This is a genomic window from Nostoc sp. MS1, assembly GCF_019976755.1.
In the GTDB taxonomy this organism is placed as follows: domain Bacteria; phylum Cyanobacteriota; class Cyanobacteriia; order Cyanobacteriales; family Nostocaceae; genus Trichormus.
Genome location: NZ_AP023441.1, coordinates 3,645,320 through 3,702,990 on the forward strand (window position 1 = coordinate 3,645,320; position 57,671 = coordinate 3,702,990).

Annotated in this window: 51 protein-coding genes and 1 other RNA gene (2 of these 52 running past the window's edge); 30 read left to right on the top strand and 22 right to left on the bottom strand. The window is 40.1% G+C overall.

The window, feature by feature from the left end:
- On the top strand, positions 1–202 hold the 3' end of the coding sequence (glgB, locus tag NSMS1_RS15755) for a 1,4-alpha-glucan branching enzyme (RefSeq protein ID WP_224085482.1). 2,093 nt of this gene lie to the left of the window's left edge; only the last 202 of its 2,295 coding nucleotides appear in the window; its start codon lies beyond the left edge, outside the window; its stop codon occupies positions 200–202.
- A 186-nt stretch (positions 203–388) separates the two neighbouring features.
- On the opposite strand, the gene NSMS1_RS15760 is transcribed toward glgB, so the two are convergent.
- Complete coding sequence (locus NSMS1_RS15760; RefSeq protein ID WP_224085484.1) at positions 389–1,270, bottom strand: alpha/beta fold hydrolase; 882 nt, start codon at positions 1,268–1,270, stop codon at positions 389–391.
- 114 nt (positions 1,271–1,384) lie between these two features.
- Positions 1,385–1,882: a HugZ family protein gene (locus NSMS1_RS15765; RefSeq protein ID WP_224085485.1), complete on the bottom strand. Its 498-nt coding sequence runs from the start codon at positions 1,880–1,882 to the stop codon at positions 1,385–1,387.
- A 184-nt stretch (positions 1,883–2,066) separates the two neighbouring features.
- On the opposite strand from NSMS1_RS15765, the gene NSMS1_RS15770 reads away from it, so the two are divergent.
- The 5 genes from NSMS1_RS15770 to NSMS1_RS15790 all read left to right on the top strand — a co-directional run bounded on the left by NSMS1_RS15770 (position 2,067) and on the right by NSMS1_RS15790 (position 7,426).
- Entirely contained in the window at positions 2,067–3,548 is a 1,482-nt protein-coding gene (locus tag NSMS1_RS15770) for a CIA30 family protein (RefSeq protein WP_224085487.1), read from the top strand.
- 72 nt (positions 3,549–3,620) lie between these two features.
- Entirely contained in the window at positions 3,621–3,959 is a 339-nt protein-coding gene (locus NSMS1_RS15775; protein WP_224085489.1) for a hypothetical protein, read from the top strand.
- Between the two features lie 474 nt (positions 3,960–4,433).
- Positions 4,434–5,147 carry a heme oxygenase (biliverdin-producing) gene (locus NSMS1_RS15780; RefSeq protein ID WP_224085490.1) on the top strand — a complete coding sequence of 238 codons (714 nt, stop codon included), beginning with the start codon at positions 4,434–4,436 and terminating at the stop codon, positions 5,145–5,147.
- Between the two features lie 371 nt (positions 5,148–5,518).
- The gene (hemN, locus tag NSMS1_RS15785) at positions 5,519–6,901 is read left to right on the top strand and encodes an oxygen-independent coproporphyrinogen III oxidase (RefSeq protein WP_224085491.1); all 1,383 of its coding nucleotides are present in this window, start codon (positions 5,519–5,521) and stop codon (positions 6,899–6,901) included.
- Positions 6,902–7,201: 300 nt separating this feature from the next.
- On the top strand, positions 7,202–7,426 hold the full coding sequence (locus NSMS1_RS15790; protein ID WP_224085492.1) for a hypothetical protein: 225 nt from the start codon (positions 7,202–7,204) through the stop codon (positions 7,424–7,426).
- Positions 7,427–7,602: 176 nt separating this feature from the next.
- On the opposite strand, the gene metK is transcribed toward NSMS1_RS15790, so the two are convergent.
- Positions 7,603–8,865, bottom strand: a complete 1,263-nt coding sequence (metK, locus tag NSMS1_RS15795) for a methionine adenosyltransferase (RefSeq protein ID WP_224085493.1) — start codon at positions 8,863–8,865, stop codon at positions 7,603–7,605.
- A 262-nt stretch (positions 8,866–9,127) separates the two neighbouring features.
- Positions 9,128–10,132, bottom strand: coding sequence for a phosphoribulokinase (locus NSMS1_RS15800; protein ID WP_067764226.1), 1,005 nt, complete (start codon positions 10,130–10,132; stop codon positions 9,128–9,130).
- A gap of 1,015 nt (positions 10,133–11,147) precedes the next feature.
- Between NSMS1_RS15800 and petH the strand changes: the two genes are divergently transcribed.
- Positions 11,148–12,431 carry a ferredoxin--NADP reductase gene (gene petH, locus NSMS1_RS15805; RefSeq protein ID WP_224085494.1) on the top strand — a complete coding sequence of 428 codons (1,284 nt, stop codon included), beginning with the start codon at positions 11,148–11,150 and terminating at the stop codon, positions 12,429–12,431.
- 185 nt (positions 12,432–12,616) lie between these two features.
- On the top strand, positions 12,617–13,906 hold the full coding sequence (locus tag NSMS1_RS15810; RefSeq protein ID WP_224085495.1) for a homoserine dehydrogenase: 1,290 nt from the start codon (positions 12,617–12,619) through the stop codon (positions 13,904–13,906).
- Between the two features lie 32 nt (positions 13,907–13,938).
- Here NSMS1_RS15810 and NSMS1_RS15815 read toward each other — a convergent pair whose 3' ends face one another.
- Complete coding sequence (locus NSMS1_RS15815; protein ID WP_224085496.1) at positions 13,939–14,088, bottom strand: hypothetical protein; 150 nt, start codon at positions 14,086–14,088, stop codon at positions 13,939–13,941.
- A gap of 333 nt (positions 14,089–14,421) precedes the next feature.
- Positions 14,422–14,859, bottom strand: a complete 438-nt coding sequence (locus NSMS1_RS15820) for a CAAD domain-containing protein (RefSeq protein ID WP_224095244.1) — start codon at positions 14,857–14,859, stop codon at positions 14,422–14,424.
- Positions 14,860–15,560: 701 nt separating this feature from the next.
- Between NSMS1_RS15820 and NSMS1_RS15825 the strand changes: the two genes are divergently transcribed.
- The 3 genes from NSMS1_RS15825 (at position 15,561) to NSMS1_RS15835 (ending at position 18,436) form a co-directional block, all read left to right on the top strand.
- The gene (locus tag NSMS1_RS15825) at positions 15,561–16,100 is read left to right on the top strand and encodes a DUF3172 domain-containing protein (protein ID WP_224085498.1); all 540 of its coding nucleotides are present in this window, start codon (positions 15,561–15,563) and stop codon (positions 16,098–16,100) included.
- Positions 16,101–16,406: 306 nt separating this feature from the next.
- Positions 16,407–17,621, top strand: coding sequence for a hypothetical protein (locus NSMS1_RS15830; protein WP_224085499.1), 1,215 nt, complete (start codon positions 16,407–16,409; stop codon positions 17,619–17,621).
- A 128-nt stretch (positions 17,622–17,749) separates the two neighbouring features.
- Positions 17,750–18,436, top strand: coding sequence for a M15 family metallopeptidase (locus NSMS1_RS15835; protein ID WP_224095245.1), 687 nt, complete (start codon positions 17,750–17,752; stop codon positions 18,434–18,436).
- A gap of 105 nt (positions 18,437–18,541) precedes the next feature.
- Here NSMS1_RS15835 and NSMS1_RS15840 read toward each other — a convergent pair whose 3' ends face one another.
- The 3 genes from NSMS1_RS15840 to NSMS1_RS15850 form a co-directional block, all read right to left on the bottom strand.
- Positions 18,542–18,955, bottom strand: a complete 414-nt coding sequence (locus NSMS1_RS15840) for a TspO/MBR family protein (RefSeq protein WP_224085502.1) — start codon at positions 18,953–18,955, stop codon at positions 18,542–18,544.
- 139 nt (positions 18,956–19,094) lie between these two features.
- Positions 19,095–19,568: a TspO/MBR family protein gene (locus NSMS1_RS15845; protein ID WP_224085503.1), complete on the bottom strand. Its 474-nt coding sequence runs from the start codon at positions 19,566–19,568 to the stop codon at positions 19,095–19,097.
- Positions 19,569–19,825: 257 nt separating this feature from the next.
- Positions 19,826–21,454, bottom strand: a complete 1,629-nt coding sequence (locus tag NSMS1_RS15850; RefSeq protein WP_224085505.1) for a RecQ family ATP-dependent DNA helicase — start codon at positions 21,452–21,454, stop codon at positions 19,826–19,828.
- 130 nt (positions 21,455–21,584) lie between these two features.
- On the opposite strand from NSMS1_RS15850, the gene NSMS1_RS15855 reads away from it, so the two are divergent.
- A complete protein-coding gene (locus NSMS1_RS15855) occupies positions 21,585–22,175 on the top strand; it encodes a DUF3611 family protein (RefSeq protein ID WP_224085507.1) in 591 nt (196 codons plus the stop codon).
- A 203-nt stretch (positions 22,176–22,378) separates the two neighbouring features.
- On the opposite strand, the gene NSMS1_RS15860 is transcribed toward NSMS1_RS15855, so the two are convergent.
- The 5 genes from NSMS1_RS15860 to glyS all read right to left on the bottom strand — a co-directional run bounded on the left by NSMS1_RS15860 (position 22,379) and on the right by glyS (position 27,311).
- On the bottom strand, positions 22,379–22,597 hold the full coding sequence (locus NSMS1_RS15860; RefSeq protein WP_224085509.1) for a hypothetical protein: 219 nt from the start codon (positions 22,595–22,597) through the stop codon (positions 22,379–22,381).
- 69 nt (positions 22,598–22,666) lie between these two features.
- Positions 22,667–24,034, bottom strand: coding sequence for a UDP-N-acetylmuramoyl-L-alanine--D-glutamate ligase (gene murD / locus NSMS1_RS15865; protein ID WP_224085511.1), 1,368 nt, complete (start codon positions 24,032–24,034; stop codon positions 22,667–22,669).
- A gap of 167 nt (positions 24,035–24,201) precedes the next feature.
- Complete coding sequence (locus NSMS1_RS15870; RefSeq protein ID WP_224085513.1) at positions 24,202–24,645, bottom strand: type II toxin-antitoxin system VapC family toxin; 444 nt, start codon at positions 24,643–24,645, stop codon at positions 24,202–24,204.
- On the bottom strand, positions 24,646–24,951 hold the full coding sequence (locus NSMS1_RS15875) for a hypothetical protein (protein ID WP_224085514.1): 306 nt from the start codon (positions 24,949–24,951) through the stop codon (positions 24,646–24,648). It lies immediately after the preceding gene.
- 173 nt (positions 24,952–25,124) lie between these two features.
- Positions 25,125–27,311: a glycine--tRNA ligase subunit beta gene (gene glyS, locus NSMS1_RS15880; RefSeq protein WP_224085515.1), complete on the bottom strand. Its 2,187-nt coding sequence runs from the start codon at positions 27,309–27,311 to the stop codon at positions 25,125–25,127.
- A gap of 174 nt (positions 27,312–27,485) precedes the next feature.
- Here glyS and NSMS1_RS15885 point away from each other — a divergent pair, with 174 nt between their 5' ends.
- The 5 genes from NSMS1_RS15885 to rnc all read left to right on the top strand — a co-directional run bounded on the left by NSMS1_RS15885 (position 27,486) and on the right by rnc (position 32,002).
- The gene (locus tag NSMS1_RS15885; protein ID WP_224085516.1) at positions 27,486–28,676 is read left to right on the top strand and encodes a transposase; all 1,191 of its coding nucleotides are present in this window, start codon (positions 27,486–27,488) and stop codon (positions 28,674–28,676) included.
- 108 nt (positions 28,677–28,784) lie between these two features.
- Positions 28,785–29,930 (top strand): magnesium/cobalt transporter CorA, encoded by a 1,146-nt coding sequence (gene corA / locus NSMS1_RS15890; protein WP_224085517.1) that lies wholly within the window; start codon positions 28,785–28,787, stop codon positions 29,928–29,930.
- A gap of 61 nt (positions 29,931–29,991) precedes the next feature.
- Entirely contained in the window at positions 29,992–30,690 is a 699-nt protein-coding gene (locus NSMS1_RS15895) for a hypothetical protein (protein WP_224085518.1), read from the top strand.
- Between the two features lie 47 nt (positions 30,691–30,737).
- Positions 30,738–31,169: RNase P RNA component class A (rnpB, locus tag NSMS1_RS15900), an RNA gene on the top strand.
- 107 nt (positions 31,170–31,276) lie between these two features.
- Positions 31,277–32,002: a ribonuclease III gene (gene rnc / locus NSMS1_RS15905; RefSeq protein ID WP_224085519.1), complete on the top strand. Its 726-nt coding sequence runs from the start codon at positions 31,277–31,279 to the stop codon at positions 32,000–32,002.
- A gap of 240 nt (positions 32,003–32,242) precedes the next feature.
- On the opposite strand, the gene NSMS1_RS15910 is transcribed toward rnc, so the two are convergent.
- Complete coding sequence (locus NSMS1_RS15910; RefSeq protein ID WP_224085439.1) at positions 32,243–33,745, bottom strand: IS5 family transposase; 1,503 nt, start codon at positions 33,743–33,745, stop codon at positions 32,243–32,245.
- A 383-nt stretch (positions 33,746–34,128) separates the two neighbouring features.
- Between NSMS1_RS15910 and NSMS1_RS15915 the strand changes: the two genes are divergently transcribed.
- The 10 genes from NSMS1_RS15915 (at position 34,129) to NSMS1_RS15960 (ending at position 48,523) form a co-directional block, all read left to right on the top strand.
- On the top strand, positions 34,129–35,379 hold the full coding sequence (locus NSMS1_RS15915; RefSeq protein ID WP_224085520.1) for a glycosyltransferase: 1,251 nt from the start codon (positions 34,129–34,131) through the stop codon (positions 35,377–35,379).
- 68 nt (positions 35,380–35,447) lie between these two features.
- Complete coding sequence (locus NSMS1_RS15920; RefSeq protein ID WP_411908631.1) at positions 35,448–37,118, top strand: phospholipid carrier-dependent glycosyltransferase; 1,671 nt, start codon at positions 35,448–35,450, stop codon at positions 37,116–37,118.
- Between the two features lie 562 nt (positions 37,119–37,680).
- A complete protein-coding gene (gene pabB / locus NSMS1_RS15925) occupies positions 37,681–39,840 on the top strand; it encodes an aminodeoxychorismate synthase component I (RefSeq protein ID WP_224085521.1) in 2,160 nt (719 codons plus the stop codon).
- Positions 39,841–39,860: 20 nt separating this feature from the next.
- Complete coding sequence (gene holA, locus NSMS1_RS15930; protein ID WP_224085523.1) at positions 39,861–40,850, top strand: DNA polymerase III subunit delta; 990 nt, start codon at positions 39,861–39,863, stop codon at positions 40,848–40,850.
- A 136-nt stretch (positions 40,851–40,986) separates the two neighbouring features.
- A complete protein-coding gene (locus tag NSMS1_RS15935) occupies positions 40,987–41,421 on the top strand; it encodes a DUF4168 domain-containing protein (protein WP_317986517.1) in 435 nt (144 codons plus the stop codon).
- Between the two features lie 710 nt (positions 41,422–42,131).
- Positions 42,132–42,407, top strand: coding sequence for a TM2 domain-containing protein (locus NSMS1_RS15940; protein WP_224085528.1), 276 nt, complete (start codon positions 42,132–42,134; stop codon positions 42,405–42,407).
- A 47-nt stretch (positions 42,408–42,454) separates the two neighbouring features.
- Positions 42,455–42,628, top strand: coding sequence for a hypothetical protein (locus tag NSMS1_RS15945; protein WP_224085529.1), 174 nt, complete (start codon positions 42,455–42,457; stop codon positions 42,626–42,628).
- 143 nt (positions 42,629–42,771) lie between these two features.
- Positions 42,772–45,210 (top strand): heavy metal translocating P-type ATPase, encoded by a 2,439-nt coding sequence (locus tag NSMS1_RS15950; protein ID WP_224085531.1) that lies wholly within the window; start codon positions 42,772–42,774, stop codon positions 45,208–45,210.
- A 196-nt stretch (positions 45,211–45,406) separates the two neighbouring features.
- On the top strand, positions 45,407–45,865 hold the full coding sequence (locus NSMS1_RS15955) for a hypothetical protein (protein WP_224085532.1): 459 nt from the start codon (positions 45,407–45,409) through the stop codon (positions 45,863–45,865).
- 72 nt (positions 45,866–45,937) lie between these two features.
- Positions 45,938–48,523 (top strand): tetratricopeptide repeat protein, encoded by a 2,586-nt coding sequence (locus NSMS1_RS15960; RefSeq protein WP_224085533.1) that lies wholly within the window; start codon positions 45,938–45,940, stop codon positions 48,521–48,523.
- A 149-nt stretch (positions 48,524–48,672) separates the two neighbouring features.
- Here the strand turns inward: NSMS1_RS15960 and NSMS1_RS35115 are convergent, their stop codons facing one another.
- Both NSMS1_RS35115 and NSMS1_RS15965 read right to left on the bottom strand, forming a co-directional pair.
- Positions 48,673–48,807, bottom strand: coding sequence for a hypothetical protein (locus NSMS1_RS35115; protein WP_263432513.1), 135 nt, complete (start codon positions 48,805–48,807; stop codon positions 48,673–48,675).
- Between the two features lie 12 nt (positions 48,808–48,819).
- Positions 48,820–48,963, bottom strand: a complete 144-nt coding sequence (locus NSMS1_RS15965) for a hypothetical protein (RefSeq protein WP_224085534.1) — start codon at positions 48,961–48,963, stop codon at positions 48,820–48,822.
- 104 nt (positions 48,964–49,067) lie between these two features.
- Between NSMS1_RS15965 and NSMS1_RS15970 the strand changes: the two genes are divergently transcribed.
- Positions 49,068–49,535: an FHA domain-containing protein gene (locus NSMS1_RS15970; protein ID WP_224085535.1), complete on the top strand. Its 468-nt coding sequence runs from the start codon at positions 49,068–49,070 to the stop codon at positions 49,533–49,535.
- Between the two features lie 198 nt (positions 49,536–49,733).
- Here NSMS1_RS15970 and NSMS1_RS15975 read toward each other — a convergent pair whose 3' ends face one another.
- From NSMS1_RS15975 to NSMS1_RS15985, 3 genes are all read right to left on the bottom strand, one after another.
- On the bottom strand, positions 49,734–50,051 hold the full coding sequence (locus tag NSMS1_RS15975) for a hypothetical protein (protein WP_224085536.1): 318 nt from the start codon (positions 50,049–50,051) through the stop codon (positions 49,734–49,736).
- A gap of 110 nt (positions 50,052–50,161) precedes the next feature.
- Entirely contained in the window at positions 50,162–51,244 is a 1,083-nt protein-coding gene (locus tag NSMS1_RS15980; RefSeq protein WP_224085537.1) for a class I fructose-bisphosphate aldolase, read from the bottom strand.
- A gap of 47 nt (positions 51,245–51,291) precedes the next feature.
- Positions 51,292–52,614, bottom strand: coding sequence for a hypothetical protein (locus NSMS1_RS15985; RefSeq protein ID WP_224085538.1), 1,323 nt, complete (start codon positions 52,612–52,614; stop codon positions 51,292–51,294).
- A 406-nt stretch (positions 52,615–53,020) separates the two neighbouring features.
- Between NSMS1_RS15985 and NSMS1_RS15990 the strand changes: the two genes are divergently transcribed.
- Together NSMS1_RS15990 and NSMS1_RS15995 are read left to right on the top strand one after the other, a co-directional pair.
- Positions 53,021–53,581, top strand: coding sequence for a LemA family protein (locus NSMS1_RS15990; protein ID WP_224085539.1), 561 nt, complete (start codon positions 53,021–53,023; stop codon positions 53,579–53,581).
- Positions 53,582–53,583: 2 nt separating this feature from the next.
- On the top strand, positions 53,584–55,590 hold the full coding sequence (locus NSMS1_RS15995) for a DUF3137 domain-containing protein (RefSeq protein WP_224085541.1): 2,007 nt from the start codon (positions 53,584–53,586) through the stop codon (positions 55,588–55,590).
- Positions 55,591–55,594: 4 nt separating this feature from the next.
- Here NSMS1_RS15995 and NSMS1_RS16000 read toward each other — a convergent pair whose 3' ends face one another.
- On the bottom strand, positions 55,595–57,436 hold the full coding sequence (locus tag NSMS1_RS16000; RefSeq protein WP_224085543.1) for a tetratricopeptide repeat protein: 1,842 nt from the start codon (positions 57,434–57,436) through the stop codon (positions 55,595–55,597).
- A gap of 136 nt (positions 57,437–57,572) precedes the next feature.
- Positions 57,573–57,671, bottom strand: partial view of an ABC transporter permease gene (locus tag NSMS1_RS16005; RefSeq protein ID WP_224095247.1) — the final stretch only. The gene runs 678 nt beyond the window's last position; 99 of the gene's 777 nt are visible here — the last part of the coding sequence; its start codon lies off the right edge, out of view; its stop codon occupies positions 57,573–57,575.

Sequence of the window (57,671 nt, forward strand, 5' to 3'; positions counted from 1 at the left end):
AGAGAAAGGCTTTTACACAGAGTTATTCAATAGCGATGCACGTCAATATGGCGGTAGCAACATGGGTAACTTAGGTGGTAAGTGGACTGATGATTGGTCAATGCACAATCGTTCTTATTCACTGGATTTATGTTTACCACCTTTAGGCGTTTTAATCCTCAAGTTAAATAAAGAACAAACGGCTAAAGCGTTAGGTTCCTAATATTAAAGGTGGGGTAATACCCACCTTTTTTATTTTTAGGAACTATGAATATAATCAAATAATCACAGCAATTCTAATGACAACTTTATTATTTATACTTTTAGCGTCATTGAAACGATAGATTCATTTCTGAATACTGAGTATATGTTGGGCGGTTGCATGTGCATTATATTTTTGTGAATGCTATTAAACATAACTTTGTAATAAGCCAATGAAGACTTCTGGCAGTTCTAAATGGGGTAGTACTCCTGTGTCAGCGATCGCATAAAATTTCTTAATCACTCCAGGATTCAAACTAGCCAAGCGTCTGCCTAATTTAATACTAGTAAATTGGGCTTTCTCTCCCCAGAAAAAGACGGTGGGAGTTGTCAATTGTTGGATATATAAACTCAAGTCAAAATAAAGGTCGCCTTTGAGAAAAGACAAGGCGGCAAATTTAGCATTAGGCTGTTGTGCAGAATATAAATAAGCATCTACTATTTCTTGCGAAATTCGTTGCGGTTGAGCAAACAGAAAACTTTGCAGGAAATTTCTTACCGCCAGTTCATTTTCTGCACCCAAAGCATAAATTAAATTATCTAACAAAGGTGTATTAATTACAGATAATGGTAGCCTGCGTCCAGCACCTTGACCAAAATCATCAAACCCAGAGGGACAAACTAAATATAGTGAATCAAATAAATTGGGTTGAGTAATTGCTAAACGAATAGTTATAGCCGAAGTTAAAGAAGAGGCGATGACTTTGACTGGTTGGTGACAAGTTTGATTAATGAATTGTGCGATCGCCGTAAGATAATCCTGAATCTGGTAATCTCTTACAGGATGTGCAGACTCTCCCCAGCCAATTAAATCAGGTGCGAGGATGCGGTGTGTAGCTGCAAAAGCCGGATATACCTTAGACCATTCATAAGCAGACGCGCCCCCGCCAAAATTATGGAGAAACAATAACGGTGGTAAATCTTCATCAGCATTCAACCAAGGAGCAGCCGTTTGAGTATAGTAAACCATTGCTCCCAAGGATGTATGGATGACTTTATGACCAAACCCAGGAGGTTGAAACTGAAGCATATTAACTAGGGAGTAGGGAGTGGGGGAGATGAGGGATGAGGGAGTAGGGGGAGAAAAACTAATGACTATGGACTGTTGACTATGGACTATGGACTATGGACTAATGACTAATGACTATCCTTTCTCACTTGTGATTTGCTCAAGTTGATCTAGGCGATCGCCGCTAATGTGATAAGCTGAACCAAACCCAATGACAAAACGTCCCTCATGAGGGGTGAGTTGGAAAATCCGAAAGTCACCCAAGCCGCGTAATACTTCAATAATTTGACCAAAACGTGCTTGAAATTGGTCAACTATTTGATTCCAAGTTGCAGATTCGCGCTCAATCAGCCTAGCTGTACAATCAAAGTTTAAACGACGACGGGCAAATATTTGATTAGCTTTTGCTTCATCCTCAATAAATAAAACATTAACATGAGGATTAGCCTCAATATTTTTAGTGTGGGTAGAAAGACCACTTACATAAATATAAATATTTTTAGCATCATCTATAACAAAAGGAGCATAACTCCCATTTGGGACACCCTCCTTAGATATAGTGCTAATTACAGCACTTTCAAACTCTTGAATAAAACCTTCATACTCAGCCTGAGCTTTTTCCAGTTGACTCATAATTATATTTCTATTCAATTAATAATAACCACTTAAGTATCCTAACCTGCTTCAGCAAAATGATATGACAAGGCACAGTGTATAGAAAGTAGAAGATCATAATTATTCCCCTCATCTCCCTCATCACTACCCACACCCACCAATCGCTATCATGTAGCAAGATGCTAATTATGAGGACGCAACTGTGACTAATAAAAATCGTTCTCAATGGGACTTAGGTAGGTTTATTGAAACGCTGACTTACTTCGAGGTTATTCCTTTTTTGAACTGCATACAACGGTTAATTCTGGGTCGTCCTCAGAATGAAAGACCTCGAACCAATGGAGACGAAAACATGGGTGTAATTTTGGTAGCAGGTGCAACGGGTGGTGTTGGTAAACGAGTGGTAGAAAAACTGAGGAAACAGGGTAATAACGTCCGCGCCTTGGTACGAGATATTGATAAAGCTAGGTCGATTTTAGGTAATGATATTGATTTAGTGGTCGCAGACATTACTAAACCAGAAACTCTAACTCCTCTTGTCATGGCTAACATGCAAGCTGTTGTTTGTTGTACAGCAGTACGTGTGCAACCAGTGGAAGGAGACACAGCAGATAGAGCCAAATATTATCAAGGTGTGAAATTTTACCAGCCAGAAATTGTTGGGGACACTCCAGAAAATGTGGAATATCAAGGAGTGAAAAATTTAGTTACAGCCGCAGCAAAATATTTACCAGCAACAAGTGAAAAAGTCATATTTGACTTTACACACCCATCAGCAGAACTAAAAAATATTTGGGGTGCGCTTGATGATGTGGTCATGGGAGGCGTGAGTGCTAGTAATATTCAATTGGTAGAAAATACCGCTTTATTTGCTGGTAATGTTTCCACAGCTAACTCTGGCGGCTTTGCTTCTGTGAGAACCAGAAACTTTGACCCGGCATTTAATTTATCTGGTTATGAAGGTGTAGAATTACGAGTCAAAGGTGACGGTCAGCGTTACAAATTATTTCTGCGGACAGATACTAAATGGGATGGGCTAGGATATAGCTATTCTTTTGATACTGTTGCTAACACTTGGATAAATATCCGCGTACCTTTTGCCGATTTGGTTCCGGTATTTCGAGCAAAAACCGTCAATGATGCGCCACCAATTGATAGTAGTAAGGTTAATTCTTTTCAATTGATGTTGAGTAAGTTTGAATATGACGGTGCTTTAAATCCTCATTTCTGTGCAGGTAATTTTGCGCTACAGGTAGAATCTATCAAAGCTTACAGTGGAACAAATACACCAAAATTTGTTCTTGTAAGTTCCGCAGGTGTTACTCGTCCAGGAAGACCAGGAATTAATTTAGATGAAGAACCCCCAGCCGTGAGATTAAATGACCAGTTGGGAGGGATTTTAACTTGGAAGTTAAAGGGAGAAGATAGTTTAAGAGAAAGTGGGATTCCTTACATTATTATTAGACCTTGTGCTTTAACGGAAGAAGCAGGAGGTAAGGAATTGATCGTTGAACAGGGTGATAATATTAGAGGGAAAATCAGCCGTGAGGATGTGGCACAGTTGTGTGTGCGATCGCTACAACAAAAGGTATGTAATGTCACCTTTGAGGTTAAGGAAGGTACAAATATTGTCCAATCGATTGATTGGCAGCATTTATTTACCAACTTAAAACCTGACCGCTAAATCATACCAAAGAAATAGGGGAGTCGAGTAAATAATCATTTCACCAATCTACTCCCCAAAGGAGTAGGTCAAATGTTTCGTAAATGGTTATTTACAATTACTCTCATAATTGTCATCTGCTTGGGTTTATTATCTACTCCAGCAGCATCACAGCAAATTGACTCCCGCATTAACAATTTAGAAGCGGATTATAGAAACGTTCTATCACGATTAAACCAAATAGAAGTACAACTTGGTCAACGTCCAACGACATCTGCTCCCAGAACCACAATTACACCCACTGGTTCTAGAAGAAACTTATCATCAACGCAAAGAGATCAGATGTTTGATAGGTTGGCGACTTTGGTAGTGGAATTAAAACAACAGGTTAATAAATTAGAAGCACGAGTTGCTAAATTAGAATCACAGTAATTTTAATTAAGCGATAGCCAAAGGCTTAAGCTGCGCTTATCGCACCTTTATAATTAATGAAAAGCTGTCTTTTGATACAACCTTTCTTCATCTCCTGAGATACAGAGTACACAACTAATAAATTTAGAAATACCTTTCAAGCCTTTCTATTTTTGTCGTTTCCTTGACTAAATCTTTTTACGTGATCGCTTAAATATTACACATCCTCTCCCTTCTGGCTTTATTGCGACAGATTAAGAGAAATATAAAAAATTATTAATAGCTGTATAGTTATAAAGACATTAATAGTTAAATAGTCTTGGGGCTAAAAATAGTTTGAATCTATATGGGCAGTGGTAATTGCTAGATAGATTCATACATATCCTCTCTACATCCAGAATAACCCTGAGAACTCTGGTATTGACCGTAAATTGATGGCCAAGTTGGTAAATACGGCTGTCTAAAATCTGGCGATTGAATAACAAGGAAGCAACAATGAGTAGCAATCTAGCCGTCAAACTGCGCTCTGGCACTCAAAAAGCTCACACAGCAGCAGAAAACGTGGGATTCATGAAGTGTTTTTTGAAAGGTGTGGTAGATAAAGAAAGTTTCGCCAAATTTTTAAGCAACTTGTATTTTGTTTACACCGAACTAGAAGCAGCAATCAAGAGCCATATAAACAATCCGGCGATCGCACCAATTTATTTTCCCGAACTAAATCGCCAAGCTTCCTTAGAAAAAGACATGGTGTTTTATTACGGTAGTGAATGGCGCAACCTAATTTCACCCTCACCCAGCGCTCAAGCTTATATCAAGCATATTCGAGAACTTTCTGCCACCAACCCTGCATTATTAATTGGTCATAGCTACACCCGCTACATGGGCGACCTTTCCGGTGGTCAGATGTTACAAAAAGTCGCTCAGTCAAGCCTCAAGCTATCTGGCTATGAGGGTACATCTTTTTATAACTTCGAGCAAATTCCTGACAAAAAAGCATTTAAAGACAAGTATCGTCAGGCATTAGACTCTGTACCAGTGGATGAAGCAACGGCTGATCAAATTGTTGCCGAAGCGAATAGTGCCTTCCAATTCAATATGCAAATGGCTACAGACTTAGAAGGCAACTTAATTAAAGCTTTGGGTCAAGTAGTATTTAATAATTTGACTAGTAGTCATAACCCAGGTAGTACAGAAGCGCCTGTAATGTGAACAGAGATGAGGAAGTGGGGGGAGATGAGGGAGAAATTATTAACTTTCACCTTACACTTTTTCCTTTTTCCCTTTTCCCCACATTTGGTTCAATCAACACATCAGACTCTTGCTTTGCTATCTAAACTAAAAAGCAGCTAGAGCATAAGGCTTGTCTTGGCAATTTGCTGTGCGTCAAAAAACAAATTGCTTTTCCCTACACCTATATAACCAACCACTGGTCAGTTATGACGGAAATCAAAATATCATTTGCCGAAAGTTCAACAAGTCAGTAGATCAGCGTTGTTGAATTTTGTAGTCAGATTTCTAAGGTATTTTGAATCCCTTGTAGCGACATTAAGCGGTGTGGTTGCAGTACCTTGGAGGTTTTGATGGTTTTTGTTTCACCTAGTGTCAAATTTGATCTAGATATGATCAAAAAATATGACACTCCTGCACCTAGATATACAAGTTACCCACCCGCTACACAGTTAGCTGAAGGATGTACCGCCACCGATTATCAAAGTGCGATCGCAACTTCAAATCAGCGTAACTCACCGCTATCTTTGTATTTTCATATTCCGTTTTGCCAAAGTTCCTGTTACTTTTGCGGTTGTAATACGGTAATTTCCAATAACAAGAATATTGCCAAACCCTACTTAGAGCATCTGGTAAGAGAAATCAAGCATACAGCCAACTTGATTGATGCTGATAGAAAAGTTTTGCAAGTTCATTGGGGCGGAGGAACACCCAATTATTTAGAACCTCAGCAAGTACAATTCTTGTGGCAAAGTATTACAAGTCATTTCCAAATTGACCCCCAAGCAGAAGTTTCCATCGAAATTAACCCACGCTACGTTGACCAAGAATATATTTTCTTTCTCCGGGATATTGGCTTTAACCGCATCAGTTTTGGTATTCAAGATTTTAATCCTCAAGTGCAGGTAGCTGTTAACCGCATCCAACCAGAGGAGATGTTATTTAATGTAATGAGTTGGATTAAAGCGGCTGAATTTGACAGTGTAAATGTAGACTTGATTTATGGTTTACCTCATCAAAGCTTGGAAAGTTTTCGGGAAACAGTAAAGAAAACTGTAGCCTTAGATCCCGATAGAATTGTAGTTTTTAATTTTGCTTACGTTCCTTGGTTGAAACCAGCACAAAAAAATATTCCTGTAGAAGCATTGCCAGAGCCACAGGAAAAGTTAGAAATTTTGAAAATGACCATCGAAGAACTGACTAATAGCCAGTATCTATTTATCGGGATGGATCATTTTGCCAAACCTAACGATGAATTAGCGATCGCTCAACGTAATCGCACCCTGCAACGCAACTTCCAAGGCTACACTACCCACGCTGGTACAGAACTATTAGGTTTTGGTGCAACATCTATTAGTATGCTGCATGATACCTACGTACAGAATCATAAGCAGTTAAAAGAATATTATCAAGCAGTAGCTAGTGATACTTTACCTATTAGTAAAGGTATCAAACTGACAACAGATGATATTCTCAGGCGTGAGGTAATTATGTGCATCATGTCTAACTTTTATCTGCATAAGCCTGAAATTGAACAGAAATATAACATCAATTTTGATGAGTATTTCGCCCAGGAATTAGACGCATTAAAACCCCTAGAAATTGATGGGTTAGTTAATCTCTCAAGTAAATATATTCAAGTCACAGAAATTGGTAGATTGTTAGTCAGAAATATTGCTGTTGTCTTTGATATTTATCATCATGTGCAAGACAAGCAATTCTCTCGGACTATCTAAAGCATAGCTTATGCACCAAGGTTGTTTGTTGCGGCTGGGTGTAAGAGTATAGGGGTGCAAAGGTTTTGAAGACCTACACCCTATACCCTTGACTTTTTATTTCTGAAAAATATGAGTATTTTCTAGGGTATATTAGACGTAAACCATAATGCACGAAAGTTTTGAGATGCGGCTATTGACGTGACCAGACTAAAATAGTGCAATAAATTTTCTCTCTGTGACTCTGTGGTTAATTAATACAAGATTATAGCCTAGACATTCCAGTAATTTATACTCATAGGTTACGGATATCCTGAAAATATGGTGATTTTAATTATTTGTTTACTAGGTTTAGTAGGATTTATATTTTTTATCAAAGATGCTTTAAAGCAGCATAATAACAAATCTAACTACTATTTCAATGAAACTACTATTGGTGATAGTAATTGGGGATTTGATTCTGCTTGGGAACTAAATAATCAAGACTCTGCTTTTAGCGACTGTGATGGTAGTGATAGCAGCAGTTGTGATGGAGGTGGAGACTAAAATATTAAATCCATGTTTTATATCAGTGCTGGGAGCTGTTAGCGGTAACGGAGCAATTAGCAGTATATCTATTGCTACCATACACATAAAAATAAGGGAGTAAATAAATACTCCCTTAATACTATAGAATTACTGAATTAATTATTAGGACTAAAGTCCTTACTACGAGCGAATATTTAGGCGATCGCGCCTGATAATGCGTGACTAACAGCTTGCTTCAAAAAATCCGCTTTATCGGTACGTTCCCAAGGTAAATCTAGGTCGTTCCGTCCCAAGTGTCCGTAAGCCGCGACGTCCTGATAAAAACGTCCGCCTCTTTCGCTTGGTAAGTTGCGTAAGTTGAAGCTATGAATAATCCCGGCTGGACGTAGTTCAAAGTTGGCTTTGACTAGTTCCAACAAAATATCATCATCGACTTTGCCAGTACCGAAGGTATCAAGTAAAATACTTACGGGTCGAGCTACACCAATGGCATAACTTAACTGGACTTCACATTTCTCCGCCAACCCAGCAGCAACAATATTTTTCGCTACATAACGCGCAGCATAAGCCGCAGAACGGTCTACCTTTGTGGGGTCTTTGCCAGAGAAAGCACCGCCACCATGTCGGGAGTAACCACCGTAGGTATCAACGATAATTTTACGTCCTGTTAAACCAGAGTCGCCTTGAGGCCCACCAATAACGAATTTACCAGTGGGGTTAACTAAAAAGCGTGTATCTTGGTCTGGCTTGATTTCCAAGTCACCAAACACAGGTTCAACTACAGCCTTCCACAAATCTTCTTTGATTTTGGCTTGGACTGCGGCTTCATCAGTAATATCACCGATGGTAGCTGTGTGTTGTGTGGAAATGAGAACTGTATCAATACCTACAGGGCGACCGTCTTCGTAAATAACGGTAACTTGAGTTTTGCCATCAGGACGTAGGTAAGATAATTCCCCAGTTTTGCGGACGGCTGCGAGTCTACGAGCAATGCGATGAGCCAAGCAGATTGGCAAGGGCATCAGTTCTGGGGTTTCATTACAAGCGAAACCAAACATGATACCTTGGTCGCCAGCACCAATTGTATCGAATAGTTCTTCGCTATCCTGTTCGCGGGTTTCTTGAGCAGTGTTGACACCTTGAGCAATGTCTGGTGATTGTTCGTCTAAAGCTACAATTACACTGGTGCTGTTGGCTGAAAAGCCGTTATCGGCATTAATGTAACCAATTTCCGCTATTTTTTTCCGGGCAATATTAGCGTAATTGACATTAGCTTTAGTGGTGATTTCACCTGTGATTAATACTAAGCCAGTATTGACCACAACTTCAGCTGCAACACGACTAGTAGGGTCTTGTGTTAGCAAGGTATCCAAAATAGTATCAGAAATCTGATCGCAGATTTTATCTGGATGACCTTCGGTAACAGACTCGGAGGTAAATAGATAACGTCTAGACAATGAGTATTCCTCCTGTAGTAGTATTTTCGCTGACTAAGTATTTAAGTTATTTAGTCAAGCTACTCATTACTGAAATCATAATCATCTTGACACATTAGGCAGTTAGTGTGTCCTTTTGCAAAGAAAAATAAGTTTATGTTTAAGTATTTTTTGCCAAAATTCAATTTATCAAAATTATCAATGAATTAGAAAATGTTTTTATCAACACAAAAAAAGGGGTACTCGAAAGTACCCCAGGAGTTTTGACACAAACACTGCTGTATTAAACCTGAACTGCTAACTTGGCTTCCTTTGCTGTCAAGCGTTCGTAAGTAGCACGCATTTTCAAACCTGTTAACACTTGGAAAAAACCAGTTCCGTTGTTAGAACCAGGATACTCACGGTGTTGAAGTAGCAACTGAGTCAACTCACCTTGATACTTGGTGGATGTATTGCTGAGGTGGGTTTCGATGTAAATTACTTCTTCGAGGTTGTCGAATTGACCATCTACTTCGAGAACGGAAACGTAACGACCGTAGTAAACATCGGAACCGTAGTACAACTGCATTCCTGGGTAAGAACAGGTGAGTTTACGTCCGCAAGGAGTCCAGTTGATAGTTGAACCTTCATCAAACAAGTAAGCGGGTTCAAAACCTTCTTTACCTTCCCGTTGTAGCATCCGTACCCGCAGTACTTTACGCTCTGTATCGTCCTTAATTAAGTTGGTGGGCAATACTTGCAACACTACATCAGCAAATTCTCTTTGAGGTTCGATATACTTTTGGAAATCTGGCTTACGAGAATTGATAGCCGCTAGAACATCTTCGTAGCGATGACCCCTTTCGGCCATATCACGCTGGATTTTCCAAGCAATTTTAACTTCGTCGCTGATGTCAAAGTAGACGCTGAAATCGAGAAGCGATCGCACCCGTTCATCATATAAAGGATGCAGACCTTCAACCACTACAATATGATTTGGCTTGACTATTTCAGGTGGGTCAATCAAACCGGTTTCATGGTTATAAATCGGCTTGTTAATTTCATGACCTTCTTTGAGAGCTTTAATTTGCTCATACATCAGGTCAAAATTGTTGGCTCTGGGGTCAAGTGCAGTGATTCCAGTTTCTTTACGTTGTTTGCGGTCTAAAGAATGATAGTCATCCAAACAGATAACTGTCATAAACTCTTCACCGAATAAATCAATCAAACGACGCAAAAACGTAGATTTACCGCACCCGGAGTCTCCGGCTACTCCAATCAGTACCACGCGTTCCGGCTTAGTTGTCATAAATCTCCTCAAATACTAAATGTGTCAAGTAATAAGTTTTCACACAGCAGAATGTGAAGCCAGGAGTTACCCCATAGGTTTGTCCTGCGTTCTTGCTACTCAGCAGCATTAAAGATTTATCAGACGGGATACAACCAAATTAATGACTGTAATCCTCTGAATATCCTTGATTTATAGCTGGTAAGTATTTAATCCTAGTGGTATAGTTGATTTTAACAGAATGGGGTATCCCATACAATATTGGTTGTCAAGAGAATCGAGTTAGTTGACCAAACATACTGATGATGTAATTGAGATTTTTGAAGTTGCGTTAATCACTACCCATAACTCGTGTAGTGAATCCGTCTATTGCTTTGTGAGTTTATATAATTCAGTCTATAGGGTATAAATTTTTTTTGCAGCGAATTTGGGAAAATTTCCCCTAATTTTTTTATTTATACCTTGACATAGCGAGAAATATTACTCACTGGATCTATCCTCAGTGTGAACCCATTATTGCGGACAAAAAAGTTTTGGGGATCAGCTTACATAAACAGATAACTTTAAATAGACACATCATATCAAGGTGCGAATAGAGGTTGACAGATGCTACACATCAAGTAAAACTTAATTTATGTATCTACTTGTAACAAGTCTCCCCGGAAGCGTTAATGTTTGTTAATTGCTCTTGAATCTTAGATTTAAGACTCAGTACGTGGATAATTTTCTGCTACTGCTAACAGCACGTATTTACTCTTTCCTGGCAGGAGTATAAGTTTACAAAGAAAAGATTAAATTGACTCATTATTAACATTCTCTAGAAGACTTATCTTCTAACTTAGAAGGTAAATAGGTGTGTTTCTTACCATACCTGCACGTCTTGAGGAGAGTGTTCCAAGCGAGGCATTAATTGATAATGCTAATTTCTCATAACGCTAGTTTTGGTGACGAAAAATTCGATAAACTGAAGCTGGTTTGTGCCGAGAAAAATTTTTTTTGAGAAACTCTTAAGTTAAAGATCGGAGTGGTAGAAGGAATGTCTAATCAAGGTGCTTTTGAGAGTGCTGCCAACATAGAATCAGGTAGCCGCATCTTCGTTTACGAAGTGGTGGGTCTACGTCAGAACGAAGAAACTGAACAAACGAACTACCCAATTCGTAAAAGTGGCAGTGTGTTCATCAGAGTGCCTTACAATCGCATGAATCAAGAAATGCAGCGTATCACTCGACTAGGCGGCAAAATTGTTAGCATTCACCCTGCCAGCATACTAGAGCAAGTCAATGGCAAAGCTGCTAACACTGAGAATGGTAAAGCCACACCTGTAACAACAGATATTCAAGCTAAAGGTGTCTCAGAAACACCTGCGGAAGAAAAGTCTAAGAAAAAAGACAACAAAGGCAACACCATGACTCAAGCGAAAGCCAAACACGCTGATGTTCCTGTCAATACTTACCGTCCCAATTCCCCTTTTATTGGTAAGGTCATTTCTAATGACCCACTGGTACAAGAAGATGGGATTGGTATAGTTCAACACGTTAAATTTGATCTAACTGGTGGTGACTTAAAGTACATCGAAGGTCAAAGTATTGGCATTATCCCCCCAGGTTTAGATAAAAATGGTAAGCCTGAAAAACTGAGACTCTACTCCATCGCCTCAACCCGTCATGGCGATGATGTAGATGATAAAACAATCTCCTTGTGCGTCCGTCAATTAGAGTATAAGCATCCAGAAACTGGCGAAACAGTCTACGGTGTTTGTTCTACCTACCTGACTCAAATTAAACCAGGTGACGAAGTTAAGATTACTGGGCCTGTGGGTAAAGAAATGCTATTACCTGAAGACCCAGAAGCTAATGTCATTATGATGGCAACTGGTACTGGTATTGCGCCTATGCGAGCTTACCTGTGGCGGATGTTTAAGGATTCAGAAAGAGCTGCTAACCCAGAATATCAATTTAAAGGATTCTCTTGGTTAATTTTCGGCGTTCCTACAACTCCCAACATTCTATATAAAGAAGAACTGGAAGAAATTCAGCAAAAATACCCCGAAAACTTCCGCCTCACCTATGCCATCAGCCGGGAACAAAAGAACCCCCAAGGTGGCAGAATGTACATCCAAGACCGCGTAGCAGAACACGCTGATGAATTATGGGCATTAATCAAGAATGAGAAAACCCACACTTACATCTGCGGTTTGCGCGGTATGGAAGACGGTATTGACGCTGCTTTAACTGCTGCGGCTGCTAAAGAAGGTGTTACCTGGAGTAGCTACCAAAAAGACCTCAAGAAAGCTGGTCGTTGGCACGTTGAAACATATTAATTTGGTCATTGGTCATTGGTCATTGGCAAACAACTGACAATTGACAACTAACAAAATTAATGAATTTGTAGGGTGGGCAGTGCCGACCCTACAATTGTTTTGTATATAAATAGCTGAGGTAAGGGTGTACAGATGTACGTCTTTAGCAGGACTCAGCAATTAAAACTAAATTTGGTAGAAAGTTTGTGGGTGTAAAGCTGGGAATCTTAGGATTAGGTACGGTAGGAACAGGGACTGTGCAACTGCTACAAGATGCGGTTGGTCGTCACTCTTTACTACAAGAGGTAGAAATATATCGTGTGGGAGTTCGATCGCCTGATAAACCCCGCGAGGTACAATTATCATCGGCAGTTATTACTACAGATTTAGAGTCAATTGTCAACGATCCAGAAGTAGATATTGTTGTTGAGGTCATGGGGGGTTTGGAACCAGCGCGATCGCTGATTCTCCAAGCCATCAAAAATGGCAAACACGTAGTTACAGCGAATAAGGCGGCGATCGCCCGGTTTGGGGCGGAAATATTCACGGCCGCTAACCACGCTGGGGTATATGTGATGCTAGAAGCCGCCGTTGGTGGTGGGATTCCAGTAATTCAGCCATTAAAGCAGGCTTTGAGTGTCAATCGGCTTCATACAGTTACAGGTATCGTCAACGGCACAACTAACTACATCCTCACCCGGATGCAAACAGAGGGTAGCGATTTTGGGGATGTGTTGGCTGATGCCCAACGCTTGGGTTACGCGGAAGCTGACCCTACGGCTGATGTAGACGGGTTAGATGCAGCAGATAAAATTGCAATTCTCGCATCCTTAGCTTTTGATGGGCGGATTAACCTTCAGGATGTCTATTGTGAGGGGATTCGCCAAGTTAGTAAAACAGATATCGCCTACGCTGAAAAATTGGGATATGTGATTAAATTGTTAGCGATCGCCAAAAATCAGGCTAATGATACCACCAAACTATCTGTCAGGGTTCATCCTACCTTCGTACCCAAAACCCATCCCCTAGCCAGCATTAACGGCGTGTATAACGCCATCCTCGTAGAAGGTGAACCCATCGGTCAGGTCATGTTTTTTGGCCCTGGTGCGGGTGCAGGTGCAACTGCCAGCGCCGTTACCTCAGATATTTTGAATCTGGTTGCAGCGTTGAAAAGCAATACCACAGCCCCCAATCCCCTGTTAACCTGTAGACACGAAGACTACAGCCAAATTGCCCCTATCAGCGACCTCTCAAGTAGATTTTACGCCCGCTTCCTCACCAAAGACCAAGCTGGTGTCATTGGTCAGTTGGGTACATGCTTTGGAAATCACGGTGTGAGTATAGAGTCAATAGTCCAAACTGGTTTTCAGGGAGAACTAGCAGAGATTGTAGTTGTAACTCACGATGTCAGAGAAGGTGAATTTCGCCAAGCCTTGGCAGAAATTAAGAGCCTACCAGCAATTGACACCATTCCTAGCATTTTGAGAGTGTTATGAGTAATCAAGGTTGACTGTTGACCGTACTAATTTTAGATTTTAAATTTTGGATTTTGGATGATTTTTGGTTCAAGCCCAGCCCCTGGTGGAGCCACTCTCGTGGGCGGGTTTCCCGACTTGAGAGAAGTGGCGTGGCGGAACAAATCGCGCTGCTTCGTCAATCCAAAATCTCCAAGCTGCATCCTCTTGTGGGTGCAGTCAATCCAAAATCGTCAATCCAAAATCTAAAATTGTTTGACTGTTCAGCCTTCTTATACCAATTTGAAAAATGATTGCGACAAATGGATTACTGAAAAGTTCACTAATGAAGCATTTCAAAATCCAAAATCTAAAATCTAAAATCCAAAATGGTATTACTCAGGCTTGAGACTAAACAAAAACAACTAACAAGGACAAAGCAGACAAAAAATGGCCAAGCATAGTTTTGCTTGGCCATTTTCTGTATAAAAAAGGCAGACTCTGTTTGTGTAACTTTCGTAATTCATAATGACGAATTACGAATTACGAATTACGAATTATACTTCGTTACCATCTTGACCAACGACTTGAGATTTAAGAGTGGTGATTTCGTTAGTTAGTTCTTGTCTGGTAGAAGCTTTCAACAGGTAGCGATAAACGAACCAAGCAGAGTAACCGATACCAATCAATTCAAATGTTGGTGCTACTAAAGGGATATCATTCAAAGAATCTAAAACTGCCAACAGTACCTTCACTGCGACAATTGACCCCACAATTAAACCGACACTGACTAAGGGTTGTTTGTACTGATTAAAAAAGTTTCCTATGTAGTCGGGGAGAGTTGCTAAGAAATCAGAAACTTGTTCTCCGTATTTGCGCCATTCTTCTTGGGACTGCACAGGAGGCTGGAGTTTGGTAATAGTTCCTGCTTGAGTGTTAATGTCTGGCACTGTGGCCTCTTTGGGCTGGGTTTGGGTAAATTCTGGTTCTTGCATTTTCACTTCCATATATTTTGACAGTTGAGGTTCTCTATTGAAGACAATGACAACCAAAAGTTGTTGATTGAGGAATGCACAAGTGCTTCAAACTGAGGCAAGGCAATAGGATTTAATGTCCTATAACCATACTTGTGCCACAACACTTACTGCATCAACTACAAGGTAGACAGTCAGTAGGGATAGAAGTCAGAAATTGGCAGAATGTAAGACAATCAGCGCCTTTCTAAATTCTGTTTACGTCAATCAACTGCAATCTTCAGGTTGTTATTATCCCAAACTGTGTTAGTTGCTCCTAATCGTACTGAATAAAGTACAAATTATGCAAAAATCACTCTACCTCTCATTTATATAAACATAAACGCCGATTTTATCGGCATATTAAAGCTATCTTAAACCGCAATGGTCTAAGACCCATTGCCCATTAGTCCATTAGTTCTGACTACTAAGTATTTAACAGAAATTCTTATATATTCAGCTGACTAGACATTTATGCTCTTTTATGGTATTACATCAGATATTAAATATTGTCTGTAAAGTTGCAGGCAATTGCCTTAAGAATCGGCATACTGAAATAGGGAGAGCTAATTAAATTAGTAATTAGCTAGCTTTTATTAAGGTTATGTGACATTAATACCTGATAACTTAATTACTATATAAACTCTCCTGGCTTTTTCAGGCGTGAAGGTTATAAAGCAATAATGAGACGTAAATCTACTGGTAGAACGGCTACTACACCTAAATCTCCTAATTCCATATCCTCCATGTTTAACTTGTTCACTATTGCGATTTTAGGAGGTGTGTTTGTACTGGGAATTGGCATTGGCATCGCTTTTAGCTCCACAACCACATTATCGCCATCAAATGTGGCTTCTCGTGAATTTATCGACACCAAAGCACCAAACCCAGAGATTTGCGTCCAATACGGGGCAAGTGCAATGGTCATGGACGCTAGGCTATTTGTAACTCTCAACCCATTTAATGTTTATGTTGCTCAACCTAGTATGCGTCCTGGATGTGTCTTAAGACAAAATAACTGGGCGCTGTTAGAACAACGTAAACTTGTGACATCCGAGCAAGTAAGAGAATGTAAAAACCGCCTCAACACCTTTGGCTTTACAGGTAACTTAGATAGCGAAAAACCTGATATTAGGTGCATTTATCAAAACGAATCTGCACAAAATTTCTTTATGTCTCAACCTGGTGCAGTTGCACCATCTCAAGAAACAGAAAGATTTTAGTCTGGTAATAGTTAATGGGTAATTGGTAATGAGTAGACAAACCAATTACCCTTAGCTGATGCTCATAAAACAAACTCATTACCGTATTTAAACTTAAAACGTCTATACTTAAATAAATCAGGAAAAATACGCTATACCGTTGTTTGTATAAATAAGATGGAACTATAGAAATTATTATCTGTAATATTTAGTGGGTACCATTGCTCATCATATTAAAACATAGGTGGTTAATAGCTAATTTACTTAAATCAATATGTATATTTATTATCTCAAAAATCACTATTAATCCATTATCGGGTTACAAATATGTCAAATCGTCGTTACCCTTCTCCGTACTGGCGCTATCTTAGAGCTAGGTTGTCAAATTTAGGCAAACCTAGTTTTTGGGGAACAGCAATTTTTTTGTCTGTGGTAGGGCTAGTTGTTCATCAGTACTGGACTAATCCTCAAGTAGCAAATAATTCTAATATAGTAAATAATACGGATGACTCTGAGCTTTCAGAGGAAGATAAAGCTATTGCCGCAGATATTGATAATTTGCCATCTTTGCTTGCTGACACAGAACCTCTCATTTTGCCAGCAAACACCAGTCAATCTAAGAAGAATAAAAATCAAACACCATTAACAAATCCAACTAACAAACCGTCCTCTGGTGATCAACCTAAACTAAACTCAGATTCAGGTATAGCTAATTTTCAACAGCCAACATCTGTAGAGAAAAATGTATTTGTCTCAGAAGCGGAAAATTTGCTCCGGTTTGGCGCAACCAATAATGATCAGTTGTTAGGTTACAAACCTGGAAATGGATATCCTTCAACCACAGGGGTAACAGCTAATTCTTCTCAATTAAACCCAGGATTAGCTAATCAGATTAACACAAGCCAAAATGTTAACTCTAGTAACCAGCAACCTACAGGGCTGACCTCATCAACTAATCAAGTACCTAGTTTAAGTAATAGCAATCCAACTATTACTAACTCTACAAATATAACTACTTATGGTGGGGTAACGCAGTCTTTACCAACAAGTACCCAGCCGCCTCAGACTACACCCAATACAGGGTTAAATCCTGGTTTAGGTTATACACAACCAAGTTATACCAATAACTTCAATAATGTTCAGACTGTGCCGATAAATACAACAGTTAGTCCGGTAACTAATTACACTCAACCAAATTCATACAATAACCTGAATAATAATCAGGTTATTACCCCTAATACAAGAATTAATCCAGGAGTGGGTTACGTTCAGCCAATCATACCCAATCCTCCCAGCAATTTGAATTATCTGCAAAATTCGCCAAATCAAACTCAATCAACATCAACAGTTATTACTGGCACATCATCAATTATTGGCCCTTATACTGTACGCAGTCGTGCTAATAACACCACTAACACAACTCCAGTAGTTCCTAATAATTACGGTTATTCACAAATACCTCAAGCGAATTACCCAAATAATAATCTGCCTCAAGGACAGAATATTAACGGCTTGCAAAATAATGGTTACTCTTATCCATAGCGGTTGACAGGTGACAAGGTATAGGTTTAAAAGTTGATTCCTATTAGGTTTTTATCAGTCTATGCCCTAATATATGTGGCAATTGCTATATATCTAAAATAAACCTGCTAAGAGTGATTAATTACCAGATAAAACCTTATCACCACATAGCTATTGTGGAATGTGGTGAACCTCTAATAGAGATTCCCCTAGAACTTTTTACGGTGGAATCTCCACATCCCTATGAAAAACTAGGGGCTACTTACGGATACTATTCGCCTTATTACTTGCGTCAGAGTGTAGTTAACAAGCTGATTCAAGCTCAAAATTATTTAGAGTTGCTACTTCCTCTCTGGCGGATTCAAATTTTTGATGGTTATCGCCCTGTAGCTGTACAGCAATTTATGGTAAATTACAGCTTCGCTACAGCTGTACAAGAACGCGGTTTGATTGAGGCTGAGTTAAGCCAACACCAACGTCAAGAAATTTGGGATGCAGTTTACGAGATTTGGGCTGTACCAAGTTTGAATGAAAAAACACCACCTCCCCATAGTACAGGTGCAGCTGTAGATGTAACATTGGTGGATGATAAAGGACAAGTCGTGAACATGGGTTCGCCCATTGATGAATTGTCAGAGCGATCGCACCCCGATTACTATGCTCATAGTGAAATATCAGCACAGAGACAATATCACGCTCATCGCCAATTATTGTGCGATGTCATGCTTAAAGCTGGCTTTCAACGCAATCCCAAAGAGTGGTGGCATTTTTGTTATGGTGATCAAATGTGGGCTTGGTTGAGTCATCAACCAACAGCTATGTATGGACGTTTATGATAGCTATTGCTAATGCTAAGTCCCACATTTTGAATTTTAAATTATTTAAGCATCTTCGGGATTGAGTTGTCTTAATTCGTCTGTAGTGTATGTACCGATGGGACTTCAGAGTAAATAAGGAACCAGTAATATTGTGGCAATTGCGGAAATGGGTAATACAGCGATCGCTAAAACAACACCTGCAATGAAGCCGCTTAAGCCTATAATTTCTCCTGTTTTGAGGCTGCGGAATCTCAACATTAAAGGTATGTAAGTTACAGTAATTATTTCTACTAAGAGATATAGACCCATTAGCAGCCAAGTAACAATACTACCTGGGTTATGTTCCCAAACAATGTAGGCGGAAGCTGCACCGCAAATAAAAATTGCAGTCCAAATAAAGGGAATAAGTGGCTCAAAAACTAGCCATCTGGGGCGACTTAATTGAGCAAACCATTTAACATCGCGGGGAGTTATAAAGAAACTACCAAATTCCACTGCAAAAGCTACAGCCCCAATTACCATCCAAGAAGGTATCATATTTTTCTATCCCTTATCTTTTATCAAGCCATATACTGTCAGTTTGACAATCGTGGATATGGGATTAATCAGTCATTAGTAGTAATGTGAGGGGGAACTATAAGGGGAAGATTTTCCTTATTTCCTATAACTTATAATCTTAAGCATCTTGAGGGTTGAGATGAACCATTTGCCAAGTTGTGTAAGTACCAATTGGACTCCACAGTAAATAAGGGACTAATAATAATGCAGCCCAGCCAGAAATAGAGAGGACGAATAAAGTTAGAATTATGCTGAGAATTAAACCTGTACCGCCAACAATTGTACCTATCTGAAGACTACGCAGCCTGAACATTACAGGTGTATAGGCGATCGTGACAATTTCTAGTAGTAAATATAATCCCATGATGATCCAGGTTGTATTAGTTCCTGGATTCTTTTCCCATACAATATAAGCTGACCAAGCACCACAGATAAATATTATAGTCCAGATTACAGGAATTGCAGCTTCAAAGGTTAGCCATCTAGGTCTTTGTAGGCGTTTAAACCATTTGCGATCGCTAGGTGTAATGAAGTTAGCAGCTAAGGCGACTAAAATAGCTACACCTCCAATCACCATCCAAGACTTAATCATTTTTCTACTACTTAAATATCACTCATTTAAGAATATTCTTGCAACTTAAATATTCATATTTCATCATTCTCAAGATTGAAAATGTCATCACATACAGGAATATTTAACATTATTTATCTAACTAAGATTTTGTACATATTGCCAGTCTTGTTAATCACTATATACTTGGGTTTCTCTCTGTGTCTACCCTGCGGGAACGGCTCTGCCGAATGTGTCTCCGTGGTTAAGCCTATCTTGCAAACGCACATAGTTAAAACTTATTCAATTTGTTTTAATAATTTTTCAACTAGTTCAACAGCTAGGGTTTTATATCCAACTTTATCAAATAATACTACCATTTTGTCAGCTTCGTAACGCATTACACGACCTTTGCCGAAGTGGGTGTGAATGACGCAGCTATTAATTGGGAAAGGTTGAAAATCACTATCCTCTGTTATAATACCAGCTTGGCAGTTATCACAAAAACCACACTTCTTATTTAAAGATTCGCCAAAATAGTTGAGTAAATACTCACGTCTGCAATCGCGTAGTTCAGCATAATTGCGTATCATTTCCAGCCGCGATCGCAGGAACTTTTGTTGTCGTTCTTGAGCAATAGTTGCTGCTTGGACTGCGGCTTCTTGTTCGACATCATTATCAGTTTTTATTACCTCACCTGTTGGTAAAACTTCTACAAATTCTACTTCCTCTAAACGATTAATAGCTTTTGTTACTTTGCTTTGTGATAGGTCTGTAGTTTGCTGTACATTATCTATATTAATTGGTTCTTCAGCTTGTTGTACAGCCTCAGCTACCTGTAAAACATCCTCAAACTCTACCTTACTCCCTGCAAAAAAGCGTCTAATTTTTAAACTTTCAGGACAGTAAAATAAAATAGCTTTAGCTTCTTCCCCATTTCGTCCAGAGCGTCCAATTTCTTGGTAGTAAGAATCAATCGAATCACTAATATCGTAGTGGAAAACGAAGCGGACATTTGGTTTATCCACACCCATACCAAAGGCAGAAGTCGCAACAATCACTTCTACTTCGTCTGTCATAAAAGCTGCTTGTGCTTGTTCTCTTTGCGCTGTTTTCATACCAGCATGATAAGAAACAGCATTGACACCTATTTCTTGCAACGCATCTGCTAGGCGTTCGGCATTCTTTCTAGTAGCAGTGTAAACTATCCCTGGTTTTTCAATATCATAAATTTGCTGGAGTAAAGCATTAAGTTTTTCTTCCTCTTCGTGGAATGTTTGTACACCAAGCCAAATATTTGGTCGGTCAAAACCATGCACGAAAACATGCTGCTTACGCATTCCTAAACGTTCAACAATCTCATCCTGAATTAAAGGAGATGCTGTAGCAGTTAAAGCCAAAACTCTAGGATGCCCAAGTGATTCAATTACTGAACCTAATCTTAGATAATCTGGACGAAAATCATGCCCCCATTCACTAATACAATGGGCTTCATCTACAACAAATAAAGATATTTTAATCTCGCTCAATTTTGCTATTATCTCCTGATTATTAAATTGTTCAGGAGATAGAAATAAAAATTCTAGATTTTCTTGCTCTAAATCACTAAAAATATCTTGTCGTTGTGAATTAGAAATAGTAGAGTTAACAGCCGCAGCCTGAGAAATATCCTGTTCGTTAATAGTTTGCACTTGGTCTTGCTGTAGTGCTATTAAGGGAGAAATTACTATGGTTACACCAGGAATTAATAGAGCAGCAATCTGATAAATTGCTGATTTACCTGAACCTGTAGGCATGATTGCCAAACTATCATGTCCAGCTAAAATCGATTCGATAACTTCTTGCTGTTCTGGTCTTAAGCATTCGTAACCAAAAGTTTTTTGAGCAATTTCTTGTATTTGTTGAATTTTCTGGCGCTGTCTAGCCATGAGGAATTATGTGGAGAATTAATTGCGATTTTATGTCTCCGGGTTTGTAGGGTGTTCTGTCTGGGGGTGGGGGTTTATATGTGAGGGGAGGAATATCTTGTTAATTGGGGGATAAGCCAAGGAAAAAAATATGGAAGCGGGATCAGAAACACGCTCACACACTGTGGAGCATACGTCGCTATCACCAAAACTCTACAGCATTGCTAATACAATTCGTCTTACAGGTTGGATTACTTTTTGGGTGCAATTGGGGCTTGCTGTAGTCGGTGGTTTAACGTTACTATTCGCCTTCACTGGTCGCGCCTTTACAGATCAACCAAATACAGGTTTGGGGATTGGGGTTTTTTGGGCTGTATGTGGTGTTATAGCCTTATTATTTAGCGTATATTGGGATTTTCGTTATACTCGCATCGGTAAGCGTTTGGCAAATCCTAATCCGGCTTTGCATCCAAGTAAAGCGGACACAACCACAGCTATTAGATTAGCTATCATCGTCAGCTTTGTGGGAATACTCTTAACCTTAATAGGTAGTGGTGCAACTTTGAGCGTATTCATAGCAAAATCTATCTCCCAACCACCAGGTGTAGCGATTACTGACCCCAACAAGATTATCCGGGCGCTGGATGTGTTTGTGATGGTGGCAAATATTAATGGTATTGCTGCTCATTTTATCGGTGCGATCGCTTCAATTTGGTTACTTGAGCGAGTCCATCAAAACTAGTTTGCTAGAGCTAAAAGAGCGATCGCCTCATTTACTAACACAAGACTTGAGAAATGATATCAATGTGGGGTTGCTGTTCATCTTGTAAGTGCGATCGCTTCAAGATTACTTGAACCAGTCCATCAGAAGTAATTCGTAATTAAGAAATTTAGTATGGTGGGTATTGCTCACGCTACAAAGACTCGTTCATCTCCCTCAGATACTCATTTATCTACCTCAGAGACGGGTTCATCTCTCTCTGAGAGAGATTCATCTCCTTCAGAGACTGATTCATCTACCTCAAAGACAGATTCATTTCCTTCAGAGAGAGATTCATCTCCTTCAGAGACGGATTCATCTATCTCAAAGACAAATTCATCTCGCTCAAAGACTGATTCATCTACCTCAAAGACTGATTCATCCACCTCAAAGGACGGATTCATCTACCTCAAATACTCGTTCATTCATCTCAGAGACTCAAAAAACTTACTTTAATCTCTACTCTCCACTTCCTATTTTAAGAGTTCCAAACACAACTGCCGAAAATGGTCGCCTCGTGCTTCAAAATTGGGGTATTGGTCGAAGCTGGCGCAGGCTGGAGATAATAAAACTACGGGTGCTTGATGCTGTTTGGCTAATTCAAGCGATCGCACTACAGCCTTATCCATTGTCTCTACTATTTCATAATTGGTATAACCCACTTCTTGTAAACGTTGGGCAAATGCTGGTGCGGCGTTACCAATGAGTAATACATCTGAGGTTTGCGCTTGGATTTTCGCCAGCCAAGCTGTATCATCCCCTGGTTTGGCTTCACCACCAGCAATCAATACTGTTGGGCTTTTCACTGATGCCAATCCCACTTCCGCCGCATCATAGTTAGTGGCTTTGCTGTCGTTGATAAAATCGATGCCTTCCCAAGTGCAGATATGTTCTAAGCGATGGGGAACGCCTGGGAATTGTCGCACAGCTTTGTCAATCGCATCAGGGGGGATATTCGCTAACCTAGCTGCGGCTACTGCCATGAGGAGATTTTGCTGGTTATGCGCCCCTACCATGCGTAAAGCTGACGCTTCGACAATTTTTTGGGGTGGGGAGTCTGGTTGTAATTGTTCTGTAACCCAGCCATCCTCGATATAAAAGCCTTTGTCACCTAATAAGTGTGATTTCCCTTTCACACTTGTCCAATAAGCATCCGGCCAATGACTACTACCTATCTTATTTAAGTAAGCATCATCCCCATTGAAAATCTGTAATTGGGATTGACGTAATAACTTGGCTTTGATGTCGTAATAATTTTCTAACGTCTTGTGACGGGCAAGGTGATCTGGGGTGAAGGTTGTCCAGATGCTGATGCGGGGAGCTAGGGTGGAGGAAGATTCTATTTGATAGCTGCTAATTTCCCCAATTACCCAGTCGGGGGCTGTTTCGGCTAAGGCAACTTCACAAGCCGCATAGCCGATGTTACCGCAGGCGGGGGCATCGAATCCGGCTGCTTGAAAGATAGCGGCGATTAAGGCAGTAGTCGTAGTTTTGCCGTTAGTCCCGGTAATGGCTACCCAAGGTAGGGACTTTAAATGTCGCCAAGCTAGTTCCATTTCGCCGATAGTTTCTATGCCCAGTTCTCGCGCCTTGACTAACGCGGGAATGTCCCAAGGAACACCCGGACTCACAACAATTAAATCGGGTAAATTACCTTCCACTAACTCTAGTGAATACCCTAATTTAACGGTGATTTGTTCTTGTGCGAGTTCTTGTTGTTGTTTCAGGAGGGTTTCGGAGGTGTTGCGATCGCTCAGAACTACCTCCCAACCATCCCGTTTTAACAATCTCGCCGCAGCAACACCGGACTTTCCTAATCCAACTACATGGGCTTTGGACATAGACTGTAGCAGAGTTCCCTGGTTAAGCACTCATAATAGTAGCGCTTAATGAGCAAAAATTACACCACTTTTTATTGCTTTTTTTGTACAGTGTTTGTCAGTTGTTCATCGTCAGTTGTGAGACTACTTATTACTTATCCGTTCCTTCATTCCGAACTCAGGTTAAATTAACTTGTTATCGTACTGGGGCTAATAGTTGTAATTTCTGTGTACCGGGCAAAATCGCTGACATTAAATGTGAGTATATGGGTTAAGCCATGCACAAGCATTGCTGCAACAAGTCGTGCATCGTGTACATTGATTCCCCTAATTCCGTAAGCAACCACCAGCCTTTCCCATTCCTGGTAAATTTCTTCAGTATCTAGTAACAATGGGAACAAAGCTTTTAAACGATTAACTTCTGCTTGTGTTTCTGCCACACTACGCCCTAAACCATTTCGCTCAATTGGGCGTGTATAGACGTTCCAAAATTCAATCAAGTTTTGCGGTACGATGTACACCTGTTCACCGCGATGGTGTAGCGTACTGATAGCATTAACAGCATCAGCGTTCATAGGATGGCTAAGATCCACACTCCTCAACAAGACATTAGTATCTACCAAGTAGGACACTTAATCTCGCTCTCCATAGATGCTTTCGCGGCTAATAGCTGCATCTGATAGTGTAGGTAGATTAAGGTTTCTATGGCTTTCTACCCAATCTTGAAATGCGACTACCCACTCATTAGGGGTAGCAGTTTCATAGAAAGGAAGTTCTTGGGCTGGTTGCACTAGCCGCTCAAGCATGGTGTGTAGATGAGGTTTAATTTCTGATGGACTACGATTAGAAATCTTCGCCAGCAGAAGTGTAATTTTTTCTATATCCTCACTATGAAATTTTTCTAATTCATTCAGATTAGGTGTTGGTTGATTGTTCATATTTCTAAATAACTCTCAAAAAGTTTATTCTTCTAAATTCAACATAGGACAGGTTAGCGGATTTTATGTTAATTTTCCGCTTACTACCTGTCCCTTTCTTTATGCCGAACTCAGGTAATGTAGTTTACCTTGTCGGTAGCCTGGAAACTATTACCACTGACGACTGACGAAACTTAAAGATTTTTCACTATCGCCCCAAAGTCAGCTAATACCCGCGCATGATTCCGCAGTAATCCTAGTAAGTTTAAGCGATTGCGCTTGATATCTGGGTCGGGGTCAATGACTAACACACTATCCGCACCATCGAAAAACTTACTTACAGTAGGTGCAATAGTTTCTAACCCCGCAACTAACAGTTGATAATTACGTGACTGCTGGGCTGCTTGAGTTTGTGGTACTAGCTGGACTAAAGCATCGTAAAAGGCTGACTCAGAAGGCTTTTGGAACAGTTGAGGATTAACTACAGAAGTGGGATCTAACTGTGCAGTATCTAAATCGCCTTGGGCTGCTAGTCTGGTAGAACGGTTCACGGTTTCGTAGATTTTATCTAGTGTACAGTCGCGGCGAATTTGTTGTAAGTATAAGGCGCGATCGCGTACATCTAGTAAATTCTCTAATGCCCTTGCTTGATACTCTTCGTCATTCTCTCCCAACACGGCATTTACGAGGTCGTAGTCGATTTGTTTTTCTTCTTGTAATAAGGTGCGAATGCGTTGTAAGAAGAAGTCCTTCAAAGTGCTAATCAATGATTCAGCATCTTTATTAAAAGTGCTTGAGAAATCTGTTGCTATTTGCTCTAATAGCTGAGATAAATTAAGTTTTAATCCTCCTTCTTTGGTAACTCGTCCATTTTCGGTTAATATCGCTAGCCAAATAATGCTAATTAAACCATTTGCAGCCCTTCTCAAGGCAAAAGGATCGGAAGAACCTGTAGGTATTAACCCTAACCCAAATATGCAGACTAACGTATCTAATCTGTCTGCGATAGCTACAATTTTACCTGTAAGCAGTGAGGGTAAAATATCACCTGCTCCGGCTGGCAAGTAATGTTCTCTAATGGCTCTTGCTACTTCGGCATCTTCGCCACTGGCCACAGCATATTTTTCTCCCATTATTCCTTGCAATTCAGGAAACTCAAAGACCATTTGAGTAACTAAATCTGCTTTACACAATAAAGTAGCCCTTTGTACTTTTTGGCGTTGTTCTTCTTCTAAACCCAATTGATCACTGATTCTTTCAGCAATTTTAATAATTCTGTCTACTTTAGCACGAACAGAACCTAAATCTTCTTGAAAAGTGACTTTTTCTAATAGGGTTAAAAAACTTTCTAGAGGTTTAGATAAGTCAGATGTAAAAAAGAATTTTGCATCTGCTAATCTAGCACGAATTACTCTTTCATTGCCTACAGCAATAATGTCTGACTTTTCTTTTTTGCCGTTGGAAATGGTGATAAAGTACGGTAATATTTCCTGCTGATAGCCATCTTTAAACACAGGGAAATATCGCTGATGAGTTACCATAACCTCAGTAATTACTTGAGTAGGCAGTTTCAAAAAGTCGTCTTCAAATTTCCCAACAACTACGGAAGGATACTCTACTAAGTTGACAACTTCTTCTAACAATTCAGGGTAAAATACTGTAGAACCTCCTAAATTTTTTACAGCTTGCCCTACTTCTTCTTTAATAGTGTTTTCTCGTTCTTGTGGTGTAACTATTACATAACCAGAACGTAGTGTATTTACATAATCGCTTGCTTGGGGAATTGTCAGTAGTTCGGGATGCAGAACACGATGACCGTAGGAAATGCGATCGCTTTTCACACTTAAAGAACCATTCACCAATTCAATTGGCAAAATCGCCTCATCTAACAACGCGACTAACCAACGAATGGGGCGGGAAAATCTCACATCCCCATCACCCCAACGCATCAAGCGTTTACCTTCTAAGTTATAAATCCATTCGGGTACAAGTTCGGTGAGAATTTCTGCCACGGGACGACCTGGGGTCTTCTTTTGGACAAAGACAAATTCCCCCTTATCCGTGGGGCGAACTTCCAACGCCTCTAATTCTACGCCTTGCCTTTTGGCAAAACCCACAGCCGCCTGGGTTGGTTGACCGTCTTTAAAAGCCGCTTGGGCTGGTGGGCCTTTGATTTCCTCTTCCCGGTCTGGCTGCCTAGATGGTAAACCTGTAATTAGTACAGCTAAACGCCGGGGAGTACCGTATACCTCTACAGATTCACTCGTAAGGATATTAGCCACTAAACTTTGGGGAATGCGCGATCGCCACTGTGTAATGGCTCCACTTAAAAAGCTTGCAGGTAATTCTTCTGTTCCAACTTCCAATAAAAACCCAGGCATAGGACTCTATCTTTAACTTTATCAATTCCAACAGTTTACCGCGCCGACTGGGGAGTGGGGAGTGGGGATGAGGGAGTGGGGGCTGACAGGTGTAGGTTTTTTACAAGAGTGTGAGCATTCATTCACGCTTGACAGAAAATAAAAGCAGACTGACAAAGTGAAACAGAGGCTCAAATGCTGAAAAATGAGTACCTCAAACAATGGACAAATATAGTGTCACAGAAAATGCCACATCTGACGTTACCACAAGTGGTAGGGCTGGCAACATGGAGTTTTGGCATAGTGATGACAAGATCAAGTAGCTTGAGCAAAGTGTCAAAATTCATAGCTCAAGTCAACTCAGAAAAGGCAAATACAGTACGTCAAAGATTAAAAGAATGGTATGAGGAAGCCTCTGCCAAAAAAGGGCTTCATCGTCGGACTCTAGATGTAAGTAGTTGTTTTGCGCCATTGCTGTTATGGGTGATCAGTTTGCTACCTACCAATATCAAGCGTATTGCGCTAGCACTAGACGCAACCAGTATCGGCAATAAGTTTGTAGTCTTATCAGTAAACATACTCTTGGCGGGTTGTGGAATCCCGATAGCATGGTGTGTGGTCAAAGCACATGAGCCAGGAAGTTGGAAAGGGCATTGGCACAATCTGCTCACAGCAATCAAAGATGCCATCCCAACTGAGTTTGATGTCATAGTCACTGCTGACAGAGGACTGTATGCTTGTTGGTTGTATGAATTGATTGTGGCTGCTGGCTGGCATCCGTTTTTACGTATTAACCATCAAGGAACTTATCGCCTGCCATCTGGGAATACATGGCATCCACTAAAAGATGTGGTTTGTACCCCTGGAACATCTTGGTCAGGTCGAATTATTTGCTTTGTCACCAATCCCGTTGAATGTACATTGCTTGCCCGTTGGGATCTTGGTTACAAAGACCCTTGGTTGATTTTGACTGACCTTGAACCCATGAGCGCCTCTGCACTCTGGTACGGTTTACGTCCTTCTACAGAATGTGTTTATCGGGATGTCAAAGGAGATGGTTGGGATTGGCATCATACTCGTTTGCTCTCACCACAACGTGCTGAACGTTTGTGGTTAGCCATCGCTGTTGCCACTCTTTGGATGGTGATGCTGGGGGGCGAAGCGGAAAATCAATCTTCTCCCCCAACTCTCGAACAACTTCCACCTCGACATGTTGTCTTTTCTCAGCCTTTCCACCTTCATCCTCAGCGTCAGATTTCTTGTTTTTTGTTAGGCCTGTTGACCCTGATTGCTGATTTACTCAACCATCTTCCTATTCATCTTCCCAGTTGGAGTGCTTTTCCTCATACTCCTGTTGACGATTTCTTTTGCTTCAATTCCTCCTAATTGTAAAAAACCTACACCTGTCAGGGGAGGTGGGGGAGATGAGGGAGCAGGTGAGGATAACTTTGAACTGTTGATCAATTACCAATTACCAATTACCCAGAAGGTTGCATGATTAGAAAACTTCGTCGCTTTGCTAATGTAGTTACCAAACCATCTTATAAAGATGAGTTCTATCACTATCCAGGAACTGTACCTGGAACCATCATTATTGATGCGGATGCGCCGCCGCCAGAAATTGATCTAATTGACTATGGCCCAACTAATTTTACTCACCAGCAATTGACTACGCCGGAAGAATGTATCCCATATTTGGATACAGAATCTGTAACTTGGGTGGATGTCCAAGGATTGGGTAGTCAGGACATATTAGAGAGATTGGGCAAAGTATTTGATTTACCGCCTCTAGTTTTGGAAGATGTGGTGAATGTATCGGAACGTCCTAAATTAGAAGACTTTGATGATCAATTATTATTTATTGGCCGGATGGTAGTACCAAAAGAAAGAGGTGGCGGTTTTTATAGTGAGCAAGTAAGTTTAATTTTGGGGAAACATTACTTGTTAACTATACAAGAAGAACCTGAACATGATTGCTTTGAAGGAGTGCGCTCAAGGATTGAAAAGGCTAAGGGAATTATTCGCCGCCAAAAAGCTGATCATTTGGCTTATGCTTTAATCGATGCCATTGTTGATGGTTTTTTCCCAGTGTTAGAACGTTACGGCGAAGAACTGGAGGACTTAGAGCAGGAAGTAATTGTTAGTCCTACTCGCCAAACACTGCAAAAAATTTACCAGGTGAGGCGAGAATTACTACAATTGCGTCGTGCTATTTGGCCGCAACGAGATGCGATTAATGCTTTAATCCGCGATGGGAGTGAACTCATTAGCGAAGAGGTGCAAATCTACCTGCGCGATTGTTATGACCATGCGGTGCAAGTCATGGATATGGTGGAAACCTACCGCGAGTTAGCCTCTGGCTTGATGGATGTATACTTGTCGGCAGTCAGTAACAAAATGAATGAGGTTATGAAATTACTGACAGTGGTTTCCTCAATCTTTATTCCCCTAACTTTTGTTGCTGGGATATACGGAATGAATTTCAATCCCGACAAATCACCATACAATATGCCTGAGTTGAATTGGTATTGGGGTTATCCATTTTGCTTAGGAGTCATGGGGGCGATCGCCTGTGGATTATTATTCTTCTTTTGGAAACGAGGCTGGCTAGAAAATTCTTCCACAATTAAGCGTGATTAAATATTCAACATCACTAACAAGTCGCGTAAAAAAATTATTATAGGGAGTTTATATTCCAAGTATGAGGAATACCGACCAAAATTTACTTGTTTTAACAATTTATATTATTGGTATAACTTATGTGTTTAACCAGATGGTTGCATCTATAGATGATCGCATCAAGTATGATTTTAAAAAATCCGTTGTAGATGACCAATTAAAACAACAAGAACTAGACGACAAAATTGCCATATCCTTCAAATTTGGTTCATCAAACTCTTATGATGACGTTAAAGACTTATCAATAAGTATTGAGAATAAATCTGATGATGTGGCTGTTTACGTAGATTGGGATAATAGTTCTATAGTTGTAGAGCATACTAAACAATCACGGCGAGTAATCAGAAGATCACCAGACTTAACCCGCGACTTAGCCGTACCACAAAGTCCCAGTTTAATAGTTCCAAAAAAAACACTTTCAGCATCTATCACAGCCGAAGATGTCTTAAAGCTTCAAGACGGCACATACTCAGTTAGCAAACCTCTAATTGATATTACCGGACTCAAAAATGGTGGGCCGCCGCAAAAGAAGTTATACGGCGACTTTATGAATAGAGGTAAAGAATTAGAATTTTCTTTACAGTTAGTATTGCGTCTCACCAAAGTTAGAGCAGGCTTGGCTCCTGGTGCTGAATACCCACCCATATCTATTATTAATTGCCCCTTCACTATCAAAAAACTACCTTGGACTTACGCCTTACCTTGGAACAAAAAGAAATAAGCAAAACAAACACATTACCCCATACAAGATTACACTGGAGCTAGGGAGAGAGTAGGCGTTGGCGGTTGCAGGTCAGTTAAAACTGGCTTGAGGAAAGTCCGGACTCCCGAAAGACCAGACTTGCTGGATAACGTCCAGTGCGAGCGATCGTGAGGATAGTGCCACAGAAAAATACCGCCAAAACAATTCAAAATTCAAAATTCAAAGTTCAAAATTTTGGATGAAGGTTTTGCATTTTGAGTTCAATTTTGGTAAGGGTGCAAAGGTGCGGTAAGAGCGCACCAGCAGCGTTGAGAAGCGCTGGCTCGGTAAACCCCGGTTGGGAGCAAGGCCGAAGGAACTATGGTTGGTCTTTTACCAGTTCCGCGATAAGAGCGCCGCTAGAGGCGTTTGGTAACAAACGTCCCAGATAGATAACCGCCCTCTGGTAAAGTAATTTACACAGAGAACAGAACCCGGCTTACTACCAACTCTCTCCTCTTTTAGTCCATAGTCATTAGTCCATAGTCATTAGTCCAACGGAAGGATTATTAACTGTTGACTGTTGACTTTTGACTGTTAACTGTTGACTGTTGACTGTTTACAAATGACCCTCGTTTATCCCCGCCGTCAAAGGCAACTTGAAAGTTTAGTCAGAAAATTAGGTTTGCCCATAACAGCACCAATTAAGTGGCAATTGCTGGATCTGGCCCTGACTCATCCTACTGTTTCTGAGTCAGCAAACTATGAACAATTGGAGTTTGTGGGTGATGCGGTGGTACGCTTGGCGGCGGCTGTGTTGCTGTGGGAGGCTTATCCAGATTGCCAAGTTGGGGATTTTGCCGCCATACGTTCAGTATTGGTGAGCGATCGCATCCTCGCCCAATTAGCTAGAGAATATGGTTTAGAATTACATTTGCTGGTTGCTGGTAGTGCCACCAGCGATAAAATTGGTCAAGAATCTCGATTAGCAGACGCTTTTGAGGCTGTTTTAGGAGCGCTTTACCTCAGCACTAATAATTTAGATTTGATTCGCCCTTGGTTAGACCCTCACTTTCGCCAATTAGCAACCGAAATTCGTCTCGACCCCGCCAGACTCAACTATAAAGCCGCTCTGCAAGAATGGACTCAAGCCCAGTTTAAAGTATTACCAGAATACCGAGTTGTTGAAATTAATCAAGCCAACCGCACTCAAGAACGTTTCGCTGCCGAAGTCTGGTTAAACGGTAACAAACTTGGTGAGGGCAAAGGACGTTCCATCAAAGCTGCCGAACAAGCCGCCGCCAAAGTAGCATTTTTAGCCATCCCGCCTTCAGAAGAGATGAAGAGTTAATAGTTGATGGTTATTTGTCGAATCTAAAATCTTAATCATTTCTTCTCTATGAGAGGCTGCGCCAACTGTTCCTAACGAGTACGGCGTTTATCGGCCTGCTCTACGGGAATGCTTTGTCTTAACTCGACTTTATCTCTAATTTGTACAGAAGTAAATATTACAAAACTATTTCAGTATATATTCTTAATTAGGGCTTGCTGAAAAAGTCATTTCAAAGGAAGAGAAAAATTGATTAAGTAGTCAGTCCAGAAAAAAGATAAGTTTTTGTTGTTTAAGGTTTAATGAAATATCAGTTTCGATAATAGAAGAAGTAAAAAAAGACTCAGTTTTGAAAAATAGGCAAAAAAATACACAAAAAAGCCGTAATAGCAGAGTAGAAAGATTCATAACTAAAAAAGTTATGGCAATAGCGGTGAAAGAAGTATGAGGAAGTTTAGCCATAACTCTACCAAGGCTAAATCTTCGTTTACCTTGTCCAAACTTGCCCTCAATACAATTACGAATCCTTTCGTCATAAGCGGCTTGTTTCTTCTTTTCAGGGCTGACATTTTGGGGGGGTCTACCTAGTGGTGGGCCACTAATTCTAATTCCCCTTTCTTGACACCAAGCTCGATTCTCCCTCGTCCGATAAATCTTATCAACATGAACTGATTCAGGATAATATCCGGTGTAGTTTTTGTATGCTTCTACTTGTGATTTTAAGTCTCCTGATTCGTTAAAGTTGTCCCAACTAATATGGTCTAAAAATACATAGCCATCATAGTAACTAGCTGAAAACTTAGCCCCAAACTCTACTGTTCTCCCGGCTTTACCTCGGATAATCGGACGAATGTGTGGTTGGTTTAAACTGACAATGCGGTCTTGTATACTAATTTTTTGATTTTCATATAACCATAACTGTTGACGATAAACTTCTGCTACTACTAGCAACATCTTATATTGACTGTTGCTCAGTTTTAATAGTGACGCACCTAAATTTATTAGCTGCTGAATATGAGTTAAATTTCTGTTGATATATTGCAGTTGCTTTCTGATAGCTTTCCTTCTTTCTTTAACTGTTGGTTTTCTTTTCTTGGCTACTGCTAAATAATCCTTTCTTGCTTTGTTTCTGTAGGTTCTTGGTTTGTTGATATTTCTTACTAATAAGGACTTATATAATGTATCTATGATTGTTTCTGTTTGCTTTCTGGCTTGATTTAATAATCCTAAATCTGTCGGATAACTTATGTCTGCTGGCGCACAACTAGCATCTAATATTAATTTTCCTCTATTGGCTGGCTTACTTTTTGAATCCTCGACCTCTGGCTTTTTTGCTCTTACTTCTACCTCCTGTTTATTTTCTAACATCTTCCTGACTATTTCTTGATTGATTTTATTGACTAATTCTATATCTATCCTTTCTCTAAAATGAACTAGCATTGACGGGTCAAATGCAGATTCATTACTATATGCTGACATTCCTATAAAGTATTGCAGATACGGGTTCTCCCGAATTTGTTCTACTGTCTCTCTGTCACTTATTCCTAATTTTTCTTTAATTATTAATGCTCCCAACGCCATTCTAAATGTTTTGGCTGGCGCTCCCATTCTTGCTGAAAATATTTCTGCGTACTCTGCTTCAAATTTTGACCAAGGTATCATGTTCGCCATGATTACCCATCGGTTATCTGACGCTAGTTTTCCCCCAAAGGGTAGTTCAAAGTTTTCTGCTGCTTTTTCTTGCTTTTGCGCTCTTCGATACATTTTAACGCAACTTGCTACAAGGATTTTTACTTATCTTACCCTTTTTCTTTTCACCTTATTTTTCTTTCCTGACCCTGAAACTCTTCATTCTGCTATCTTTCGCCCTTATTCAGCCAGCCCTAATTAAAAAAACATTTTTAAGTATTATTGCTAATATCTTAATATAAATTAATGCTTTAAAATTTACTACAGATATTAAAAAACTCGTAAAGTTTCGGGAAAAGTAACCATATTATTTGTTTACATGCTGCATACTTGAATAATCAAAAAACAAATAATTGTTTTAGCTAATTAAACATAACTAAAAATCTAAATGTTATAAATTCTCTTATTTATAAAACTGCTCTGCAATCAAAAAATATAGTTCTTATCCACTTACTTTCATGAATATCAATTCAACTAAAGAATTACTAACAGTTCCCACTGGCTCATTACAAGTTGCTGATATACCTCCTAATAGCGTAGAGTTAAATCATCAAGAGCAAGATATATATTTTTCCTTAATAATCCCTACCTATAAAGAGCGGGATAATATTGAAAATGTTGTAAAAATCTTGAGTCAAACCCTAGATGAATTTATCCCAGGAGATTATGAATTAATTGTTGTGGATGATGATAGCCCTGATATGACTTGGGAAGTTGCCCAAGCCTTGACAGAAGAATATCCCCAGTTAAGAGTCATGCGACGACAACAAGAAAGGGGATTATCTTCCGCAGTAGTTAGGGGGTGGCAAGTCGCTAGAGGAGGCATTCTTGGGGTAATTGATGGAGATTTGCAACATCCTCCAGAAGTATTGACCGAACTATTGAAGAAAATGTCCCAAGGCGCAGATTTGGCATTAGCCAGCCGTCATGTAGATGGTGGTGGTGTTAGTAGTTGGAGTGTAGTCAGACGCTTCTTATCTCGTGGCGCTCAAGTTTTGGGTTTGCTCATTTTACCTGGAGTGTTGGGCAGAGTTTCCGACCCGATGAGTGGCTATTTTATGGTGCGTCGTAGCAGCATAGTTGGGGCGGTACTCAATCCTGTAGGCTACAAAATTCTGTTAGAGGTAATTGGGCGGGGTAATATTGGAAATATTGCCGAAGTCGGTTATGTATTCTGCGAACGGCAACAGGGTGAAAGTAAAGTTACCTGGAAGCAGTATATAGACTATATCCATCACCTAGTACGTTTGCGTTTATCTACTGGGCGTGTAGGTCGAGTTAAGGCAAAAATTAATTTCCCTCTAGATCGATTCTTGCGTTTTGCCTTGGTGGGATTGAGTGGCGTATTTGTAGATATGGGACTGCTTTACTTACTCAGTGACCCCTCAACCTTGGCTTTACCTCTAACTCGCAGCAAAATTATTTCCGGTGAAATCGCTATTTTCAATAATTTCTTATGGAACGATGCCTGGACGTTTGCTGATGTAACCACTAGACAGCAAGAATGGCATCAAAGGCTGAAGCGATTTGTCAAGTTCAACGTGATTTGTTTGGCGGGGTTGGTGTTGAATGTTATGGTTTTGAACCTAGTATTTAATTTCCTGATTCCTAACCGCTATGTTGCTAACCTGATTGCGATCGCCGTTGCTACTATTTGGAATTTCTGGGTTAACCTCAAACTTAGCTGGCGTGTAACTGATGTGAAATAGTTGGCTCGGTCTAATATATACAAGTTGGTGTATTCTCACGCTGGGCTTCTCCCAAGGAATAGATTGGTTTGTATAATTGGCACTCTACCGCTTCTTCTCGTTGGTTACATCCTCTACTCTTACTCGGCTGGTTTATCATCGGTCTAGGCTTACGTTTTACCAACTTGACAGCCAAGCCCCCGTGGACTGATGAATTTGCCACTTTAGTGTTTAGTTTGGGGAATAGTTTTTTATCAGTACCTCTAAATCAGGCGATCGCACCTGATATTCTCCTCCAACCCCTACAACCAAACCCAGCCGCTACTATTGGGGATGTGATTCACATCATGATTACCCAGGACAACCATCCACCACTGTATTTTGTGCTGGCGCATTTGTGGATGAACTTGTTCCCCAATCAAGAAAAATACGTTTCGCTGTTTGCGGCGCGTTCACTTCCTGCTTTACTAGGTGCAGTTTCCATTCCTCTATCCTATGGCTTAGGTAGGTTAGCTTTTCGTTCCCGCTTAGTGGGACACCTAGCAGCAGCTATGATGGCTGTTTCACCTTACGCAATTTATTTAGCCCAAGAAGCACGCCATTACACATTTGCCATAATCTGGGTAATTGCCTCCTTATCTTGCTTAGTCATTGCCACACGCCACCTGCAAAACCGGACATTATTACCACTTTGGTTAATCATCTCTTGGGTGGGGATTAATGCTTTAGGCATCGCTACACATTTTTTCTTTACTCTGACACTCTGTGCAGAAGCCTTAGTTTTGATATTTTTAGCTTGGCAACAGTCCCAACAAGCAAAAACTTTAGTCTTTCTTTCCTCCGTTTGGTGGCGCATTTATGCCGTTGCTTTGGGGACAGCCATAGCTGGTTTAGTTTGGCTACCGAGTTTTTTAGAAAATCCCTATCGTAGTAGTTTAACAGAGTGGATTCAAACCGATGGCATTAGCTTAAGCTTGCTCAACCCATTTTTTCAGCTTTTCGCTGCCTGGGTAACGATGATCGTGCTACTACCAGTAGAATCGGCACAGCTAGCAGTAGTGATAGTTTCCGGTTTAATAATGCTAATTTTCGCTATTTGGGCAACACCGATTTTGGTGCGTGGCTATAAATTTCAACTACAGCAACCCCAAGCTAGTCTGTCAACTCAATTATTGACTGGAGTAGTATTAGGAGCGATCGCTTTATTTTTCATTTTGACTTATATTTTTGGTATAGATATTACCAGGGGCGCTCGTTACAACTTTATCTATTTCCCGGCTGTAATCATTCTTGTAGGTGCTAGTTTAGCGGTCTGTTGGCATACTTCCCAAAAAGCCGTAGCGTTAATTTGGCTGATGGGATTAGTCAGTGCTATCACTGTCGTTAGCAATTTAGGTTATCAAAAATACTACCGTCCTGACTTGTTAGTCCCGATCATTCAACAAAATTCTCAAGTTCCGGTTCTCATCGCCACAACCCACAAAACCTTAGTCCAAACTGGGGAAATGATGGGTATTGCTAGAGAGTTGAAACCTTCTGCCCAAACTACTACCCAGTTTCTCCTAGCACATCAAGAACAAGACCCTAATACCTCTACAGTAGCCTTAGAAAATACATTGCAACAGCTACAACGACCTTTTGATGTTTGGTTAGTCAACTTCCATGCACCCATAGCCGAAGCAGCCAAAAAATGCGTAGCTCAAACAAAACCCTTATCAGATGTAGATGGCTATGAGTATAAAGTTTATCAGTGTAGATAAATTTTTTAGTCATTCTCTGTGTCTCCGTGCCTCCGTGGTTCAATAAATTATTTTTTTACCACAGAGCCACAGAAGTGGCTTTTAGGCTATAAGCTAAATAAACTTCAACTGCGTTGTTTACAACCTAAAAATCAGAGAAATTTTTCGCTAAAATTCGTTATTATATATTTCTGCTGTGTAAAAGATTAAGTAAATTGGGAATCTCCCGAACTTTCGGCCAATAGGTCTGAAATTTTCAGATTATTATCCTGTCGTTTGAGAGTCCCCAAGAAAGTGAATTACTACTACTGCTAGTAAGCAAAATAACGCTTACATCACGCGATCGCTTCTAACTAAAGTAATAAATTCTTAAGAAAATCGAAAAAGTCACTTAAATTCAAGTGTCAAAAACAGAAGTTGGTTAAATTATTTACTTAAAATTACACGAGTACTACGGTTTTTGGCGCTATCGTCTTGCTATGTAGTATGTGTGTAACTGTAAGCAGTAGTTTACATAGCTTAAAAAAGCGTTGATGATTATAAATACTTGTATGAATGTAACTTCTGCTTGTTTATTACTCAAATGGGCGATATTAAAACACTAATTATCGACAACTACGACTCTTACACCTTTAATCTCTACCAGATGATTGCAGAAGTTAACGGAGAGTTTCCCTTAGTTGTTCGTAATGACCAATTAGACTGGCATGAGTTGAAACAACAAGTTTTTGATAATATAGTTATTTCTCCCGGCCCTGGTCGTCCAGAAAAACCTAAAGATTTTGGTGTTTGTCAAGATATACTAAAAAAATATCTAGACGTTCCTATATTGGGTGTTTGCCTTGGTCATCAAGGAATAGGACATTATTATGGTGGCAAGATAATTCACGCACCAGAACCTAAACATGGTCGATTGAGTCAGGTTTACCATAATAATTGTGATTTATTTCAAGATATCCCTTCACCATTCCGTGTAGTCCGTTATCATTCCTTACTAGTTGCGGAAGAATTGCCCTGTTGTTTAGAAAAAGTGGCTTGGACTGAAGAAGGTTTAGTGATGGGGTTGCGACATCGCCATTTGCCATTATGGGGTGTGCAGTTCCACCCAGAATCTATTTGTAGTGAGTATGGATATCAATTACTGCAAAACTTTAAAAGGATTACGGAAATATCACTCAAGCAAAATGGTAAATATTGCTCAACATCTGCAAGAAAACTTTTTTCGATTCCTCATACTCCGCCACAACCGCCAGAGTTTACTATTTGTAGTCGCAAACTAGATTATTTTCCCAATACTGAACAGGCGTTTGTGCATCTTTTTGGCGAAGATCCTCATGCTTTTTGGCTCGATAGTAGCCGAGTAGAAGCAGGATTATCGCGTTTCTCCTTCATGGGAGGAAGTGGAGGATCAAATAGTTTACTAATCCGTTACCGTACACAATCCCAAGAACTGATTGTGACACAATCGGGGAAAGTGACACGCACCCACGAAAGTATTTTTGATTATCTCAAACGGGAAATTAATCGGCGACGTTGCCAGTCTGAGGAGTTACCTTTTGACTTCAACTGTGGGTTTGTGGGCTATTTTGGCTATGAACTTAAGGCTGAGTGCGGCGCAGAGTTAGTACATACTTCATCTGTTCCCGATGCTATCTTGCTTTTAGCCGATCGCCTAATTGCGTTTGACCATCAAGAGCAAACTACTTACTTAGTTTACCTGACTCCCATAGGCGAAACAGCATCAGCCCCAGCTTGGTTTGATCTGATGGAGAAACGTCTTTTGACACTTCCTCCCTTACCTCCTTTTGAGGGTGCTACATCCCAGCCTGTAACCTTCCGTTTAAGTCGGTCGTATCAAACATATAAAAATGATATCTACAGGTGTTTACAAGAAATTCGTGAAGGGGAAACTTACCAAGTCTGTCTGACAAATCACCTACACACGGATACTACACCTGATCCTTTAACATTTTATCGTCGCTTACGCCAAATTAACCCGGCTCCTTACTCGGCTTTTCTCCGCTTTGGTGATATTGCGATCGCCTGTTCTTCTCCAGAGCGATTTCTGCAAATTGATCGTCAAGGTTGGGTAGAAACCAAGCCAATCAAGGGTACTGTCCGCCGTGGCAAAACTCCCGAAGAAGATTTTTTATTGTGTGAAAGTTTGCGTAACTCGGAAAAAGAGCGAGCCGAAAACTTGATGATTGTTGATTTATTACGTAACGATTTGGGACGAGTTTGTCAGGTAGGGAGTATCCATGTTCCCAAATTAATGGATGTAGAAAGTTATGCCACAGTGCATCAACTTGTCAGCACTATCCGGGGTTTATTATCGCCTCACATGGATGCTACTGATTGTATTCGGATGGCTTTTCCCGGTGGTTCAATGACGGGTGCGCCGAAGTTGAGAACTATGGAAATTATCGATCAACTCGAACAAGAAGCACGGGGAGTTTATTCAGGTGCGATCGGTTTTTTGGGTTTGAATGGTGCAGCAGACTTAAATATAGTCATTCGTACCGCCGTACTTACACTAGAACAAACATCTATTGGTATAGGCGGTGGAATTGTCGCTCTCTCCGATGTGGAGATGGAGTTTCAAGAAACTATCCTCAAAGCCAATGCTTTAATTGCGGCGATGCTGTTGACTGTTCATGGAGAGTTTCATCCCAGCCTTTATCGCATACTAGGAATGCCAGCAACAGCTAATAACCAACCAAAAAAAGTCCTCAACGAAGTTTAGGAAATTGATTTTGAGAAAGTATGCCAATTTATGTTTACTGGGGTGAAGATGATTTTGCGATCGCCAAAGCTGTAACCACATTGCGCGATCGCGTTCTTGATCCCCTGTGGATAAGTTTTAACTACACTACTTTTTCCCCAGAAGATAGCGACGCACCTATCCAAGCACTAAATCAAATCATGACTCCGACTTTTGGTGCTGGGGGACGGTTGGTTTGGTTGATGAATACTAACCTATTACAGAATTGTCCAGAGAATGTGTTGGCGGAACTGTCGCGTACCTTGTCTGTAATTCCCGAAAATTCCTTTTTATTGCTTACCAGCCGCAATAAACCAGATGAACGCCTAAAATCGACAAAATTACTCAAGCAATTTACTACTGAGTTTCGGGAATTTCCCCTCATTCCCCCTTGGAAGACAGAGTTACTAATCCAAGGTGTGAATCAAGCTGCTCAAACTGTGGGAGTGAAGCTGACACCAAAATCGGCGGAACTTATTGCTGAGGCTGTAGGCAATGATACACGCCTGCTTTACAATGAAATGGAGAAATTACGCCTGTATGCTGAGGATAGCGATCGCCCTATCCAAGAAGATACTGTTACTCGCTTAGTGAGAAATACCACCCAAAATAGCTTACAGCTAGCCGCAGCTATTAGGGTTGGTGATACAGCTAAAGCATTAACTATCTTGGCTGATCTCATCAATGCAGCCGAACCAGAATTGCGGATAATTGCCACCTTAATTGGACAATTTCGCACTTGGTTATGGGTAAAGCTGATGATGGAAAGTGGTGAACGCAATCCGCAAGCGATCGCCCAAGCTGCTGAGATTGGCAATCCTAAACGCATCTATTTTCTTCAGCAAGAGGTTCAATCTCTGTCTGTAGCGCAACTAATTTCTTGTTTACCATTATTACTAGAGCTAGAGGTGAGCCTCAAGCAAAGCCGTCCAGAAATATCAATATTGCAAATTAAAATCATCGAACTTTGTCAAGTATGCCGACGTATCTAAAAAAATCTTTTGTGAATTGCTGTAATTGATTGGAACTTCTACCTGGCAAAATAATTCAGAGTCATTAATATAACTTTACTGTCTGTCTGTGTCATACCTTATGAAGATTATGTCTCATACTTTTACCCAAACTAGTATGCAAAAAATACTGGCTAAAACTTTGTTTTTTAGCATTTCCGCCAGTGCTAGTTTACTTGTTAGTACTGGAAACTTGAAAGCTAATGCTCAGAATCAATCGTTTAATAATAACGAGATTACTAGCTACGCACAAGCTGTATTAGCAATGGAGCCAGAACGACAACAAGCATTTGGAGAAATTAAGAAAATAGTTGGCAATGGAGAAGTTCCCCAAATTGTTTGTAGTGAACCTAATAGTCTGAATAATTTACCTGGTAGGGCTAGAGATATTGCTGTCAATTACTGTAATCATTCGCAAAAAATAGTTAGTGATTACGGTCTAACTCCTGATAAATTTAATAGAATGACTGTGGAAATCCAAAGTAACGCAGACCTAAAGCAACAGGTTTATAACGCACTCATCCGTCTCCAGAAAAACACCAACTCCCAATAGTGAAAATCTTTACTTTATTTTGCCTAACTCATTAAGAATAAACAGGCTGTTAATATTATGGGTTTATGGTTGCTTTCTGCCATATCACTTGCTACTTTTTTATCTGCGTCAAGTCATGAGATATAAAATTTAAACTTATTTTATATTTTCTTTATAAAGTTGAATTGCATTGAGAAAAGAGTCAAGCACGCCAGTAAGTGAGCGATACCCAAATACTACATATATATGAAAAGTTTTAGCAGGGAAAAGCCTGTAATATTAAGACTAATATTTGATTTCTGTTCATGTAACGTGGGGTAGCTATGAGAACTCAGTACCCTTTGATTCCTTATTTACCTGTTCCTTCTCTACGAATACTTGTAACCATCGTCAAAAAATTCCGGAACTATCACGGATGTTCCTGTAAAAAGTGGTATATTACAAGCATTTTCATAGACAATTGGATTTAATTCTCTTGAAAGAGTAATTTTTTCCAATAAGCTGTAATACTGATGTTGTAGTTTATATAACTGCAAGCAAATACTGCTATGTAATAAGACAATCGTATCAAGTGATATTTTAGCTTATTAGAATATCACCTATATTTGTTGTAGCTCATTTTCGGCTAATGAACTACTAAAAATTTTAATATTTACTAGCGAAGCATATTGTAGTAAATCAATAAAATAAAAACTGTAATTTTATACGCATTTTTAAGGAGAAAACTATCTATGGCGAATCTTAGTCCTACTCAAACCAACAAACAATTATTAGCTGGTTACTGCGGTATTATTTTTGGCGGTTTTGGTATTCATAAGTTTATTTTAGGTTATGCCATTGAAGGGTTCATCATGTTGGTGATTACACTGGTAGGTGGAACTTTTTCCTACGGCATTACTTTGTTAATTATGCAGCTCATAGGATTAATTGAAGGCATGATCTACCTCAACAAAACCCCGGAAGAATTTGTCAATACATATATAGTAAATAAGCAGAGTTGGTTTTAATTTAGTCATTAGTCAACAGTCAACAGTCAACAGTTATTCTCCCTCATATGCTGAAACGTAAACACCTGATTTGGTTTGTGTGCTTATTGATGGGTATTGGTTATTTCAGTGCTATGTCTAACTGGGAAATTCACTATTTCTGGAAAAGCCTGATTGCCTTTATGCCATTTCAGATAGCAGCGATTACCTACGTAAATGCAACACGTTGGAGTCGTAGTTAACACCACTGCCTACTAATGCCAGGCTAATCTTAATAAAATTAATGGTATTGACAATCAGTCATATTTCCAAATTTCGCCTACGCTCGAAATAGAGACGTTTGATAACAAACGTATAATCTTCGTAGCGGATCTCAACACTTGCCATGCAACTTGTGCCAAAAACTCAGCTTAACCCAGAACCAACCCCCCCATTAGAGAAAATTATTCTGGATGTTGGCGGGATGAAGTGTGCTGGGTGTGTAAATGCAGTAGAGCGACAGCTTACCCAACAGTCAGGGGTAAAAAGTGCCTGTGTGAATCTAGCTACAGAGGTAGCGGTGGTGGAGTCTGAAGTTGGCGCGGTAGATCCAGATATGCTGGCACAGCGACTAACAAAAGCTGGATTTCCTAGCCAGCCCCGCAAGCCTAGAGATCAAGCAGGTGAATCAACTCTAGAAGATTCAGCACAAAGACAGCGCCAACAGATGCAAGCGGCATTTCGGCAGTTAATCATTGCTGGGGTGCTATTAGTCTTTTCTGGAATTGGTCACTTAGGCAATCTTGGCGGCTCAATTCCCGTATTAAATAACATCTGGTTCCACTTTGGATTAGCAACGGTAGCAATATTAATTCCTGGCCGTCCTATTGTGGTTGATGGGTGGTTAGGATGGCGACGTAATGCGCCAAATATGAATACCTTGATAGGATTGGGAACACTCACAGCCTATACAACCAGTGTAGTGGCTTTGTTTTTTCCCCAAATGGGTTGGGAGTGCTTCTTTGACGAACCAGTAATGATGCTGGGCTTTATTCTATTGGGCAGGACATTAGAACAACAAGCAAGAGGTAAGGCGGCTGCGGCATTTAGACAACTGCTGGCACTACAACCACAAGTAGCAAGATTGATTGCTAATCCAGATGCCGAGAAGATGGGATTGGGAGCAAATACTGTAGAAATCCCAGCCGAGCAAGTAAAGGTGGGAGAATGGTTGCAAGTTCTGCCAGGAGACAAAATCCCTGTTGATGGTGAAGTGAGTTTCGGGCAGACAACGGTGGATGAGTCGATGTTGACTGGGGAAGCTGTACCAGTAATTAAGCAACCAGGAGATACAGTAACAGCAGGGACAATTAACCAATCAGGTGCGATCGCTATCAAAGCCACCCGTACAGGCAATGATACCACCCTCGCCCACATTGTCGCCCTAGTAGAAGCTGCCCAAACCCGCAAAGCCCCAATTCAAAAATTAGCCGACACAGCCGCAGGCTACTTTACCTACGCCATCCTCACCGCATCTCTATTAACATTCATCTTCTGGTACTTCTTCGGCACACACATCTGGCCAGATGTCGTCATGTCCGGCGGTGGTATGCCAATGATGAGCCATACTGCCCACTCCCCACTCCCTACTCCCCACTCCCCCCTCCTTGTTAGTTTAAAACTAGCGATCGCCGTCATGGTCGTTGCTTGTCCCTGTGCTTTAGGACTAGCCACACCCACAGCCATACTTGTAGGTACTGGCATAGGTGCAGAACGCGGTTTATTAATCAAAGGCGGCGATGTCTTAGAAAGAGTACATCAGCTAGATACCATAGTTTTCGATAAAACCGGCACTCTCACCACAGGTAATGCAGTCGTTACCGATTGCGTTGTTTTGGCAGAAGGCAGTGGTGAATTATTATCTCCCTCATCTCCCCCCACTCCCCACTCCCCACTCCCCACTCCCTACTCTCTCCTCCAACTAGCCGCAGCAGTCGAAAGCGGCACACACCACCCCTTAGCTAAAGCCATTCAGCAAACGGCAAAACAACAAAAGCTATCAATTCCTGAAGCTGTGGATTTCCATACTGAGCCAGGAATGGGTGTTTCTGCTGTGGTGGATGGTGAAACTGTGCTGTTGGGTAATTGGGATTGGTTAAGTTGGCATGGTATTACTTTAAGTGAAACAGCCCAACAGGCAGCGCAAAAGTTAGCCACGGATGGTAAAACTGTGGTTGGTGTAGCAGTTCGAGAGACTTTAGCCGGACTGATTGGTGTGCAAGATACCATTAGACCAGATGCTCAAGCTACAGTAGAGAAATTGCGGCAGATGGGCTTGCGGGTGGTGCTATTAAGTGGCGATCGCACCGAAGCTGCCAATGCCATAGCGCAACAACTAGGTATTGATAGCGCTGATGTAGTCGCAGGGGTTCCGCCAGCGAAAAAAGCTGCATTTATTGAAGAACTACAAACAAAAGCTGCTAAAGTAGCGATGGTTGGGGATGGTATAAATGATGCCCCGGCTTTATCGCAAGCAGATGTGGGGATCGCTTTACACTCAGGTACAGATGTGGCGATGGAAACTGCACAGATCGTCTTGATGCGCGATCGCATTGGCGATGTTGTGGAATCGATTCAGTTGAGCCGCGCCACCTTCAACAAAATCCGGCAGAATTTGTTCTGGGCATTTGCGTATAACACCCTTGGTATCCCCCTCGCAGCAGGTGTTTTACTTCCCAACCTTGGCTTTGTGCTGAATCCTTCTGGTGCGGCTGCGTTGATGGCATTTAGTTCAGTGAGTGTAGTCACTAACTCTTTGTTATTACGGCGGTTAGCTCATCGTTAATCTGGTAACAAAATTAAGAACCTCTCTCCAACCTCTCCCCGACGCGGGGAGAGGCTTAAAAGTATGATTGGTACTTGGCAAATTGTTAGCCCCTTCTCTACAAGGGAAGGGGTTGGGGTTAGGTTTCTGACTCGACGTTATTTAATGCGCTAAACTGTGGTACATAAGTATAAACTCGTAATATTATTATTAACTTATGGAACCAGTAACCTTAACAGCCGTAGGAACTGCGATCGCTACTATAGTTTTAACTAAGGCTTTAGAAAGAACAGGCGAAATGCTGGGGGAAGCTGCATTAGAAAAAAGTAACGAGTTAATCGCACAGCTACGCCAGAAAAATAAGCTGCCCTTGTTAGCGAATACGTCACAGGAAAACACACAGCAGGCGTTAGATTATGGTCAAGCTGTGTTGGAGTTGAAAGCCGCAGCCGATACAGACACTGAAATTGCTCAATCAGTACGGGAAGTAGAAGCAACAATCAATCAAGATCAGTCCCAGAGTGCTGAGAAAATTCAAAAATTAGCCGCAGAAATTCAAGCGCAGCCATCAATTGTTAATAACTTTGCCAAGTTAGCAGAAAGTATCCAAGCTGAAAAAGGGTCAATGGTTGCCCAACAAATCATAATTAATAATCCGCAAAACACATACAACTGACTACAGTCGCCTGAACAGGAACGGGTAAAGTCAAATCCTGAAATACCGCAAAATTTACCCCTGAGTGGGGTGGTGAAATTTGTAGGACGTGATGAAGAACTGCAAGAACTCCATGAACTTTTGCAGGAAAATAACCAAGTGCTGACTGAGCGTAGTCGAAGTGTAGCCATTGCAGCTATTTTGGGAATGGGTGGACTGGGTAAAACAGAACTCGCCTTGCAATATGCCATGACTCAGCGCGAAAACTACAAAGGTGGACTGTGCTGGTTACAGGCGAAAGCTGGGGATGTGGGGGTTCAAGTGGTGCGGTTTGCCAGAACTCAGCTTGATTTAAACCCACCAGAAGAATTTGATTTACCTGCACAAGTACAATACTGCTGGCGGAATTGGCGTGAGGGTAATGTGCTGCTGGTGGTGGATGATGTTACAGATTACCAGCAAATTAAACTTTACTTACAGGGTGTATCTTCCCGATTTAAAGTGTTGATGACTACCCGCAAAAAGTTAGGTGCAGCTATCAAGCAATTATCTTTGGATATATTACAACCAGATGCAGCCTTGGAGTTTTTACAGTCTTTGCTGGCAGAAACACCAGAGCGAATTGAGAGAGAATTAGATGTAGCAAATCAATTGTGCGAATGGCTGGGGTATTTGCCTTTGGGTTTAGAGTTGGTGGGGCGATATCTGGCGCGAAAACCGGATTTATCCCTATTGAAAATGATGGGGCGATTAAAGGAAAAGCGACTAGAACAACCTGCACTTGTCAAGCCAGAAGCCGATATGAGAGAACAAAGGGGAGTGCAAGCCGCCTTTGAGTTGAGTTGGCAAGAATTAGCAGAGGATGACAAACAATTAGACTGTGTACTCAGTTTATTTGCAGCAGCGCCCATACCCTGGAAATTAGTAGAACAGTGCTTACCAGAGAAAGATAAGGATGAGTTAGAAGAAATTCGGGATGATAAATTATTGAATCTGCATCTACTCCAGCGCAAAGGTGAAGAAATTTATCAACTGCATCCCCTACTGCGGGAATTTTTCCAATCTAAGCTTACAGATTTAGAGCAGATAGAGGAATTTAAGGAATGGTTTTGTCAGGTAATGGTAGCAGTTGCCCAAGAAATTCCTGAGACTCCTACCCTTGAGGAAATCAACGCTGTTTCCCTTGCAATACCACACATAGCTGAAGTAGCAAACAATCTCATTCAATACGTTAGTGATGAATATTTAACTTGGCCTTTTATCGGCTTGAGTCGTTTCTATCAAGGACAAGGGTTATATACCCAAGCCGAACCTTGGAATCAACAGTGTTTATCAACTGTACAAAACCGCTTTGGAGACAATCATCCCTCAGTCGCCACTAGCCTCAACAACTTGGCTGAACTCTACGATTATCAAGGAAAATACGACCAAGCCGAACCCCTGTTACTCCAAGCTTTAGAACTCAGACAACGCCTGCTGGGAGACAATCATCTTGATGTCGCAGCCAGCCTCAACTGCTTGGCGGGACTCTACTATTCCCAAGGAAAATACGACCAAGCCGAACCCCTGTTACTCCAAGCTTTAGAACTCAGACAACGCCTGCTGGGAGACAATCATCTTGATGTCGCAGCCAGCCTCAACTGCTTGGCGGGACTCTACTATTCCCAAGGAAAGTACGACCAAGCCGAACCCCTGTTACTCCAAGCTTTAGAACTCCTTCAACGCCTGCTGGGAGACAATCATCCCGATGTCGCTACTAGCCTCAACAACTTGGCTGAACTCTACAATTCCCAAGGAAAGTACGACCAAGCCGAACCTATGTTTCTCCAAGCTTTAGAACTTGATAAACGCCTGCTGGGAGACAATCATCCTTCAATCGCCACTAGCCTCAACAACTTGGCATATCTCTACAAATCCCAAGGAAAGTACGACCAAGCCGAACCCCTGTTTCTTCAAGCTTTAGAACTCCATCAACGCTTGCTGGGAGACAATCATCCTCTTGTCGCCACTAGCCTCAACAACTTGGCATATCTCTACGATTCTCAAGGAAAGTACGACCAAGCCGAACCCCTGTTTCTCCAAGCTTTAGAACTCAGACAACGCCTGCTGGGAGACAATCATCCCGATGTCGCTACTAGCCTCAACAACTTGGCATTACTCTACAATTCCCAAGGAAAGTACGACCAAGCCGAACCCCTGTTACTCCAAGCTTTAGAACTCCTTCAACGCTCGCTGGGAGACAATCATCCCCTTGTCGCCTCTAGCCTCAACAACTTGGCATATCTCTACAATTCCCAAGGAAAGTACGACCAAGCCGAACCTATGTTTCTCCAAGCTTTAGAACTCCATCAACGCCTGCTGGGAGACAATCATCCCCTTGTCGCCTCTAGCCTCAACAACTTGGCATATCTCTACAATTCCCAAGGAAAGTACGACCAAGCCGAACCTCTGTTACTCCAAACTTTAGAACTCAGACAACGCCTGCTGGGAGACAATCATCCCGATGTCGCTACTAGCCTCAACAACTTGGCATTACTCTACAATTCCCAAGGAAAGTACGACCAAGCCGAACCTCTGTTACTCCAAGCTTTGAATATTTTAGAGCGAAGTTTAGGAGCGAATCATCCTCATACTGTGAGTGTGCGTGAAAATTTAGCACTTTTACGCGATTCTCTCTAATGAGAACACGAAAATTTACCTTCCCAACCTCATCACTCTAGTTTTTATCTCCAAGTTTCCTGTTTTGAACTCAAAGTTTTATGTTCAGAACCCGAACTTTTGTGTTGCAAACGAGAATGTTCCTATTTCCAACTAAAGTACTCTTGTTTTTAGTGAGAACGTTCTTGTTCTAAACGAGAATGTTTCTGTTGCAAACGAGAACGTTCCTGTTTCCAGTGAGAATGTTCTTGCGGCAAAGGAGAATCTTCTAGTTCTGAGGTCGAATGATGGTGTAGAAGAAGCATAATCAAGTAAATTCACAGGCGATATGTGGGGTATGATGATTTTGTTTTGAGGGTGGCGATCGCACTAAACAACATCCACACAGCATAAACACTTACGCTCATCACACAAATACCAATGATGCTCCGCCCACAGGAGGCGATCGCTAATAAGGTCATTGTGCAGAGTATAATTAGCTAGCTCCAACGGAGGCGATACCCACGGTAAACTATGCTAACGCTGGTGTAGAAAAAATCAGCTACGATAAATCAAAGCAACTTGGATGAATCCAACTTCAATCGACTGTGGCATAGATGTATCAATGACAGCAGAAACTCATGAAAGTCATTTACTAATTCTTGAAGACGATCAAGGTCGTAAAGAATTTTCTCTGGATAAACCTTTATACTCTATTGGTAGAGATAAAGAGTCTAATATTCGTCTAGTATCTCAATTTGTCTCCCGTCGCCATGCTACATTAGTGCGACTGCCAAAAGACAATAATAGTTATTATTATCGAATAGTTGATGGTGATGGTAAAGGTAAACCGAGTTCTAATGGCTTGATGATTAACGGACGCAAACTCCCCGCCCACGATTTAAAGAACGAAGACGAGATAGTTTTTGGGCCAAAAGTACGCGCTATCTACTATCTATTAAAGAATACTCAACGCTCAGGACAAACAGATGCTAGTGAATATGACATAACACTTATAAATCCTGGTATGACTGAGGATTTAGAGGAAATCTAAAAGGTAATTGGTAATTGTAAAAAACGATTTAATTGCCAATTTTTTATTACTAATTACTGAATAAATCAACTATATCTTAAGTAATTAGCCAAACTTGATATTCAATCCCAAACCCAGTAAGTAATGAAGAAGACGTGATATCACAGTAATAGTAATGTGAGTTATCACGTCTTTTGCTGAAACTAAGTAAAGTTTTACTTACTCAAAATCGCCTCTACTTTTTCTGATTTGCTTACGGCTGGCGGTAAAGTCATCATCTTGAGTGTGAATATTGGCTTTTTGCTTCCTCCGGTCTTTGTTACCGAAATAAGGTTGAGAAGCTTCATAGTGGTCTAGTCTGCGTTGCTTATTACTAAAATAAGGTCTTGAAAGTTCTACTTTGTGATTTTTCTCTGCATAATAACCACCGGCTTCTACAGGAGTAGTAGGTAAGGTAATTAGCCAGATTATCCCAGCTAAAATTAATAACCCAACTTTACAGGATAATTGCTTTACAACATCCTTGAGTTCCAACATTGAATAAATTTCCTTGTAACTCTTCGACTACTGCTTGAATGTTAAGTATTCTTACTTGAGTCAACGTCTTCCTCTAGGTTGGTTGGATGTATGTAAAAAGTAGTGCTGAGTTAAGCTATTGTCACATCTGGCGATAAATAAACATCCTGAATAGCGTGGAACAATTTCACACCTTCTTCAAAAGGACGCTGGAAAGCTTTTCTGCCAGAAATTAGGCCTGTACCACCAGCCCGTTTGTTAATGACTGCGGTACGAACTGCTTCGGCGAAATCATTTTTACCAGATGCACCACCAGAGTTAATTAAACCTGCGCGTCCGCAATAGCAATTGAGAACTTGATAACGAGTCAAATCGATGGGGTGGTCGGTGGTTAATTCGGTATACACTTTTTCATGAGTTTTACCGTAACTCTTACCTGTTGCTTTGGCTACTGCACCATAACCATTATTGTTTTCAGGTAATTTTTGTTTGATGATGTCGGCTTCAATTGTCACACCCAAATGATTTGCTTGTCCGGTGAGGTCAGCCGCAAGGTGATAATCTTTATCGCCTTTAAAGGCGTTGTTGCGCAGATAACACCACAGAATTGTCACCAGTCCTAATTCATGGGCGCGTTTAAAAGCCCGGCTGATTTCTTGAATTTGTCTGGTGGAATGTTCTGAACCAAAATAAATTGTCGCGCCAACAGCTACAGCCCCTAAATTCCAAGCTTGTTCCACATCAGCAAACAATATTTGGTCAAATTGATTAGGGAAGGTTAACAATTCATTGTGGTTGAGTTTAGCAATGAAAGGAATTTTGTGAGCATATTTACGCGAAACACTACCTAAAACTCCTAAAGTACTGGCGACAGCATTACAACCACCTGCTATTGCTAAACGGATGATATTTTCTGGGTCAAAGTAAATAGGGTTGGGTGCAAAAGAAGCCCCGGCTGAATGTTCAATACCTTGGTCTACGGGCAGAATCGAAAGATAGCCAGTGTATGCCAAACGACCTGTAGAATAGAGTTGTTGGAGATTCCGCAAGACTTGAGGGCTGCGATCGCTATTCAACCAAACTCGATCAACAAAATCCGGCCCTGGTAAATGTAACAAATCTTGAGGCACTTTGGCTTTGTAAGTCAGCAGTTCTTCTGCTTCATTTCCTAAAAATGATTCGATAGAACTAGACTCTAAAAGGGTGGTAGACATAAGACTTCCTTAAATCTTGACTATTGACTGTTGACTGTTGACCAATTCTATTTAAATCCTTTATTTACTTGCTTTTGCCCTTTACCTTTTGGCTTAGATTTGTGAACTTCTGCCACTGCTTCTTGAAATAATTCATGCAGATGTACAGGTACACTAGCACTTTCCGGTAAATATGGCTCAAGAGGTTTATTGAACTCTTGCAAAAGTGTATCTAAATCACTGTTAATGTCAAAATTTGGTCGTTGCAGCACAGTCTGTAAAACTTTTTCTAATGAATTAGAATACTGTTTGGCTAAACGATACCAAATGAAAGCACTAATACTTTTATCTTCCAGATAATGACGAACTAGTTTTTCAGCACCCTCAATACTTTGCCAATCTTTTGTTAATAACAAAGATTGAAATTTACTATATGTTGGTAAAAATGTTTGTCCCCAACGTGGATGAGAGATGGCTGTTAATTGTGCGGCGTTCTTGAGTTCCGCAGGTAAATCAATTTTTGGCGTTACCATTTTAGTTTTGCCGCTTTCGTTCTTCAATATCTGCGAAGCCACCTTGGGGTCTATACCCATTTCATCAATCACAGTTTGAATTTCTTCCTGCGCTCCTGTGGCTGTTAATTCAGCCAAATATTTTATTTTATCAATCCCTAATTCTTCTAAACGTTTATTAGTAATTAACTCTTGAAATGCTGCAAGTTCTTTATTTAGTTTATAGCCAGGTAAGGTAATTTCATCACTGCCAAAAAAGTCTATAAAATATTGATGATATTGATATACGGAATCCCAAGCTGCTTCTAGTAAATCTGGAGCATCACTGTAAAGGTGATTTTTATAGGTTTCTTTAAAATTACCAATAGCTACAGCTAGTTTTGGTTTACCTAATTTACCCATCATTGTAAATGGACCTGTGAATGTCCAATAATTATTAGTAACAGGAGAAATACGAGTTAGAAGAATTTCCCCAACTTTCAGTCGAGAAGTTGCTTGCAATGTTTGGGAATTATTGGGTTTGACTAAATAGGACTTATTCGTTAACCAATTCAATAATTCTAGACCATCAGTGAAAATCTGACTAATAGCAAATAAACCGATAAAACTATGATGCCAAGTTTTCAGTAAATTGCGATCGCTCTCTTGTAAATCTGGATGACTGGCGATAAATAAATCTAGGGGAGACTCATTACCAACTTTCCCTTCAGTCAGGAAACTGTCAATTGTTAAGTCTTGTTGTGTGTTATCACCGCTACCACGCCGTAATTGTTGGGCTGCAAAGGTTTCCAGCGCTTGGGCTAACTCTCCCTCTGCATCAAGCACAAAATCTACTAATGCTTGCTTGAGGAAGTGCGATCGCTCTAATATCTCATCCACAGGCGTATCTCTTGGTACAACATTTGTAGATTAAGACCTTACACACCACGATAGCATCTGGCAGTAGCTAGATTTGTGCAAGAAAATCAGCTATCAATAAGATGAGAATTAATACTCAGGCATCGACTAAAATAGCATGACAATTTTATCTAAAAATTTTCAATACTCCCAAAGTGATAATTATTTTAATAATGAGTATTTTTTCTCAATTTTGAACAAAGACATCGGTTAGCCTCAAATACACTTCTTTCAAACTTGACGCATTAACAATAGTGATTTTACAGCCCAAAGCCTGATTTATACTGAGTTCTTTTTAATAAATTCGCAATTTGTTACGAAAAAATACGATTCTACAAAATTTTTATTTATGACATACTTTAAAAAATACTAAATTTTACATGTTACGATGTTACCTTTTATCATAACAATCGTTATTTTGATATTTATTATATTTATTTATTTTTATAACAGGTTAATTTATAAAAAAAATCAAGTTAATAATGCTTTTTCCACAGTTGATGTAATTCTGCAAAAAAGAAGTGACTTAATACCTAATCTTGTGTCATTAGCCCAGATATATATGCAGTTTGAACAGACAACATTAGTAGAAATTAGCCGACTCAGAATTAGAGCTAATTCAAAAAGAATAACTAACAATGAACGAGTTATTTTAGAAGATCAAATTTCTCGAACACTTAATAAATTTATTTTAGCATTAGAAGCTTATCCAGAGTTAAAAGCTAGTGAGCATTTCCTCCAATTACAATACTCATTAACTGAAGTTGAAGAACAACTTAGTGCAGCCAGAAGATTTTATAACAGTGCAGTAACTGAATATAACAATGCAGTGGAAATGTTACCGACAAAATTTATAGCTTCATGGCTTAATTATCAATTAAAAGAACCATTTCGAGCTAATCTATCGGCAATTAATAAAATAAATATGCAGTTAAATACAAACTTATAAATATGCAGGAATTAAATACTTGGCAACCAAAAGAATTATTAGAGGCTATAAACCATTTATTAGAATATCAAAACTATAGTTTAGCATTTCAATGTTTAGAAAATGTTTTTCAAAAAACAGAACCAAACACTAAAGAATATTTATATGCACAAGTATTGCTAATAGATACATATCTCCACAGTGGTCAATTTCAAAATGCAATTAACTTATGTCAAGAGTTAATTAATAGCGAACATCAAACAACCCAAATATTAGCCCAGTTTTATCTTAATCGAGTATCTACAGATATCAGGATTACGAAAACTAAAAACGAGACAGCATCAACACAAATTGCACTAAATCAAGCAGAAGCTGTTCAACTCATCAATACTGGATATCAAGCTTTGACGCAAAAACAGTATCTAGAAGCAATTAAAGCATTAGAAAAATTTTGTCAAAATGCTTCTAAGAATACAAAACAATACTTACAAGCACATCAATGGTTAGTTAAAGCATATCAAGAAAATGGGCAAATTGATGATGCGATCGCTCTTTGTCAAAAACTGCTATTACATGAATATGAAAGCATCCGCAAATGGGCAAGAAAATTATTGTATACAGAATTATTTATAGATAATTTTACTATTAATACACTAATTACAACCTCTAACTTAGAACTTCAGCCACAGCCAAAAGTTACTAAAACTATAGAAGAAGAAACAGTTACTAAGAGATTTATACCAAAAACCTTAAACGAATTTAAGGATTTCTGTCAAAAGCATCTATTACCTGAACTAAAAACATTTGAAACTAGAAGAAAACAAGTTTTATTTTCTATACTTATATCTCACGTAATTTTTTTGACAGCTTTTACTTTCCTATTAAAAGGGTATCCGGTTGTTTTTGCTTATCTTACAGAAAATATTCTGATTATTTACTATGGCACAAAAAATGTAAATATACCTATTACATTTATAGTTTTATTATTTAACTACTTGATATTATTTTTAATATTATTTTGGCTTTGGATAATGTTTTATAGTGCATCGTTGGAAACATTATCAAGAGATTTTAAATTTAAAATCTCCGAGAATATATTTACTTTTGTTAATCAAGATAAAAATTTAACATACATCAGAGCATCTTTACCACAAGACATTCGAGATACGCTATATGCTTTTCAACACAGTCAACTTTTTCAAGGAATCATCAGACCAAATAAAATTAGACAAACCGATTATATCAGTGGCAAATTTAAGGGTGTGAATATTTGTTTTTCCTATATTCGTGCAGAGTTAGAAGTTGAACACTCTTGGACAAAATATTTTGACCTTACATCTTTCGCCAGTTTCCAAGAAGCAGAAATTATTAATTTTGATTCATTTGGAGGGTTCATATTCTCTTGTTTGCGTTTAATATGTTTTTTAACTATTATATTGCCTTTTACAGTCTACATAGTTCTGCTAATTTTTAGGATTATCAAAATCATTCCTTATCTCTTTGGTAGTATTCTTCAAGGAAAAAGCCTCGATTACAAAAAATTTGAATCTGAAGTTTTAAAAAATCAACTCACGCGGACAAGTTTAGTGTTCAAGGGTTTTCTATTTCGTGCTAAGTTTAATAAAACTAGCCAAGCAGCTATCATTGTTCAACCTAAATTGATAAATGCTAATCCTCACTCACTTAATCATTTGAAAAGGCAGATAGTTAAGTTGGAAGATCCAGAATTTGCTAAATATTTTAATGTTTATAGTGATGATCAACTAGAAGCCAGATACATATTATCTCCTAGTTTAATGGAGAAACTGGTTACTTTACGTAAGCAGAAAAATAGAAATATTTATATTTCATTTATAGATAATATGATATACATTGCTATTGAACACGCAGTAGAAGACGATGAACTCGAACCAAACCTATTTAAAAGTATGTTAAGGTTTAGCCCTCTAAAAAATTATTTTGAAACGCTGAACTTTGTTTTAACAACAGTGGACGAGTTAAACCTTGATAAATATATTTGGCAAGATTAATAATTTATATACCTTCTTGATATTGCGCTAACAACTTTGGTAGGTAATCATATCCATCTACGCCAATAATGGCAATTATTCTACTTCGGCTTTGTTGGAGTAAATTTTGAAAAGATTCAACTCCAATTTGTCCCTGTAAAATAGTCAACAACCCTGCTGGTTGTCTCCACTCATTAGAAGCAATTTGTTCCAATAAATACATTCCTAGAGAACCCGTGTAAACAGCTTTCTCCAAATTTAGTAATTGATAGTAAGCTTCTCCTAAATAAGCTAAATTTCGTCCTTGGAGATACAAATCACCAGAAATCTGTGCCGTTTTAAAACCATCCTCAAGATATTTAATCGCATCTTGCGGTTGATTAATTACTAAATATGCAATACCCAAGCTACTAACACATAAAGCCTTACTTTGAATATCGCCTGATCTCTCTGATAACTGTAAACCTTGCTCTAAATAATTAATCGCCATTTCATAGGTTTCTGGTTCTACTTGTTCCAGCTTCTGCGCCTGCATCACTTCGCTGTAACCTAAATTTACTAGGGCGTTAGTCTCTCCAGTACGATCGCCTGCTTGCCTACTCAACATTAATGCTCTTTGACTATAATTTATCGCCTCGGCAAAATCTTGCTCCTGCACATAGGTACGGCTGAGGTGATTGAGATTGGCAATTTCACAAGCGCGATCGCCTGCATTCCTGGCTATTTCCAATGCTTGCTGATGAAACCGAATCGAACGTTGATATTGTCCCAATGCACGCTGCGAATAACCTAAAAGCGTCAAAATTCGCGCCTTTTCTTGCGTTCCCTCAACTCTGCTTAATGGTTCATCTAAATAATCTAAAGCATCCCGTAAATAGCTACCGGAAAACGAGGCGAAAATTCCACCGTATAGAGGAAAATAGGGACGCTGGGTGAAAGTACGCAGGATTTGCAACATAATTTGTGATGAGCCATTGCTGTACTCGGCTTTACCGCCAAAAGCACTGGCTAACTGACTCCACAACACAGCAAAAGTTAAAAAAGTAGAAATCGATAGTTTAGAACCAGCTTGGATATTATAAGTTTGTTGGTCAAACCAGTTCACTAATCCCCGTTGCAAATACTGGAAAATCAGTGCTATTTCCACCCAATCAGCCAGAGTAATATTGCTATGCTGTTCTACAAATGGTACAACCGATTGTTCTACAGCTAGGCTACGAAATAAAGCTTGGGGTATCTCACTATTAACTTTTTTTGCCCAAGTCGCCCAAGGACCGCTTTCCCCTGGTACACCACCAAACCCTAGCGCCTGATTTTGCTCATACATCCAACTTACCAAGCTGTCTTGCAATCTCTGCCAACTTGCTAAACCACGGTTAATCCCTTGTGATATCTGCTCAACCTCTGGAGCAAACTGAGCAAACTGTTGTAATGATTTGGCTAATTGCTGGAGTTGTGGCGAAGTGAAAGGATGCTTGAGATTGGGATCAATAAGCCGTAAAAATGTACCTAATCGCTCATCGGCTGAAGCTGTGGTGATTTCTCGCGCTGCTTGGGCGATCGCTTCTATTACCTTATTTTGTTCTGCATATCTTTGCCATTGACTTTGGATCGTCTTAAGCGCCCGTAAACTCCGGTTTGCCCTAGCCTTTTTCAACTCATCTTTTTCCCCATCCACCTGAGCCTGGATAGCAGTAGTACGATCGCTTAACACTAACTCAAACACTTCCCCCGTCCCAGCCAATATACTCTTTTGCAGCATTTGGTATACCATCTCCACGGAACTAATTTTTCCCTGGAGAGTCAGCTGCACAATTTCATCAATTAAGGCAAGGTAGCGATCGCGCAATGGCAATGAGTCAGACACTTTAGCTAATAGAGAACGTTACGTCAACTTTTATTCTAGTGTAGGGAGTGGGAGATGGGGGAGATGAGGGAGATGAGGGAGAATAACTTTTGACTAACGACTAATGACTAATGACTAATGACTAATGACTAAACAATTACCTTACCAATTGGGCGGCAGAATTGAAAAATTGCCGACACAATCCTTTGGTAATTAACACCGTGGTTAACAAATTAGCAATAGCCACCATGAAGAT

Bases quoted from the DNA above. Each gene is read 5' to 3' on its own strand.
- NSMS1_RS15760 (WP_224085484.1), bottom strand. From the start codon at position 1,270: ATGCTTCAGTTTCAACCTCCTGGGTTTGGTCATAAAGTCATCCATACA.
- NSMS1_RS15765 (WP_224085485.1), bottom strand. From the start codon at position 1,882: ATGAGTCAACTGGAAAAAGCTCAGGCTGAGTATGAAGGTTTTATTCAA.
- NSMS1_RS15775 (WP_224085489.1), top strand. From the start codon at position 3,621: ATGTTTCGTAAATGGTTATTTACAATTACTCTCATAATTGTCATCTGC.
- NSMS1_RS15780 (WP_224085490.1), top strand. From the start codon at position 4,434: ATGAGTAGCAATCTAGCCGTCAAACTGCGCTCTGGCACTCAAAAAGCT.
- hemN (WP_224085491.1), top strand. From the start codon at position 5,519: ATGGTTTTTGTTTCACCTAGTGTCAAATTTGATCTAGATATGATCAAA.
- NSMS1_RS15790 (WP_224085492.1), top strand. From the start codon at position 7,202: ATGGTGATTTTAATTATTTGTTTACTAGGTTTAGTAGGATTTATATTT.
- NSMS1_RS15800 (WP_067764226.1), bottom strand. From the start codon at position 10,132: ATGACAACTAAGCCGGAACGCGTGGTACTGATTGGAGTAGCCGGAGAC.
- petH (WP_224085494.1), top strand. From the start codon at position 11,148: ATGTCTAATCAAGGTGCTTTTGAGAGTGCTGCCAACATAGAATCAGGT.
- NSMS1_RS15815 (WP_224085496.1), bottom strand. From the start codon at position 14,088: ATGCAGCTTGGAGATTTTGGATTGACGAAGCAGCGCGATTTGTTCCGC.
- NSMS1_RS15820 (WP_224095244.1), bottom strand. From the start codon at position 14,859: ATGCAAGAACCAGAATTTACCCAAACCCAGCCCAAAGAGGCCACAGTG.
- NSMS1_RS15825 (WP_224085498.1), top strand. From the start codon at position 15,561: ATGAGACGTAAATCTACTGGTAGAACGGCTACTACACCTAAATCTCCT.
- NSMS1_RS15830 (WP_224085499.1), top strand. From the start codon at position 16,407: ATGTCAAATCGTCGTTACCCTTCTCCGTACTGGCGCTATCTTAGAGCT.
- NSMS1_RS15840 (WP_224085502.1), bottom strand. From the start codon at position 18,955: ATGATACCTTCTTGGATGGTAATTGGGGCTGTAGCTTTTGCAGTGGAA.
- NSMS1_RS15845 (WP_224085503.1), bottom strand. From the start codon at position 19,568: ATGATTAAGTCTTGGATGGTGATTGGAGGTGTAGCTATTTTAGTCGCC.
- NSMS1_RS15850 (WP_224085505.1), bottom strand. From the start codon at position 21,454: ATGGCTAGACAGCGCCAGAAAATTCAACAAATACAAGAAATTGCTCAA.
- NSMS1_RS15855 (WP_224085507.1), top strand. From the start codon at position 21,585: ATGGAAGCGGGATCAGAAACACGCTCACACACTGTGGAGCATACGTCG.
- NSMS1_RS15860 (WP_224085509.1), bottom strand. From the start codon at position 22,597: ATGAATCCGTCCTTTGAGGTGGATGAATCAGTCTTTGAGGTAGATGAA.
- murD (WP_224085511.1), bottom strand. From the start codon at position 24,034: ATGTCCAAAGCCCATGTAGTTGGATTAGGAAAGTCCGGTGTTGCTGCG.
- NSMS1_RS15875 (WP_224085514.1), bottom strand. From the start codon at position 24,951: ATGAACAATCAACCAACACCTAATCTGAATGAATTAGAAAAATTTCAT.
- glyS (WP_224085515.1), bottom strand. From the start codon at position 27,311: ATGCCTGGGTTTTTATTGGAAGTTGGAACAGAAGAATTACCTGCAAGC.
- NSMS1_RS15885 (WP_224085516.1), top strand. From the start codon at position 27,486: ATGCTGAAAAATGAGTACCTCAAACAATGGACAAATATAGTGTCACAG.
- corA (WP_224085517.1), top strand. From the start codon at position 28,785: ATGATTAGAAAACTTCGTCGCTTTGCTAATGTAGTTACCAAACCATCT.
- NSMS1_RS15895 (WP_224085518.1), top strand. From the start codon at position 29,992: ATGAGGAATACCGACCAAAATTTACTTGTTTTAACAATTTATATTATT.
- rnc (WP_224085519.1), top strand. From the start codon at position 31,277: ATGACCCTCGTTTATCCCCGCCGTCAAAGGCAACTTGAAAGTTTAGTC.
- NSMS1_RS15910 (WP_224085439.1), bottom strand. From the start codon at position 33,745: ATGTATCGAAGAGCGCAAAAGCAAGAAAAAGCAGCAGAAAACTTTGAA.
- NSMS1_RS15915 (WP_224085520.1), top strand. From the start codon at position 34,129: ATGAATATCAATTCAACTAAAGAATTACTAACAGTTCCCACTGGCTCA.
- pabB (WP_224085521.1), top strand. From the start codon at position 37,681: ATGGGCGATATTAAAACACTAATTATCGACAACTACGACTCTTACACC.
- holA (WP_224085523.1), top strand. From the start codon at position 39,861: ATGCCAATTTATGTTTACTGGGGTGAAGATGATTTTGCGATCGCCAAA.
- NSMS1_RS15935 (WP_317986517.1), top strand. From the start codon at position 40,987: ATGCAAAAAATACTGGCTAAAACTTTGTTTTTTAGCATTTCCGCCAGT.
- NSMS1_RS15940 (WP_224085528.1), top strand. From the start codon at position 42,132: ATGGCGAATCTTAGTCCTACTCAAACCAACAAACAATTATTAGCTGGT.
- NSMS1_RS15945 (WP_224085529.1), top strand. From the start codon at position 42,455: ATGCTGAAACGTAAACACCTGATTTGGTTTGTGTGCTTATTGATGGGT.
- NSMS1_RS15950 (WP_224085531.1), top strand. From the start codon at position 42,772: ATGCAACTTGTGCCAAAAACTCAGCTTAACCCAGAACCAACCCCCCCA.
- NSMS1_RS15955 (WP_224085532.1), top strand. From the start codon at position 45,407: ATGGAACCAGTAACCTTAACAGCCGTAGGAACTGCGATCGCTACTATA.
- NSMS1_RS35115 (WP_263432513.1), bottom strand. From the start codon at position 48,807: ATGCTTCTTCTACACCATCATTCGACCTCAGAACTAGAAGATTCTCCT.
- NSMS1_RS15965 (WP_224085534.1), bottom strand. From the start codon at position 48,963: ATGACCTTATTAGCGATCGCCTCCTGTGGGCGGAGCATCATTGGTATT.
- NSMS1_RS15970 (WP_224085535.1), top strand. From the start codon at position 49,068: ATGAATCCAACTTCAATCGACTGTGGCATAGATGTATCAATGACAGCA.
- NSMS1_RS15975 (WP_224085536.1), bottom strand. From the start codon at position 50,051: ATGTTGGAACTCAAGGATGTTGTAAAGCAATTATCCTGTAAAGTTGGG.
- NSMS1_RS15980 (WP_224085537.1), bottom strand. From the start codon at position 51,244: ATGTCTACCACCCTTTTAGAGTCTAGTTCTATCGAATCATTTTTAGGA.
- NSMS1_RS15990 (WP_224085539.1), top strand. From the start codon at position 53,021: ATGTTACCTTTTATCATAACAATCGTTATTTTGATATTTATTATATTT.
- NSMS1_RS15995 (WP_224085541.1), top strand. From the start codon at position 53,584: ATGCAGGAATTAAATACTTGGCAACCAAAAGAATTATTAGAGGCTATA.